Source organism: Hyphomonas sp., from assembly GCF_041689225.1.
GTDB lineage: Bacteria > Pseudomonadota > Alphaproteobacteria > Caulobacterales > Hyphomonadaceae > Hyphomonas.
Map to the genome: position 1 here is coordinate 1 of NZ_JBDNGN010000014.1, position 57,671 is coordinate 57,671.

The window sequence follows — 57,671 nt, forward strand, 5'->3', positions numbered from 1 at the left end:
ATGCGCACGGCCCAGAAACACACAATCGAAGACGTCATCCATGAAACCGGAAAAATCGTGAAGACCATCAGCTCATCCGAATGCCAAAACTATATCACAGGAGCGGGTTATGCTTCCGCCGAAAACTGAAACGCTCTAGGCTCGCGCGGACGCGGCTGTCAGGCCAGATAGAACAGGTAGATCGCGAAGCTTGTGACGAGCCCGACAATCAGGTTCATCGGCAAGCCGATTTTTAGGAAATCCGAAAAGCGATAATTACCCGCCGCATGCACGATCGTATTGGTCTGGTAGCCGATGGGCGAGGCAAAGCTTGCGCTGGCGCCAAACATCACGGCAACCACCAGCGCGCGCGGCTCAATGCCCAGTTCCGTTCCCAGCACGATCACCAGCGGCGTCATGATGACGGCGACAGCGGCATTGGTCACCAACTCGGTCAAAACCGATGTCAGCAGGTAGATCATGAGCACCAGCCAGAAGGGCGATGCCGACACCAGCAGAGGCGTCATGCTGCTGACCAGCAGGTCCACGCCGCCAGACGCGACCAGGCCCTGTCCAACCATCAGCATGGCAAAGATCAGCGCGAGCACCCCGGCGTCCATTTCCTCGAACGCATCACTCAGTGACAGGCAGCCAGAGGCCAGTACGGCGCCCACTCCGATGAGCGCAGCCAGCACCAACGGAACGCCCAAGATGGCCGACGAAAGAATCACTGCCGCGAGAATGGCAATGGCCAGCGGCCCGCGTTTGCGCCGGAACGGTTCTGCCTTGAAAGTCTGGTCCACGACCAGCGCTCCAGATGACGCCAACTCGTGCAGTTCGCTCCGGTTGCCGTCAACGATCAGCCTGTCGCCTGCCTTGAGCCGGGCGGTGGCCAGGTCCGGCCCGGGCGGGTTGCCGAACCGCGTCAATCCGCGAACGGTCACGGCGTGGTGCGACAGGTAGGAAATCTCCGCAATCCGCCGGCCGATATTGGGATCATTCGCCGCGACAGTCGCCAGCGCCCGCTCTTCCGGGCCGACATCCGTCTTGCGCCGGCTGATGCCAACGCGGAACAGTCCCGACTCCACCAGGGTCACCAGCTCCGTTAAATCGGCCCGCAGGGTCACGCGGTCGCCTGCCTTCAGCAATGCGTCCGCATCACTCCCGGAAAACCGCCGGCTCCCCCGGCTATGGGATACGACGCCAATCCCTTTCTTGGAAAGCTCGGGCACTTCTGTGACCATACGCCCGATCACCGAAGACTCCTCCGGGACAATTGCATCGGTCAGGTAGCGGATCGGTGCCTGTTGTGCCGTCGACCCCGCCGCGGTGCGGGGCAGTAAAGCCCATCCCAGCCCCAGCAGAACGACGAGACCCGTTCCGAACGTGACCAGGCCAACCGGCGTGATCTCGAAAATGCTGAACGCTTCCATGCCGGCATCCTGCGCCACACCGGCGACCAGCAGGTTGCTTGATGTCCCGATCAGCGTACAGGTTCCGGCCATGATCGACACATATGACAAGGGAATGAGCAGCTTCTTTTCGGAGACGTTCAGGCGCCCGGCCAGCTCCATGACAATAGGCAGCAGGATGACAACCACCGCCGTGTTGTTGACGAAGGCTGACCCGATAGACACCGTCGCGCCCAGTAAAAGCAGCGCGCCAAATGTCGACCTGTCTGCCACCTGCAGGACCGAACCGGCCAGCGCGTCCAGCACGCCCGTCCGTTTCAGCGCCGCTGCAAGAATGAACATGGCGCCAATCGTGATCGGCGCGCTGTTGGAAAAAGCCGACAGTGCAGCGGGTTCATCCAGAAAACCGAGCAGGATGAACGCAGCCGCCCCAATCATGGCAATCGCCGCAGGCGGAAGCCGCTCCATGAAAAAGCCGACAAACATGGCCGCGAGGATGCAAAGCGAGATGACCGCAGCATGGTCGGATAAATAGGCTTGCATCAATTCTGACCCCGAACTCGAATGCGCTGGACTTAACACACAAGGCAGGTGCGGGTTGCGTTCCCCGCCTCATTTCTTTTCAGTTGGCCGGTCCGGTGGTGCCGCCGCCCTCAAGAATTGCAATCACCGCGTCCCAATGCGCCAGTGCCTCAAGGTCACCCTGCGCAGCCACTTCCGCTGCCCGCAACGTGGCGATTACGCAGGCATCATCACCATACTGGCGAAGCAATTGCCCCGCCGCACTGGCGGCCGCTGCACTCATTTGGCCCGCACATTCGCACGTTCGATTGCCGCCGTTGTCGACTGGCCGTCGACCAGCGGCACGATATGTACCGTCCCGCCGCGCGCCAGAACAACATCGGCGCCGACAATCGTCTCGATCGAATAGTCGCCGCCCTTGACCAGCAGGTCCGGCTGCAACGCCTTGATCAGCGCCTCGGGCGTGTCGTCATCGAACACGACCACCGCATCTACGGCTGACAGGCCCGACAGGACCCGCGCGCGCGAGTCTTCATCATTGACGGGGCGATTGGGGCCCTTGAGCCGTTTCACCGACGCATCTGAGTTCAGTCCCACGATCAGCCGCCCGCAGCGCGCCTTGGCCTCTTCGAGCACCCGCAAGTGTCCCGGATGGAGTATGTCGAAACAGCCATTCGTGAAACCGACGGTCAGGTTGGTATCGCGCCACACCTCGACCTGGTCGACCAGCGTCTCCAGCGGCACATGCGATACGCCGCCATTGCGCAGGCCCATTTGCAGCGCGGTGTTCAACTCGTTCGCCGACACCGTCGCCGTGCCGGACTTGCCGACGGCAATCCCGGATGCGGCGATGGCCAGTTCAACCGCCTCGGCCAGGCTTCCGCCTGCGGCCAGCCCCAGCGCCAGCGCCGCGATGCTCGTATCGCCCGCGCCGGACACATCATAGACTTCCCGCGCCTCGCCCGAGCGGTGCATCACGGCCCCGTCCCGGTGCACGAAGGACATGCCCTTGGCGGCCCGTGTAACGACAATCCCCCGGGCCGGCAGAATCTCCATCGCCTTGGCGAGCGCGTCGGCCGCATCACGGTCGGTTTCCACCATCAGGCCCATCGCCTGGCCCAACTCCATCGCGTTCGGCTTCAACAGGTCGACGTCGCCATACCGGGCAAAGTCGAGTCCCTTCGGATCGGCGATCACCGGGATGCCATGCACCCGTCCTGCAGCAATCGCCGCGGCAATGACGTTTTCGGTAATGGCCCCCTTGGCATAATCCGACAGGATAATCAGGCACGCATCCTTAGCGGCATCTTCCAGAGACATGACGATATCGGCCTCTGTCGTCAGGTCGATCGCGCGCAGGTCCTCTGCATCGACACGCAACAGCTGCTGGCCACCGGCCACGAAGCGCGTCTTCAGCGTCGTCGGCCGGCCACGCATCACGATAAGATCGGCCTCCACGCCGTCGATATGCCCCAGTAACTCGGCGAGCTGGCGCCCTTCCGGATCGTCTCCCACAACCCCGATCAGCGCCGTACGCAGGCCCAGTGTCGACAGGTTGCGGCCGACATTCCCCGCCCCGCCGGGCATCGCGGCCTCGCGGGTGCGTCGCATGATCGGCACCGGGGCTTCCGGCGAAATCCGGGTCACTTGGCCATAGACGAACCGGTCGAGCATGACATCGCCGATACAGACAATGCGTTTGCCTGCGGCCGCAGCTATCAGGCCCAGGAGCGAAGACGTGTCCATCAGCAGCTACCGCCAGCGTGCAGGGCGCGAACGCCAACCCGGTCGAATGAGACGGGTTCGAATCGGAAACTCACGGCCATGTCGGCGACTCCCTTTGATCGACCGATATAGCCCTGCACAGCCCGGCATGAAACCCATGGCAGCACCAACTGATCCAGATACATCCCGCAACCGTAAGCCGGGCAATGACACACTTGATCCGATCCGGAGTCGCCCCTGTCCCTGCTTGCCCCCGCCCTCGTCTGGTTTCGCGAAGACCTCCGGCTCGCTGACAATCCCGCGCTGCATGCGGCTGCCGCCACGGGCAAGCCGCTGGTGCTTCTCTTCATTCATGATGAAGCCTCGCAGGGCCTGCGCCCATTGGGTGGCGCGAGCCGGTGGTGGCTCGACAAGGCACTCACCGCATTTACGGCCCAAATCGCGGCTGCAGGCGGCCAGCTGACTTTGAGAGCTGGCGCCGCCGCCGACGTCCTGCCAGCCCTGATCGCCGAAACCGGCGCCGACAGCGCGTTCTGGAGCCGCCGCTATCAGAAGGTAGAACGGGATCTCGATGGCGCACTCATGGAGACGCTCAAGGCAAGCGGTGTCCGTGTCTCCAGCTTCAATGGCCGCCTTCTCAACGAACCGTGGCAAATCAAAACCGGCGCAGGCGACCACTACAAGGTGTTCACGCCTTATTGGAGAGCTGTGAAGGCCCAGTATCACGCCCCCGATGCGCTCCCCGCGCCCGCATCGCTCGCCGGGCCGCACATTGCTTCCGACACCTTGTCCGACTGGGCCCTGCACCCGACGCGTCCCGACTGGGCCGACGGCCTCGGCGCCACCTGGACCCCGGGCGAAGCCGGTGCGCTGGACCGCCTGTCGGACTTCCTCGACGGCCCGGTCAATACCTATGCCGACGCCCGCAACCGGCCAGACATCGACACGGGCACGTCCCGCCTCTCGCCCCATCTCCGCTTCGGCGAAATTGGCCCGGCGCAGGTCTGGCGTTCGGTCCGGCACGGCGTGGAATCCGGCCGCATCGACGAAGCCGGGGCGATGACATTCCTGTCGGAAATCGGCTGGCGCGAATTCTCCTATACCCTCCTCTTCCACAATCCGGATCTCGCCAGCGAAAACTACAATCCGGACTTCCGCCACATGCCTTGGCGCAGCGACCGGGTCGCTTATCGTGCCTGGTGCCGGGGCGAGACCGGATATCCGATCGTCGATGCCGGCATGCGCCAGCTCTGGCAGACCGGCTTCATGCACAATCGTGTACGCATGATCGTGGCCTCGTTCCTCACCAAGCACCTGCTCCTGCCGTGGCAGATGGGCGAGGACTGGTTCTGGGACACGCTGGTCGATGCCGACCCGGCGGCCAATCCCGCCAGCTGGCAATGGACCGCCGGCAGCGGGGCTGACGCAGCCCCCTATTTCCGGGTCTTCAATCCGATCATTCAGGGGCGAAAATTCGATGGAACGGGCGTCTATGTCAGGCGTTGGTGCCCCGAACTCGCAAGCCTTCCGGACAAATACCTCCATGCCCCTTGGGAAGCCGACGCCATGACACTTCATGCTGCAAACGTCGCCCTCGGAACGACCTATCCCGAGCCCCTCGTTGATCACCCGGCAGCGCGCCAGCGCGCCCTCGACGCCTACGCAACACTCAAGCACAGACGGAACGCCGCATGAAACGTATAGCCATTATCGGATCGGGCATTTCCGGTATCGGCGCGGCCTACGCGCTGAAGGACACAGCCGACGTGACGCTGTTCGAGGCGCAGGACCGCCTCGGCGGCCACGCCTGCACGCATGTCTTTGACTATGACGGCCACGAAACCGCCGTCGATCTCGGCTTCATCGTCTATAACGGTCTCAACTATCCCAACCTGATCGGCCTGTTCGATGCGCTCGGCGTAAAAACGCAGGAGTCCGACATGAGCTTTGCCGTGTCCGACCGCGACGGCTGGGAATGGGCCTCGACAGCCCGGGGCATCTTCGCCCAGAAACGCAACCTGTTCAGCCTCGACTTTCACCGCTTCTGGCGCACCATCCTGAAATTCAACGACCTTGCCCGCGCAGAACTCGCGGCGGGCCGGATCGAGGATACGACGCTGGGCGACTGGCTCGATTTCCACGGCTTCGACCAGGCCTTCCGCTGCAACTATATCCTGCCCATGGGCGCGGCCATCTGGTCCACGCCAGAGATCGGTATGCTCGACTATCCGGCCCGCAGCTTCTTCCAGTTCTTCGAGAACCATCGCCTGATGCACAAGGAGCGCCCGCAATGGCGCACAGTCACCGGCGGCAGCCAGTCCTATGTGAACGCCGCCGCCGCCGTACTCGGCGATCGCGTCCGCACCGGAACGCCGGCCATCCGCGTCTTCCCCTTCGGTGACAAGGTCACCGTCGTTACGGCAGACAACCGGTCGCACATTTTCGATGACGTCATCCTCGCGAGCCATTCCGACCAGGCGCTTCGCCTGGTCGAGAAAGGGTTCGAGGACCAGTCCTTCCTCCTGCGCTCGGTTCACTTTCGTCCGAACACGATCTACCTGCACCGTGATCCCGCCCTGATGCCTTCGCGCCGCAACGCCTGGGCCAGCTGGAATGTCATCAAGCAAGACAATGGCGACATCTGCCTGTCCTACTGGATGAACCGCCTGCAGGGGCTGGATGACAGCCGACCGCTCTTCATCACGCTGAACCCGGAAACACCGCCGCGAGAAGACCTGACCTTCCACCAGTACGCCTTCGACCACCCCCAGTTCGACACCGCCGCCGAGGCAGCCGTGCGCGGGCTGAAGCGTATCCAGGGCCAGGACGGGCTCTGGCTGGCCGGCGCATGGATGGGCCGGGGCTTCCATGAGGATGGCCTCAAATCCGGCCTCTCGGCGGCCCTCTCCCTGGGCGGCAGGGTGCCGTGGGACGCAAAAGACGTGGACATCCACAGCCCGTCGCGCAAAACACCTGTCATGGAAATTGCAGCAGAGGTGTCGGTTTGACGGCTCAGGCGCTCAGGTTGTGGAAGGGTCAGACGGTACACGCACGCTATGTGCCGTTCGAACGGCGCTTTGCCTATAACGTCACCCTGATCGATATCGACATTGACCGCCTCGGCGCAGCAGCGCGCCAGAGCCCTCTCTTCTCGGTCGATGGACCCGGCGTCTTCTCGTTCCACCGCAAGGACCATGGCGCCCGCACGGATGCCCCCTTGCGTCCGTGGGCCGAGCAGGTGCTGGCAAAAGCGGGCATCGCGCTGGACGGCGGCGCCATTCGCCTCGTCACCTTCCCGCGCCAACTCTTCTACAAGTTCGCCCCCATCTCGCTCTGGTATGGTTACGGCCCGTCCGGCGACCTGCGCGGCATCATCTACGAAGTGAACAACACGTTCGGCGAAACCCATGCCTATGCCGCCGCTGTTTCGGGCGACCGGTCACAGCAAGAAGCGGACAAGGCCTTCCACGTCTCGCCCTTCTTTGACGTCACAGGCGCCTATCGCTTCACCCTGCGCACCCCCACTGATCGGCTCGGAATTGTGGTCGAGAGCCTCGAGGACGGCGCGCGCCTCCACATGGCCAACATCACCGCCCGCCGCCATGCCGCCACCACCGGCGCACTCCTCGCCATCGCCCTTGCTACACCCTTCGCCACCCTCGGCGTCACCCTCGCCATCCACTGGCAGGCCCTCAAAATCTGGCTGCGCGGAGCACAATACAGATCAAGGCCAGACCTGCCCACCGCGTCTATGACCGTTGCAAAGCCACTGGTGGCAATCCCGCCGACGCTCACGAAAGATGCCGCATGACCCCACCGATCCTAGCCACCGCACAGTCCATCGGGACGCTGAAACATGTGCCGACCATTTTCCGGATTGGCGCGCTCGCCCTGCTGCGCACCCAGCGCGGGCAGCTCCTATTCAGGCTACCGGACGGGCGCGAATTCCTTTTCCGCAATGCCGAGCCCGGACCCAAAGCGGAAATCAACATTCATGATTACAGCTTCATCAAGCGGGCCTTGTCCGGCGGCGATGTCGGATTTTCCGAAGCCTATATGGACAGCCAGTGGTCAACACCGGACCTGACAGCCGTGCTGCAATTCTTCTCCGCCAATTTTGAAGCAGCCGGTCAGCTCGCCAGCGGCGGCGTGATCGTGCGCTGGGCCAATATGGTCCGCCACCTGTTCAACCGGAACTCCAAGGCCGGTGCCCGCCGCAACATCATGGCCCACTATGATCTTGGCAATGATTTCTACAGCCAGTGGCTCGACCCCAGCATGACCTATTCGTCGGCCATGTTTGAAAGCCCGAACCAGTCGCTCCAGCAGGCTCAGCAGGTCAAATACAAAGGCATCTGCGACCGCATCAATGCCGGCCCGTCCAGCAGTATCCTCGAGATCGGCTGCGGCTGGGGCGGCTTTGCCGAATATGCCGCCAGGCACCGGGGCAGCAAGGTCACTTGCTTGACCATCTCACCCTCCCAGCGCGATTATGCGCTGGCCCGAATGCAGCGCGAAGGCCTCTCCGAGCGCGTCGACATCCGCCTCGAAGACTATCGCGATCATGTCGGTCTCTATGATGGCGTCGCCTCCATCGAAATGTTCGAAGCGGTCGGCGAGTCCTACTGGCCGAGCTATTTCGCCAAGATTTTCGACAGCCTGAAACAGGGCGGCAAGGCGGCGCTCCAGATCATCACCATCGATGACCGACTGTTCGAGAGTTACCGCAAACGCGTCGATTTCATCCAGCGCTACATTTTCCCCGGTGGCATGCTGCCCGGAGAGACCGCCCTCAAGGAACAGTTCGCCAAAGCGGGCCTGCGCCATGACGGGGTCCATTATTTCGGCCAGGACTATGCCCGCACCTGCCATGAATGGTCCCGCACCTTCAATGATAAGTGGGACGAGATCGCCGAACTCGGGTTCGACGAGCCGTTCAAGCGCATGTGGAACTTCTACCTCTCCTATTGCGAAGCGGGCTTCTCCGACGGCCGCATCAATGTCGGCCAGTTCGAGGTGTCGAAAGCCTGACCCGTCGGACAGGTGCGGCTCTTTCCCCCGATATCCCCGGCGAAAGCCGGGGTCTCATGCGGATTGGCGTGTAATCTCTCCGGCCGCACGCACTCTGGCCCTATCATGGGCCCATGACCTATCAGCCCTCGCCCCTCATCCGCAGCATGGTCCTGTTCTCGTGGAACCAGACCGCCTATCTCGTGAGCGAATGGGTCAAATCCCTCGGCCTTGGCCTGACGGGCTGCAAGCCCTTCCTGCCGCGCCGCGCTACCTACGTCCACCCCGCTTTCGTATTGCCGAACCGCCTACCCGCCCCGGCCATGGCAAGCCGCCAAGCCGCGCCGCCGCAAACGGCCCGCGCATGCGTTTCCTCGACATGCCCCTGCCGCCGCCCGGCCTATTCGAATATCCGCTACGCGACAGTGACCTGCTGCCCGCGCGACCGCTGATCCAGCGCCTGCACGCCTTGCGCGATGTATGGGAAAATCCGGCTTACTACATCACGGCCATGCGCCGGCGCCTGTCTTGCAAAGTGTCACCAATCCGCAATGGCTTGCGGCAGGGGTTCAAATTGCGATCGCTCACGAAGCGCGGTCGCGACACCGCGCGCCAGTTCCGCAAGGAAGCGGTCCGTCTCGTGCCACAACTCGATACATCCTGACAGCGCCGCCACAAGATGCCTTTCGCCGCGCGACATGCCTCCCGCATGTGGCGGCGCATGTGCTGGAGGCTTTTCTTTCGGGCCTCACGCCTTAGCTTCTGTCGGGAAGGAGGCCATCATGCAGGCAATTGTATTCGGTGCGTCCGGTGGTATCGGCCAGGCCCTTACCGCCCTACTGGCGGCCCGGAATGACATCAACCGCGTGCACGCGGTGTCGCGGTCTCCTGCACCGTCAGGCCCAAACATCGTGTCGCACACGGCTGACATCACGCACGAGGCGGATCTCGCGGCGCTCGCGGGATTACTGAAGGCCGAAGGCGACATTGATCTGGTCATCGTCGCGACCGGCCTTCTCTCGAATGAACGCGGCCTCTCGCCCGAAAAATCCTACCGCCACCAATCGATGGACGCCTTCGAACAGATCTTCCGCGTCAATACGTTCGGGCCAGCCCTCGTCGCCAAATACATGCTGCCCCTGATGCCGCGCAATCGCCGCGCCGTGTTCGCCGCGCTCTCGGCCCGTGTTGGCTCGATAAGCGACAACCGCCTCGGCGGCTGGCACGCCTACCGCGCCTCCAAGGCCGCCCTCAACATGCTGATCCGCAACTACGCCATAGAACAGGCACGTATCAGTGACCAGTTCATCGCGGTGTCGCTGCATCCCGGCACGGTCGATACGGGCCTCTCACAGCCCTTCCAGTCAAACGTCCCGGACGCACAGCTCTTCACAGCCGACCAATCCGCCGCCTATCTCTTGGAGGTGATCGAAAACCTCACCCCCGCCGACACCGGCAGGTGCTTCGACTGGAGCGGCCAGGAAATCCCCGCCTAGAGCATGAGTCCCTACTCTATTTTGACAAGGTAGGATGAAGTCTCGCTCTCCATCTGAATTCCCGAACCAATGCTCAGCACGAAATCGTAGGAACCATCATCCGCCATTTTCCCGATCGACACGTTCATGATGAAATCGCCTGCCTTCAAGTTTGAATTGCGCTTGGATTTGCCAATGTCGGGACCCTTTCCGCGGGCCTCGTGATAGAACTGATGCTGGAAGAGCTTGCCATCAATTTCCAGACCCTCAACGCGGTCACGCAGGATGTAAGGATCATCCACCCGTCCATCCACACGGCAATCCTTGACGCCTGCCGCGTTGGAAGGCTCCGTCATGAACGGATTGCTTATCATGATCCCGGGTTTGACGGGGTCGCTCTCGGTGATCAGTCCGCTCATGAAACGCCGCCGCTGATCGGAAGTGATCTGTCCTTTGCGCAGACAATATCAGTCACAGGCCCGCGCCATCCGGCGATCTCACGCCTGCGCGATGATACGGTTTGGTACCCCAGATATGCGGATCAATGACAGACGTCGGAACCTTCACCCAGCCTGCATCGGTCGCTGCCGTCCACGCCTTGGTCGCATTCAGGCCGGTATCGAGACAGAAGGTCTGCACCACCTCGATAATCTCGTCTGCGGAGGATACATTCCGGACATCGGCAGCATTCTGTGCGTCTGCCGTTTCCAACGCAGACAGCAACAGCAGGGAGGCGACAAGAAGAAACCGCATAGCGCCTACCCTGAGGCGAACTCGGTCTACTGCAAAGCGCCTAGACCAGCCGGCTCTGCTTCACGGCGGCGCCGATAAAGCTCGCAAACAGCGGGTGCGGCTGGAACGGCCGCGACTTCAGTTCCGGATGGAACTGTACGCCGATGTACCAGGGATGGTCCGGCAGCTCGAAGATTTCGGGCAGCTTGCCGTCCGGCGATATGCCCGAGAATGACAGGCCCGCCTTTTCCAGCTTGGCGATATAGCTCGCATTCACTTCATAGCGGTGACGGTGGCGCTCGGAAATATCGAGGCTGCCATAGATCTCGGCGACCTTGCTGCCCGCTTTCAGGCGCGCCGGATAGGCGCCGAGCCGCATCGTGCCGCCCTTGTCAGTCGTCTCGTCGCGGACAACTTTCTCGTTGCCCTTGGTCCATTCTTCCATCAGGCCGACAAGCGGCGACTTGGTCGGTCCGAACTCGCTGGTCGAGGCATCCTTGATACCTGCTAGGTTGCGTGCCGCCTCGATCACGGCCAGTTGCATGCCATAACAGATCCCGAAGCACGGCACCGCGCGTTCGCGCGCGAACCGGGCTGCACGAATCTTGCCGTGCGCGCCGCGCTCGCCGAAGCCGCCCGGCAGAATCACGCCATGCACGCCTTCGAGAATATCCAGCGGCGCGTGCTCGTCATCGAACTGTTCAGAATCGATCAGGCGCACTTCGACCTTCACCTGGTTGGCGAGGCCGCCATGCACCAGCGCTTCCATCACCGATTTGTAGGCGTCCGGCACGTCCGTATATTTGCCGACCAGGCCGATACAGACGTCACCGTCAGGGTTGCGAATTGTCTGCGCGATCTTGTTCCAGGCCGTCAGGTCCGGCGCAGGCGCGTCATCGATCCGGAAATGCGCCAGAACTTCGGAATCCAGTCCCTCGCCATGATAGGCGGCTGGCACGTCGTAGATATGGCCCACGTCCCGCGCTTCGATGACGGATGACGGGCGCACGTTACAGAAGCTGGCAATCTTGCCTTTTTCGGTCTCCGGGATTGGCCGGTCGCAGCGGCAAAGCAGGATTTGCGGCTGGATGCCGATCGAGCGAAGCTCCTTCACCGAGTGCTGCGTCGGCTTGGTTTTCATCTCGCCGGCTGCCGGGATGTAAGGCAGCAGCGTCAGGTGGATGAAGCAGGCGCGGTCCGGCCCCAGTTCCTGGCCCAGCTGGCGGATCGCTTCGAAGAAAGGCAGGCCTTCAATGTCGCCGACCGTGCCGCCGATCTCGCAGAGCACGAATTCCACGTCTTCGCCCGGATCGGACAGGACGAAATCCTTGATCTCGTTGGTCACGTGCGGGATCACTTGGATCGTCGCGCCAAGATAGTCCCCGCGCCGTTCCTTCTCGATGATGCGCTGATAGATGCGCCCGGTTGTGATGTTGTCCGACTGGCGCGCCGACACGCCGGTAAAGCGCTCATAGTGGCCAAGGTCGAGATCGGTCTCGGCGCCATCATCGGTGACATAGACCTCGCCATGCTGGCGCGGACTCATCGTACCGGGATCGACGTTGAGATAGGGATCGAGCTTTCGCAGGCGGACCTTGTAGCCCCGTGCCTGCAGCAGCGCGCCGAGTGCAGCGGACGCAATGCCCTTGCCAAGGGAAGACACCACGCCGCCCGTAATGAAAATATAGCGGATCATGGGACTATCCCGATGCCGTGATTCGTTGACTGAAAGCGCGGACAAAGTGTCCGCACTGCAAATTTACTGGGGATTGCCCGTATCCGGCTCAGCCGGAACAGGTGTTTCCTCCGTTGCCGATTCGCCTTCCGGCGCAGCGGGAACGGTCTCGGACGGCGCAATTGGCCCATCCGTAACGGTCGATGGGCTGCGGGCACCGCCATCCTGCCCTTCGAGCAATGGGGCGGACGGATCGAACAGGTCCACAGGCGCCTTGATGTCGTTGATCTCATCAGCGCCGAGGGCCTTCTCGACAGCAGACCGGCTGTCGTCGCCGCGGTTGGCAATCGATGTCAGGGTCAAGCTGGTTATAAAGAACACGCCGCCAAGGATTATGGTCGTGCGCACCAGGGCGCCCGCAGCGCCGCGGCCCGACATCAGCGAGTTGCCGCCACCGCCACCACCCATGCCGAGGCCACCGCCTTCGGACTTCTGGATCAGCACCAGGCCGGTCATGACAACACAGGCGAGGATATGGACGACGAGGATTACATTCTGCATGGGGCGACCGAATTTCCTGAAATCAAGGGGCCCGCATATCGCCTATGACGGCGAACGCCAAGCCTCTCGCTTCAGTCTGGGTTAAATTGCTGCCCTGTAAATGGAGAGGAAATCGTCGGCCTTCAAGCTCGCGCCGCCAATCAATCCGCCATTAACGTTAGGAACTGCAAGGATTTCAGCGGCATTTGCGGGGTTCATGCTGCCACCATAAAGGATAGGTGTCTCAGCGCCCGACGCGTCAAACCGCCCCGCCAGCCAGGCCCGGATGGCGCCGTGCACTTCCGCAATCTGGTCCGTGTTTGCCACTTTTCCCGTGCCGATGGCCCAGATCGGCTCATAAGCGATGGCGAAATCACCCGCGCCGACGCCGTCCGGGATCGATCCGGCCAGCTGACTCTCGACCCGCGCCAGCGTTTGTCCGGCCTCGCGCTCGGCAAGGCTCTCGCCGACACAAATGATCGGCACCAGGCCCGCCCGCAGCGCGGCCGAGGCCTGCGCCGCAACCACGGAATCCGTTTCACCATGATCGGCCCGCCGCTCGGAATGGCCGACAATCACGTGGCTGGCGCCGGCGTCGGCCAGCATTTCAGCCGAAATATCGCCGGTATGAGCGCCCTTGGCGTTCGGATGGCAGGTTTCGCCCCCGATTCGCAGGGCCGAATCCGCCGCTGCCGCGCGCCCCAGCGCGACCAGAGTGGCCGGAAGGCAAAGCAGCGCAGTCACGCTGGCCTCTCCGCCGCCAACTGCAGCAGCCACAGCCTCTACCTGCGAAAGACTTTCCCGCAGACCGTTCATTTTCCAGTTTCCGGCGATCAGTGTCCGTGACATGCAGCCATCCCTATCTTGCAAGACATTGCTGTGTCGCCTAGCAAGCACTGAGCCATCCCGCAAATCGCCTGAGAGTACTCGTTCCGATGCTAGCCCTGATGAAAAGCCTGATGAACTCGATCTTCGGCAAGTTCGTCGTCATGATCATCATCGCAGGCATGGCCTTCTGGGGCGCCGACCAGGCCTGGACATCGATGAATACAGGTCTCGGCAATGACCTGGCCGCCGCCGGCCCGCGCGGCATCGACATGACGACGCTCGACCGCCGAGTCGAAAACCTGCTACGCAATATCAACGCCAGTGCCGAGAAGCCGATAACCAAGTCCGAAGCCGCCGATCAGGGCATCATCGACCAGGTGTTCTCCGTCGAAACGTCCAAGATCGTGAACCTCGGTTATGCCGCAACGATCGGCGTCAAGCCGTCTACCAATGCCGTGGTCGAACAGCTCAAGACGGTCGATGCATTCAAGAACCCGCTGACCGGCGAGCTTGACCTCAACACCTATCGCGAAGTCCTTTACCAGAACCGTTTTACCAAGGCCGAATACGAGCAGCAGGTCTCCGACGACCTCGCGCTGAAAACCCTCAGCGACGGCGCCGTGGCCGCGATCTATCCGCCGCAGGTCCTCGCCAGCATCCAGGCGCTCTATATTGGCGAGACACGGGATGTATCCTGGTTCATCCTCGACGCCACCAAGGCCCCGACGCCGGATGCCCCGACCGACGATGATATCCGCGCCTTCTACGACGAGAATCTTGCGGCCCTCGAACAGCCGGAACGCCGCTCCATCGATCTGCTCAAAATGTCCGCTGACGACTTCCTCTCTGGCGTCACCGTCACCGAGCAGGAAATCGCGACAATTTATGAAGCGACGAAATCCGAGCGCTTCTCCGAGCCTGACCAGCGCACCTATATCGAGCTCTACTTCGCAGACCGCGACACCGCGCGCGCCGCGTTCGGCCAGCTTGCAGGCGGCGCTGACCCGGCCACACTCTCGGGCGTCCTGTCCAGCGAGACCCGGACCAGTAGCAAGGAAAGCGTCGCCGACACCGCGCTTCAGGACGCCATGTTCGGCCCCGGCAAGCAGAGCGGCGCGCTGTTCGGCCCGCGCGAATCCGATGGCAAATGGCTCGTCGCGCGACTGGTATCGGTCCAGCCCGGCGCAGTCTTTCCAATCGAGACCGTGTCTGACGTCATCCGCGACGAACTGACCCGCGAACGGGCGCAGGTCCTGTTCTTCGAGAATCTGGATGAGCTCGATCGTTCCATCGGCGCAGGCTATCCGCTGTCCCAGATCGCGTCGGAACTGGGCGTTCCGGTCATCAGCTTTGCGCCGGTCGACGAGACTGGAACCACCAGCGAAGGCGTCAACATGGCCGGCATCACCGCTGCGCGCGATGCCTTCAGCGACGCGTTCCGCGTCAATGCAGGTGATGTGTCCAGCCGCTACGATGGCGACGATGCCGTCTACCTCACGTCGCCGCGCACCATCATCGCGCCTAGCACGCCTGAGTTCGACAACGTCAAGGACGACATCCGCCAAAATCTGGTGGCCCAGCGCGCTGCCAACGCGATGCAGGCCTATTCGGACAGCGTCATCGCGAAACTGAAATCCGGTGACACCACGTTGGCGGGTGCGGCAGCCGCCGCAGGTGCCAGCGTCGAATCCCCGACCGTGCCTGTCACCCGGATCACTGCCGAACAGAGTGGCCTGCCAACGCCGGCCATTTCGGCCATCTTTGCCGGGCGCGAAGACGATGTGTTCAGCTATCCGAATCGCACCGGCGACAAGTTCATGGTCGTCGAGCTCAACACGATCACACCGCCCTCCGACGCCGCGCTGGAACTGCTCGGCACCCAGGCCACGTCGTCACTGAACCAGGCGTTGCGTGACGATCTGCAATTTGCGGCCGAGGCCGAAATTCGCAATGCCATGAAGCTCAAGGTCAATGACAACGGGCTCGCAGCGTACAAGAAATCGGTTGCTACCGATCAATGACGCCAGCCCGTCTGATCGTTCGCAGGCGCATCGGGGATATTGAAACACCCGTCGGCGTAATGCTGAAACTGGGCGATGACGCGCCCGGCAGCTTCCTGTTCGAATCTATCGCAGGCGGTGAACGCCTCGGGCGCTATTCCTTTATCGGGCTGGAGCCCGAACATTGGTTCCGCATTCAGGATGGCATCGCAGCCGTGTCCGAAACGGCGGACTTTGCGAATCCGCTCAGCACATCAGACAAGCCGGTTCAGGCCCTGCGCGACTTTGTCAGTTTTGCGCAGGCCGAAACGGACACACCCCTGCCCCCTATGGCCTCCGGCGCGTTCGGCTATGTCGGCTATGACATGATCCAGCATGTCGAACCGGTGACGATCACGGGCGTAGACACGCTGAACGTGCCTGAAGCCCTGCTCGTCATCCCGCGCGTGGTCATCGTGTTTGACCATATCTATCAGGAAATCCTCCTCATCGGCCGCGTCCATGACGGCAACGAAGCAGCGATCAACACCCTGCTGGATGAGGTCGAGGCGCGGCTCGAACGTATGCCGGCTGTGCCGCCGAAGGATCAAGCGCCCGTCGAGGTCACGCTGACATCGAATACGAGCAAGGAACGCTATTTCGAGATTGTCGAGCAATGCCGCGACTATATCCGGGCCGGTGACATCTTCCAGGTCGTACCCAGCCAGCGGCTGTCGACGCCTTTCGGCCTGAAATCGATCAGCTATTACCGGGCGCTGCGCCGCCTCAATCCGTCGGCCTTCATGTTCCACATGAATCTCGGCACCGTGCGCCTCGTCGGCTCCAGCCCGGAAATCCTTGTTCGCCTGCGCGATGGCCGCGTTGCCATCCGCCCGATCGCCGGCACGCGTCCAGTCTCAGGAGACGCGGTCGAAGATGCGCGCCGCGCCGAAGGCCTGCTCGCCGATCCCAAGGAGATGGCCGAACACCTGATGCTGCTCGACCTTGGCCGCAATGATGTCGGACGCGTCGCCGCCTATGGCAGCGTCGAAGTCACCGAGCAGTTCATCGTCGAGCGCTATAGCCACGTCATGCACATTGTCTCTCATGTCGAGGGCAACCTGCGCGAAGGACTCGACGCCGTGGACGCGCTATTTGCCGGCTTTCCCGCGGGTACCGTGTCCGGTGCCCCAAAGATCCGCGCCATGCAGATCATCAACGAGATGGAATCAGCCCGCCGCGGCATCTATGGCGGCGCCGTGGGCTATTTCGGCTGGAACGGCGACCTCGACACCTGCATCGCCCTGCGCACCGCGATCATCAAGGACGGCCAGCTCCACATCCAGGCGGGTGGCGGCGTCGTGCTCGATTCCGAACCGCAATACGAGTATGACGAGACCCTGCACAAGGCGGGCGCCCTCAAGCGCGCCGCCGAGCTTGCCGCCACCTATGAGTTCGACCAATGATCCTCGTCGTCGACAATTATGACAGCTTCACGTGGAACCTCGTCCATTATCTGGAAGAGCTCGGCGCCCGCACAAAAGTCATACGCAATGACGATCTGACAGTCGACGAAGCGCTCGCGCTCAAGCCCGACGGCATCCTGCTGTCCCCCGGCCCCTGCACGCCGAACGAGGCCGGCATCTGCGTCGACCTGATCAAGGCCGCGCCGGACGACATGCCCATTCTCGGCGTCTGCCTCGGCCACCAGGCCATCGGCCAGGCCTTCGGCGGCGCCGTCATCACGGCCCGGGAAATCCGCCACGGCAAGCTGTCGGATATCCACCACACCGGCGGCGATCTGTTCGAAGGCCTGCCGGAAACCTATGCCGTGGTCCGCTACCATTCCCTGTCGGTGCGCCAGTCCGACCTGCCCGATTGCCTCGTCGCCAATGCCTTCACGGACGACAGCGAGATCATGGCCCTGCACCACAAGACGCGGCCCATTTACGGCGTCCAGTTTCACCCGGAATCGATCAAGACCGAACATGGGCACGCGCTGTTGCGAAACTGGTTGAAGCTGTAGCCTAGATCGGCAGGTCCAGGTCACCGTCTAGTTCGTCGGCGAAGTCACCGCCCTCTGCCGCGTCGTTGCCCAGGCCTTGGGCTTGTCCCTTGCGAAGCGGGAATTTCAGGAAATGCCGGAAAACAATGACCGTCAGACCTAAAACGATAACCGCTGACGCCCCAAGTTCGGCTTGATCAATCAGCTCCAGCGAAGGTCCGTTGTTCATCAATCCAAGCGCGACGTATCCGAGTCCGGCAGCGACCGCGACATGAGCCAGAACGTAAAAACTCCGATACAGGAATTCCACAATCGGCTGGAGAAACCGGGCAATGGCCCCCATGATCCGTTTGATGACCCGCTGTATCACTTTCAGGAGCTTGATCAGCAGGCGCCCGCCATACCAGAGCGCCACGAGCCCGCCGGCAATCATGAGCCCGGTGCCCTGTTCCCATCCCTGTACTAGTTCCATCCGCCGTCTCCCCCAATGATTTTTTCACTATCCATACCATTTCTTTCGTTGGCGGTCACGAGCCGTGCTTGGCTTTGATCGGGCGGTTGCTAAGATTGTGATACCTGCTCGCCAAACGCTGCGCGGAACTTTTGCCCACCCGCTTAGAGACGCCCTCTGGAACAGTCCCGGGCAGGTTTTGAATCAAGGAAATATTGCAGCATGAGCGACGTCGACCATAAAGCTGAGGCTCTCCTCGCCGAATTGAAACCAACCAGCCCCAGCGCCGCCCCCGGACAGAATTTCCTGCCGCCGCAAACACGCCGCGATATTCCCGGCGAATATGGTTCGACACCCGCCTGGCGCGCCGGCGAAGGCCCGCCCACGCTGTTCGTCCACGGCTGGGACGACACGCATCGCGTCTGGCGTCGATTTGCGCAGGACTTCCTGCAGAACACGCGTCCGGTCCTGGTGATGGACCTGCCCGGCCACGGCGCCTCGAAAGCCGAACACTGCACCCCCGTCACTGCGGGCGTCGCGGTCGCCGAAGTCTGCGCCGCCGAAGGCCCGATCGACACGATCATCGCCCACTCGTTCGGCTGCGACGCCGGCGTGCGCGCCATCGCGGCAGGCGCCAGTCCCGATTATCTCATCCTGATCGCACCGCCCTTGCTCGACTGGACCGACTACCAGCGCCTGAAGGGCCATCACGACGCGGTCATCGCGCGGGCGCTTGCCCTTCACTGTCAGCGGACCGGATCCGACATGGGGCGCACCGACTTCCGTACCGCGCTAGCAGATTACAAGGGCAAGGTCCTGCTTGTTGGATCGGATGCCGACGAGAGCAGCCCGCTCGCCCTTATCCGCGACTTGGCACACAGCTTGCCCGGCGCGCGCCTCGTCGAAGACAGCGCGCTCAGCCACCGAGATATTGCGCTCGACCCGCGCATCCTTTCGGAAATCACCGCCTTTCTCGGCTACTGACGCGCCATTCCCGCATTGAACCGCGTGCCTAAGGCCGCTAACGATGGCGCTCGCTTTCTGGAATTCACTGATGACTGACACTGCCCTTACCACCGCCATCAAGGCGATCGCCCGCCGCGAGACGCTTGCGCCCGAAACGCTGGAAGCAGCGTTCAACCTGCTCCTGAGTGGTGTGGCGGCGCCGGAAGAAATCGGCGCGTTCCTGATGGGCCTGGCGGTGCGCGGAGAGACCGCTGCCGAGCTGGCCGCCGGGGCCCACATCATGCGCCAGCATGCCCGCACGATCACGCTCGACGGTCCGGTCCTCGACACGTGCGGCACAGGCGGCCTGCCATGGAAAAGCCTGAACACTTCCACGGCCAGCGCGCTTGTCATCGCAGCTGCCGGCGGCCGCGTCGCCAAGCATGGCAACCGCTCTGTCCCGCCGAAAACCGGCTCGGCGGACGTGCTCGAAGCGCTCGGCGTAAACCTCGAAACCGATGAGCATGAATTCCGCGCCTGCCTCAACGGGCCCGGCGTCGCCTTCATGTTCGCACGCAGCCATCACAGCGCCATGCGCCACGTCGCGCCGGTCCGCGCCAAGCTCGGCATCCGCACGATCTTCAATCTGCTGGGCCCGCTGTCCAATCCGGCGGGGGCGCAGTTCCAGGTCCTCGGCGTCTTCGCACCCGAATGGACGCGGCCTATGGCCGAAGCCCTCGTCGAGCTCGGTACGACCCGGGCCTGGGTCGTCCATGGCCTGGACGGCATAGATGAGCTCTCCATCGCCGGCTCCACCCAGGTGTGCGAAGTCAGCGGCGGCACGATCCGCGAATTCGAAATCCATCCCTCCGACGCTGGCCTCGACACCAGCCCGCTATCGCGTCTCGCAGGCGGAAATGTCGCCGACAATGCCCTCGCGATCACAGAATTGCTCGACAGTCAGGAAGGCCCCTTCCGTGATGCCGTCCTGCTCAACGCCGCAGCCGGACTCCACGTCTTCGGCAAGGCCGCAGACCTCAAGCAAGGCGTTGCCATGGCTGCCGAGGCCATCGACACTGGCAAGGCGCGCGACACGCTGCGCAAGCTCGTGTCGCTCTCGAACGGGCAGGAACCGCTATGAGCACGGCCCTCGACCAGATCATCGAATACAAGCGGCATGAAGTTGCCGCGCTCAAGCGAGCCGAATCCTTCGCCAGCCTTTCGCGGGCCGCGACCGGAGCAAGCCCGGTTCGCGGCTTCGCCGCCGCCATGGACAGTATCGCCGCGACTGGCGAGAATGCCCTCATCTGCGAACTGAAGCGCAAGAGCCCCTCGGCCGGCGACATCCTGCCCGGCGCCGATCCTATTGCCATCGCCGCCGAATACGAATCGGGCGGCGCGGCCTGCTTGTCCGTCCTTACCGACGGGCCCAGCTTTGGCGGCTCGCTTGCCGATTTCGCGGCCATTCGGGACGCGGTAAGCCTTCCAATGCTGCGCAAGGAGTTCCTGATTGACCCGATCCAGATCGCCGAATCCCGCGCCCATGGTGCCGATTGCATCCTGATCATCCTGTCGGCCGTCGACGACGCCCTGGCAGTCGACCTCCACGACGCCGCAACCAGTTTCGGCATGGATGTTCTCATCGAGACCCATGACGAAGCCGAACTGGAACGCGCTCTCCGGCTCGCTTCGCCGCTGATCGGGATCAATAATCGCGACCTCAAACATATGGTGACCGACTTGTCGACAACCGAGCGCCTCGCGCCGCTGGTCCCGGCAGGCCGCCACATCGTCGCCGAAAGCGGCATTTCGACCCCCGAACACATTCTCCGGCTGCGCGCCACCGGCGCGCGGCGCTTCCTGATTGGCGAAAGCCTCATGAAAATGAACGATCAGCGCGAAACTGCCGTAACAGCGTTAAGACGGGCCTGTTCCGTTTGACCCGAACCGGGAACACATGTAGAACATAAGCGAACATAGATTCGGACGGAAGGAACCATCCCGTGCTGACCAGTAAACAAAAAGAGCTGCTGCTCTTCATCAATGAGCGGATCAAGGAGACCGGTGTCTCTCCCTCATTCGATGAGATGAAGGAAGCGCTCAACCTTGCCTCCAAGTCCGGTATCCACCGCCTGATTTCGGCGCTTGAGGAACGCGGATTCATCCGCCGCCTCGCGCATCGGGCCCGCGCCCTTGAAGTGCTGAAACTGCCTGAGTCCGCCATTCCGATGCAGCAATCGCGCGGTCGGAAAGATTTCAAACCTGCCCTCGTCTCCTCAGGCCTGCCGACAGAGGCCCGTGCGCCCCGTGCCATCCCGATCCTCGGTCGCATTGCGGCTGGTGTGCCGATTTCGGCGATCCAGCAGGACAATGGCCACATCACGGCCCCTGATGACCTTGCAGAGGGCGAAGAGCATTTCGCGCTCGAGGTCAAAGGCGACTCGATGATCGAAGCTGGCATCCTCGAAGGCGATCTCGTCATCCTGCGCCGTACCGAATCTGCCAATACAGGTGATATCGTCGTCGCGCTGATTGATGGCGAAGAGGCCACACTCAAGCGCCTGCGCCGCAAGGGCGCCTCGGTCGCCCTCGAGGCCGCCAACCCGGCCTATGAGACCCGTATCTTTGGCCCTGACCGCGTACAGGTCCAGGGGCGCCTCGTGGCCCTCGTCCGCCGCTACGACTAACACTGGCGTCAGGGTCGGTTGCGGCATGCCGCGCCGACCTGCACGTCCAGTCCGGAATCGCCTCGCCGCGCGGTGAGCCCGCCTGCCTTTGAAACCTCGGTCCAGTGATATGTATTCGGGAAATCGCCCAGTCGGTCTGACAGTGTCAGCACCAGAACCGTATCAGGGGCCGTGCGGCAGTCGCCACTCTCCGACCGCACAATTACGCCAGCCGATGTCTCCAGGCTGCACGGCAACTCGCCGCACGCCGTTGCCTCCAGCGCGCTGTAGCGCAGGGGCGCCAGGCCATCCGCGAACCCGAGCCGTTGCATGCCGCTATCTGCCGCGCGCACGAACACCTCGCCTGAGGCCGACCAGTGCACCATCAATTGCGGACTGGCCATCCACAGTCCCACGGTTGGCGCGGCGGCCATGAAGCATAGCAGGATCCGACCCGCCCCACGCGCGTTCGTCACCAGCGCCAATCCAGGCCAGACCGCACAGGGCCAGCCTCGGTTCATCCGGTACCAGAAAGTAGGCCGCAGCCCCAGCGCACAAGGAAAACGCGAACAGTAATGGCCGCGCGTCAATCGATGCAATCGACCACATCCGGACCCACAGGCTGCCGAGGTCCCGGCCCGCCCCCTTGCCTTCAGGCGCAACCTTGTGTTTGTGCACCGCAGATGAGAATTCCGCACGCATTGATCAGGAGCCTGCCACCCTTATGACCGTTGTCACGCGATTTGCCCCCTCTCCCACCGGCATGTTGCACATTGGAGGGGCAAGGACCGCACTTTTCAACTACTTGTTTGCCCGCCACCATGGCGGTCGCTTCCTCCTGCGCATCGAGGACACCGACAAGGCCCGCTCCACCGACGAAGCCACCGCCGCAATTCTCGAGGGTATGGCCTGGCTCGGCCTCGACGCCGATGAGCCGCCTTTGATGCAATCCACCCGCGAAGCGCGGCACGCCGAAGTGGCAGCTGAGATGCTGTCGCGCGGCACTGCCTTCAAATGCTACGCAACCCAGGAAGAACTCCAGGCCCGCCGCGAGCTTGGCGAAGAAAAACGCCAAGCCGCCAAGGCCGACGACCTGTCCGACACAGACCGCGCTGCGCTGCTCTCAGAGGCCCATGACCTGCTGGCCCCCTTCCGGTCGCCCTGGCGGGACGGCGCGCCTGCACCGGCTCCCGACACGCCCTATACCGTTCGCCTGCGTGCGCCCGACGATGGCGAGCGCGTTGTCGAGGACATGGTACAGGGAACGGTACGTATCCAGGCGAGCGAGATCGACGACCTGATCATGCTGCGCGGCGACGGCTCGCCGACCTACATGCTGGCCGTGGTCGTCGACGATCATGACATGAGCGTGACCCATGTGATCCGGGGCGACGACCATTTGCGCAATACGTTCCGGCAGGTCCCGATCTATGAGGCCATGGACTGGGACATTCCGGTCTATGCCCACGTCTCGATGATCCACGGCAATGACGGCGCCAAGCTGTCCAAGCGCCACGGCGCGCTGTCGACACTTGCCTATCGCGAAATGGGATACCTGCCCGAAGCCCTGAATGCCTACCTCCTGCGCCTCGGCTGGAGCCAGGGCGACCAGGAGATATTTACCCGGGAAGAAGCCATTGCAGCGTTCGATCTCGAAGGGATCGGCCGGGCGCCCGCCCGTCTCGACCTCGAAAAACTGGGCCAGATCAACTCCCATTTCATGCGCCAGGCCGACGATTCGCGCTTGCTGGGCCTTCTCGGCCCCCTCCTCGAAGCGGGCGGCCCGCTCTCAGAAGATGAATGGCAGAGGATCAAGCGCGCCCTGCCACATCTGAAGGACCGGGGCACGACTCTGGCCGAGCTGGCAACGGCTTTTGCATTCCTAAAGGTCAAGCGGCCGCTCGATCTCAACAAGAACGCCAGAAAGGCGCTTTCCGGGGGGGGACTTGACCGGCTCGCCGGACTGCGCGACGAACTGCGGCTCATATCGCAATGGACCGCTGATCGGATTTCCGGAACGATAACGTCGTACTGCGCTGCACAAGACCTATCTATGGGGCAGGTAGGTCAACCGCTCCGCGCTGCTCTGACTGGCGGCCTTCCAGCTCCCGATATTGCGCCGGTGCTCGAATGGCTGGGCCAGGATGAAGCGCTCGGACGGATAGAGGATCAACTCGTCCAGGCTGGCCAGTAAGGCGCGCCGGACGGAATACGAACAAGAAGGGCTATATCTGATGGAAAACAAGACGAAGAATGCCGGGACGGCCAAACTCGAAGTCGCGGGCAAGACCTATGAATTGCCCGTTCTCTCGGGAACGCATGGACCGAATGTCGTAGACGTCCGCAAGGTATACGCTGAATCGGGACATTTTACCTTCGACCCGGGTTTCACATCGACCGCCAGTTGCGAAAGCCAGATCACGTTCATTGACGGTGACGAAGGCGTCCTGCTTCACCGCGGCTATCCGATTGGCCAACTGGCTGAAAAGTCGACGTTTCCAGAAGTCTGTCACCTCATTCTGAAAGGTGAGCTGCCCACCAAACCTGAGCTCTCCGAGTTCAACGGCGAAATCAAGCAGCACACCCTTCTTCACACGCAGATGGATCGCTTTTTCGAAGGCTTCCGCCGTGACAGCCACCCGATGGCCATGCTGACAGGCGCCGTTGGTGCCATGGCATCCTTCTATCCTGGTGCTATGGACAGCGAAGATCCCGATGAACGCCACCTCAGCTCCGTCCGGCTCCTCGCCAAGATGCCGACACTCTGCGCCCGCATCCTGAAATACAATATGGGCCAGAAATTCGTCGATCCACGCAACGAGTTCTCCTACGCCGAAAACTTCCTGAACATGTGCTTCTCGGTATCGGCCGAGGACTACAAGGTCGACCCGGCGATTGCCAAGGCGATGGACCGCTTCTTTATCCTGCATGCTGACCACGAGCAGAACGCCTCGACGTCGACCGTGCGGCTCGCCGGCTCGTCAGGCGCGCATCCGTTTGCGGCTGTTGCAGCCGGTGTCGCGTGTCTCTGGGGCCCCAGCCATGGCGGCGCCAACGAAGCCTGCCTCAACATGTTGCACGAGATCGGGTCGGTCGACCGGATTCCGGAATTCGTCGAAAAGGCCAAGGACAAGACCAGCGGCTTCCGCCTCATGGGCTTTGGCCACCGCGTCTACAAGAATTACGACCCGCGCGCGACCGTCATGCGCGAGTCCGCCCACGAAGTGCTCGACCTGCTCGGCCTCAAGGACCAGCCGATCCTCAAAGTCGCGATGGAACTCGAACGGATCGCTCTGGAAGACGACTATTTCGTCGAGAAGAAGCTGTACCCAAACGTCGACTTCTATTCGGGCATCATCCTCGATGCGATGGGCTTCCCGAAACAGATGTTCACGGTGCTGTTTGCACTCGCGCGTACTGTCGGCTGGGTCGCCCAGCTCAACGAGATGATCGAAGACCCGACGCAGCGTATCGGTCGTCCGCGCCAAATCTATACCGGCGCTGCCCAACGCGACTACGTGCCAATGGGCAACCGCTAGACGCGAGCTTCTTCAAGGATCACTTCGGCTGCAATCTCAGCCGCGTCCCGATCGCCCTCTTTCATCCGGGAGAGGGCGATTTGCTGTGCGGCCCTCTGTTCGGCCAGCGCGTCCGGATTGGTCAGCCAGCACAACGCGTGAGCGGCGATCCGGTCCGGCGTCTGTTTCGTCTGCACGAATTCCGGCACGATCTCCTGGTCATCGCTGACAATGTTCAGCAGCGTGATGTGGCGCTTCTGGTAGAGGAACCCCCGCGCCAGCGACCAGGTCACCCAGCCTGTCTTGTAGGCCACGATCATCGGCGTGCCCTGCATCGCCAGTTCGCTGGTGACCGTGCCTGAACAAGCCAGCGCCAGGTCGGCGGCTGCCATCGCATCGTACCGTTCTGACGGGTCCGTGGACACGGTCGCCCATTCAGCCACGTCCGGAAACGATTCCGCGAACTGCGCCGCGACGCTCGCGGCGGGGGCGATGATGATTTTCCGGTCTGGATCGGATTCCCTGATGATCCGGGCCGCTTCCACCAGTGCCGGCGCAACGCGCTTGATCTCGCTGGACCGGCTGCCGGGAAGTACGAGCACGACCTGAGCTTCCTCGCTGATACCATACGTCTTGCGGAAAACGTCGCGCTTGCCCCATTGGTGACGTGACAAAGCCGGATTGCCAACGACCGTCGTCTTCAGGTCGAACGGCTCATAGAACGGCGCCTCGATCTCATGCATGCAGAGCAGGTGATCCACCGTCGCCGCCAGCGTCTTGGCCCGTCCCGGCCGCGTCGCCCAGACTTGCGGCCCGATCAGTTTGACCAGCCTTATATGCGGTGCACGTGCGCGCACGCGCTGGGCCACCCGCAGCATGAAGCCCCAGGAATCCACCAGCACGACCACGTCCGGCGTATCGGCGATGATGGCATCCGCTGCGATGTCGGCCAGTTTGACGACCGTGCCATAGGCTCTCAATCCTTCAAAAAGGCCAAGAACCGATAGCGGTGAAATATCGATCGGCGAGACAATCCCGACGGATGCCATTTCTGCCCCGCCAATGCCCGAAACGTGCACGTCGGGCTGCTTCGCCCGGATCGTGCTGATCACTTCACGCGCCAACAGGTCGCCTGAGGATTCCGCCGCCACGAAATAGAGGCGCGGGGCGGTCATGTGCCGAGGCCGGGGTCAAAGCCGTAAATGAACACGCCGAGCCGTTCGGCAGCTGCCTGCATCTCGGCGCGGCCGAGCATAAGTGCACCGCCCGCCTCGACGGCAAGCCCCGCCAGGCCGGCCGCAGCCACTTTCTCGATCGTCGAGACGCCAACGGTCGGCATATCGATCCGCCGCTCCTGGGACGGCTTGGGCCGTTTGACCAGAACGCCCCGCCGCGCCGCAAGGGTGCCGCGTATCGCCTCGGGAAGCGCGGCACAGCGGTCGAGCATGGCATCCGTGCCCTCCTGGGCCTCGACAGCCAACACAAGGCCGTCGCATACGACACAGCCCTGCCCGATATCCAGATCGCCCAGAGCGGCCACCACATGCGCACCACGAGCAATATCCGACATCGCCGCCTCAGACGGCGCGGGACCACCCATAAGGCCCGACGGGGCCAGCAAGGCGGCATGCGCCGCATCGGAGCCAATCACATTGAACCCCTGCTTCTCGACTTCCTTCACCATCAGCCGCAGCAAGGCATCATCGCCCTTGCCCGCCTCGGCCAGCACTTTTGGCAACAGCGCCGCGCCTCGCAGGTCCAGCTTCAGGTCCTTGAAATTGGGACGCTTCACGATCCCCGCAAACAACACGTCCTCGCACCCGGCCTGTTTGAGCAGGGAGAACAATTTGCCGATTTCGCCCAGCCCGACCACAGCGCCCGGATAGGCCGCGAGGCGCGGCTCTTCAAAGCCCTTGAGACGCAGGACATAGACGCCCTTCCCCGTCGCGACGGCATTCTCCGCGACGGCGACCGGAAGATCGCCAAGGCCAGCTATCAGTCCGAGAGGCGCCGTCATGATGCCCTCACCCGGGTTTGCAGATCGGTCGGCCACCGGCTGCGAGCACAAAATTGATGATTTCCATGGCCAGGGGCTTGTCCTTGAACGCAATGGCAGCGTCAGCCAGCCGGTCCTTGAACAGGCCGCCGCCGGCAAACACGGCCTTGTACGCACTGCGGATCTCGTACAGCTGCGCCTTGTCATAGCCGCGCCGCTTCAGGCCCACCATGTTCAGTCCGGCCAGCTTGGCCCGGTTCCCGATCACGGACCCGAATGGAATAACGTCCTCCACGAGGATGGCCCCGCCACCAATAAAGGCGTTCCGGCCGATCCGCGTGAACTGGTGCACAGCCACGAGCCCGCCGAACCAGACATTGTCGCCGATCTCGACATGTCCGCCGATCTGGACCCCGTTGGCGATCACGATGTCATTGCCAAGCTGGCAATCATGCGCGACGTGGCTGCCGACCATCATGAAGCATTCGTTTCCCAAACGCGTTACGCCTGCGAGCTTCGGCACGCCGGCATGCACGGTCGTATGTTCGCGCATCGTGCAATCATTGCCGATCTCGAGGCGCGACTCCGGTACGTCCTGGAACCCGAGCACCTGAGGTGTACCGCCAAGAACGGCATGGGAGTGGACCGCGCAATCATGGCCGAGAGTCGTATGACCGGTGACAACGGCATGTGCGTGCAACTGCGTCCGGTCACCAATCACCGCATGCGCGCCAATGTGACAAAACGGGCCGATCCGGACTCCGTCGCCAAGTTCAGCGCCTGGCTCCACGATCGCAGAGGGATGAATTTCAACTGGCATCAATCGTATCCGGTGTTTCTCTTGAAAGGCGGTCTTGCCAAAACGTGCGCGAAGACAACTGTCTTCAATAGGCTTTTCGGCAGATTTGCCTGTTTCTGCAACCGGGGCAAACGATCACGCGCGCTGGAGGCTCAGGAACTCTTCTTGGGATTGGCCTGTTTCTGCACCCATGCGATTTCCCGCATCCACTGGCGGATCGGCTTGGCGGGCGTGCCGCCCCAGGTTTCGCCCGGTTTTATATCCCGGAAGACACCCGACGAGGCCGCAAGGTTGACGCCGTCCCCTATCTTGACATGATCGGCAATCCCGACCCGTCCGCCAATACGCGCAGCATCGCCGACGGAGACTGACCCCGATATGCCGCCAAATGCCGCCATGACCACGCTCCGGCCGAAAACGACATTGTGGGCGATCTGGCAGAGATTATCGATCTTGGTGCGCTCGCCGATGATCGTGTCGTCAAAGACGCCGCGATCAATACAGCTATTGGCCCCGATCGTGACATGGTCCTGCAGGATGACCCGCCCAAAGTGCGGCGCATCTTCCATGCCGCCCGGGCCGCCCGTCACGCCAAATCCGGATTCCCCGATGCGGGCGCCAGACAGTAGCGTCACATGGTCTCCGACAAGTGAGCAGAATATGGAAACGTTCGCACCGATCCGGCAATTGCGCCCGACCTGAACGCCCGGACCAATCACGGAGTTGGCGCCAACCACCGTACCGTCGCCAACCGTCGCGCCCGGCCCGACGACGGCGCCCGGCGACAGGATCGCTTCCGGATGCACTTTGGCGTCTGCAGAAATACGCTCGTCCGCGCGCCACACAAGGTGCCGGGGCTGGAACATCGCGTAGGCGACAACGCCATGGAAATGGCGCGGCAACGGCGTCAGGAGGTAAGGCATGCCGGCTGGAACATGTGGCAGGTTCGCGTCATTGACGATCAGCGCCGAAACATCAGGCGAAACGGATGGCGTGCCTTTTCCGTCTCCGTCAAGAAACGCGAGGTCTCCGGCCCGGCCCGTAGCCGAGGCGGAGACCCCTTTGATCTCGACCGCCGCGTCGCCATGAAGGGCCGCGCCGGTCAGGTCCGCGATCTTGCCAAGCGTCTGGGCCCCGAGGGGCGCGTAGAAACGAGGATCGATCGTCACAATTAACTGTCCCTATTGGGCAGGCTGGGCAGGCAGGCGCTGACGCGACACTGCGATCGTAGGCGTTTTGGCGTCCAGCTTGGTGATCACCAATGGCGTCACGTCAACCGCGTCGGCGCTGTAAATGACTTGCGCTTTGGACATCACGATCTGTGCATTTTTCTCGTTCACCACTTCCATCAGAGCGGGCTCGATCGCCTTGTTGAAATCGATCAAAGCCTTGCGCTCGGTCAGTTGGAACTCCTTGCTGACAACCTGTTGCTTCTGCGCAAATTCCTGGGCGCGCTTCTGATAGGCCGTCAACTGCCCCAGGAGCGCCGTGTCAGCAGCCACCACTTCGCGGGTCTTGCCTTCGACTTTCGTCTGCAGGGCCTTGCCGTCCGTTTCGAGCGTGGCGCGGATCGGCTCCAGCTCGTTTTTCATCTGGGTCTCGAGGTTCTGCAGTTTGGTCTGAATATCCTTGCCGGCCTTGCTCTCGCCAAGAAGGCGGCCCTCGTCGATCATTACGACGGTCGTGCCCTGGGCCGATGCGGCCGGAGCGGCAACAGCGACTCCGCTCACAACGAGCGAAAGGACGAAGAGCATATGTTTGATTGGGGACATTATCGGTCTCCTGGTTGGCGGTTCTGAATTAGAAGCGTGTTGAGGTTGAGAACCGGAAAGTTTCGGTTCGGTCATAGTCTTCCTTGCGCAGGATCTGCGAGAAGTCGAAGCGAATGGGCCCGAAAGGTGAGTCCCAGAATACGCTGAGACCAGCAGACGCCCGCAGGGATGTGGCGTCCTTGGTGATGCGCACGGCCGGAAAACCAGTTTCCGGATCCGTGAAATACACTGTCGGGCTGATGTCCGGTCCCCGAAGGGTGCCGAGGCCGCCGACGTCAGCGAACAGGGCGCTCTTGATGCCATACTCTTCGGGGAAGACGCTTGGCAGGCTGAGTTCGAATGTGCCCTGGTAGTAGGTGTTGCCCCCTTGCGAGTTCAGGCGGCGCGTTGTCACGACTTCGCCTGTCGCCGGATCGATGACACGCACGACTTCGCGCGGGCCGAGACCGGCCACGTCGAACCCGCGGAACGTGCTGCCACCCCGGAAGAACCGGTTGTTGATCCGAATGCCCTGGCCATTTTCAAGCGGGAAAACATACCCCGCTGAAAAACGGGCGCTCGCAATGACATTTTTCCAGATGCCACGATACATGGATGCGCTCGTTTCCGTGCGCAGGTATTTTACGTCGCCGCCAAAGCCAGCGGCTTCCTGGCTGAAACGGAAATCAAACCCACGTGTCGGCTGGGTCGGATCATTCGTACGGTCCCAGAAGAAGCTATAACCGATGATACTGGAAATCTCATTGCGTTCGGACCGGCAATTGGAGTCACGCAACAGGTAGAGCGGATCACACTGATCGACAAAAATCAGTTCGTTCGGGAAATCGTCGACCGTCGCCGCGCGGTATACATCGTCGCTCGTATCGCCGGGCGTATCGGCGCCAGCGGTCTGTACGGTTCGTGTCGACGTGAATCGCGTGGCCGTGTCCAGCAGGATAGTGAAGTCTGGAATTTCCACATTGTCCGACTGAAGCTTGTAACTGAGCCCGAGCTGCATCCGTTCGGTCAGTGGAAAGCCGACACGCAACCCAGCGCCGATGGTCTCGGCCGTATAGCTGCCAAAATCCTTGAAATCCTGCTTCGTCGCATAGACGTCGACACCTGCCGAAAGGTTTCGGTCGAGAAAACGCGGCTCCGTGAAGCGCAAGTCCACGACCTGTTGACGGCTCGATGTCGAAACACGCGCAACAACTGACTGGCCGCGACCACGCAGGTTGCGCTGTGATGCACTGAGATCGAACAGATATGAATCGACCGACGAGAAACCGGCCGCAAACGACAGTTCGCCGGTGGGCTGTTCGGTAACCTTGACGTCGACGATGCTCTTGTCCGGACCATCACCGGGCGTCTCAACGATTTCAACGTCCTTGAAGTAGCCGAGCGAGCGCACACGGTTCTTCGACCGGTCGAGCAGGATCCGGTTGAACGCATCGCCTTCGGAAATGCGCAATTCACGGCGGATAACCCGGTCCAGCGTCTGCGTGTTGCCGACGATATTGATCCGCTCAATGTAGACGCGCGGGCCTTCGTCGACGGCAAATGTCACGTCGATGCGCCCGGTCTCCGGATTCACATCCAGCTGCGGACGAATATCCACGAACGCGTAGCCGGCGATGCCGGCGGCATAGGTCAGCGTGTCGATCGTGGTTTCGATCAGGTTGCCCTTGAAAAGGTCGCCTTCCTTGATCGGCACAGCGGCACGAAGCGCATTGGCGTTCAGCTTTTCAAGCGCCGTCTCGACTTTCACGACGCCGAAATCATACTGACGCCCCTCATCGATCGTCATCGTAATGTAGAAATCTTTTTGGTCAGGCGTCAGTTCGGCGACCGCCGACGTGACCCGGAAGTCATAATAGCCACTGTTCTGGTAGAACTCGCGCAGCTTCTCGCGGTCATACTCCAGACGGCCCGGATCGTAGTTGTCGTTGGAACTGAAGAAACGCCACAGGCGCGACTGGCGCGTGACAATCTCGCTGCGCAGGCGCGAGTCGGAATAGTCTTTGTTGCCGATGAAATTGATCGAGCGGACACCGGTCACCGGACCTTCGGTGATCTCGAACACGAGATCGACACGGTTCTGCTCGAGCGGCTTGTATTGCGGCTCGACCTTGGCAGCGAAACGGCCAGACTGGCGATAGAGTTCAAGGATGCGCTGGACATCAGCCTGAACGCGGGCAGCGGTGAAGATGCCGCGTGGTGCGGCCTGGATTTCTTCCTTGAACTTGTCGTCCTTGAGCGCCTTGTTGCCTTCGAAAATCACGCGGTTGATGATCGGGTTCTCAACCACCCGAACCAGCAGGTCGTCACCGTTCCGGTCGATCGACACGTCTGCGAACAGATTGGTCGCGAACAGGGTCTTGAGCGACAGGTCGATGCGCTCAGCGTCAAACGGATCGCCTGGCTCGACCAGAAGGTAAGATTGCACGGTACGCGCTTCGATACGCTGGTTGCCCTCCACGAGGATCGACCGGATCGTACCGCCGTAGCGATTATCTTCCTGCGCCTCGGCGGTATTGGTCAACCCTGGCAGGACAACAAACGTAAAAACGCTGGTCGCCATGAAGGTTGCTGCAAGGAACTTACGCATGGTGGAAATACTCTCTGATTAGCTTCGGGACGGTGGGGTCAGCCGCCCGCTCCCCCGAACAAGCCGGTCTCGATGATGTCACCCCACGTGATCACCACCACCATTCCCAATAACAGGATCAAACCGAATGTCAGGCTGATCTCCTGCACTTTCTCGGGCAGTTCTTTGCCCATTACGGCTTCATAAGCATGAAAGACCAAGTGTCCGCCATCCAGTACTGGCAGTGGCAACAGGTTGAAGAACCCGACACCCACTGAAATCGCGGCACATATGCTGAGCAGCATCCAGAACAATTGTTCCAGGCGCTGTGACCGGGTGAGTTCGGTCTGGCTCCAGACCTTGTTGACGACCCGGCGGGAAATGTCGCCGATGCCGACAGGGCCCGTCATCGCGTTGAAGGACATCTTGCCGGTCACGATACGTGTCAGCATCGTGACGGTGCGGTCGATCGTTGCGCCCGTCTCGACCACGCCGGCGCCCAGCGCCTCGACGGGGTTGTAGCGGGTGCGCTCACCAAGCTCCAGGCCTGCCAGGCCGACACCAATCGTGCTTTGCGGCACCATCTGGCCGAACTCGTTCTCGCGCACGACTTCGTCGGGCGTCACCTTCAGGCTCACCGGCGCGCCATCCCGCAGGACGTCGAAAGTCATCTCTTTATTCGGGTTGAGCATGATCGGAATGGTGATGTCCTGCGCGTCCGTGACGGCGCCGCCATTGATGGCGACGAAGGCATCACCCGCTTTCAGGCCGCCACGCTCGGCAGGAGACCCGGCAACAACATTCGCAACGCCGACCGTGTAGTTGGCCTTGCCGTGTGTGCCCAGGATCAACGAGAAGATCAGGCTGGCCAGCACGAAGTTAGCAAACGGCCCGGCAAGGCTGACAAGCGAGCGCTGCCAGACAGCGAGCTTGTTATACGCCTTGCCCTGAGGCCCTTGCTCCAGTGTGCCCACATCGCCCGGCAATTGGCTCTCGCCGACGAACTTGACGAAGCCGCCGAGCGGAATCCAGTTGACGCGCCAGCGTGTGCCGACCCGGTCCTTGCGCTCGTAAACAGGCTTGCCGAAACCGATCGAAAAGGATTCAACCGCTGCGCCAAATATCCGGCCCACAAGGTAGTGACCGAGCTCATGCACGATCACCACGATCCCCATCATGAAAATGAGGCAGGCAATAAAAAGCGGACCTTGGCTAAGAAGCTGTCCCAAACGACTTATCCTCCTGCCCGGCTCGGGGCCTTTTTAAGTAACTCGGCCGCCATTTCGCGTCCGAACCGGTCCAGATAAGCTATTTCGTCCAGCGTGTCACAGCCCAAAGAGGACTTGTTACCAGAAGAAAAGCGACTCAACACTTCCTCTACAACCCAGCTTATGTCCAGAAAACCGCATTGGCCCGCAATAAATGCAGAAACCGCCAGTTCATTAGCGCAATTTAATACGGTCGTGCCCCCGGATCCGAGGGCAATCGCGCGCCGCGCGAGTTCAATCGCCGGAAACCGCGCTGCGTCCACTTCTGCAAAGTCGAGACGCCCCAAGGCCGCCAGGTCCAGGCGCGCGACATTCGTCGACACCCGGTCGGGCCAGCCCAGCGCATAGGCGATCGGTGCGCGCATGTCGGGCGTGCTGAGCTGCGCGATGACAGAGCCATCCGTGAAGTGCGCCATGCCATGAACAATCGACTGGGGATGGATCAGGACATCGATCTGGTCGGCCGCTACGTCGAACAGGTAGGCTGCCTCGATGAATTCCAGCGCCTTGTTCATCAGGGTGGCGCTGTCGATGGAATTCTTGATCCCCATGTCCCAGTTCGGATGTGCCGCCGCCTGGGCAGGTGTGACGTCAGCCATCTCGCTCAGGGATGCGGTCCGGAATGGGCCGCCTGACGCCGTTATCGTCAGTTTTTCAAGGGATTTTCCATCGCCCAGCGCCTGGAAGATGCCGCTATGTTCGGAATCGACCGGCAGCACACGCGCGCCGGTCCGGGCGGCTTCGGAAAGTATCAGTTTTCCGCCGCAGACGATGCTTTCCTTGTTGGCGATCGCGACATCCGTGCCCTGCCGAACGGCCGCCAGCGTCGATGCGAGCCCCGCCGACCCGACGATCGCTGCCAGCAGACGGTCGCAAGGCCGGGTCGCCGCTTCGATGATCGCGTCCAGTCCGCCAGCCGTTTCGATGCCCGTACCCGCCAGGCGTTCTCTGAGGTCCGCCAGCTTGCTCTCATCCGCGATGACAGCGATATCCGGACGGAACGCTATCGCTTGGCGCGCCAGCGTCTCGGAATCGCGTCCAGCTGCCAGTGCGACGATTTCAAAAGGTGTCTCGCCCGCTGCATTGGCCTGCGCCACGACATCCAGTGCGGACGTGCCGATCGAGCCCGTAGAGCCCATGATGGAAATGCGTCGGTGAGCGGCCATGCCTCAGAATCCAAGCGCGACTGAAAGTCCCGGAAAGGCATGCAGGGCGAGCGACCCCAAAATGCATACCGCGCCGAGGCCGTCGACCCGGTCCAGGACGCCGCCATGGCCCGGCAGCAAAGTACCGGCATCCTTGACCTTGAACCGCCGCTTCAGCCCGCTCTCGAACAGGTCACCCATCTGCGCGACCATCGAAATCGCGACGCCTGCCGCAATCCAGACCGGAAAGGACGCCATTTCGATATCTGCCGCAGCGAGTCCGCACAGTCCGCAGGCCGTGACAGCGCCCAGTGCGCCGCTCCATGTCTTGTTCGGGCTTTCGCTTGGCAGCAGGCGGGGCCCGCCAAGGCCGCGCCCGGTGAAATAGGCGGCGGCATCGGACGCCCACACGAATGACATGAAAAACAGGGCCGCTGCCCTGCCGTCCCAAGGGCCGTCACGCAGCAAATACAGGCCCGCAGCCATCGCAGCAACGTAGAACAGGCCGAACGCAGCCGTCCATCGGACGCGAATCCCCCCGATGGCGGTTGCGGCACAGAACACCATGCCGCCGACAATCACGAGGACGCTCAGCCACAGCAATCCCATCGGCAGGCTCAGGCAGAAAAGGGTTGCGGCAAGCGCCATCGCCCGCCCGTGCGGGAACGCACTGATCTGGCTCCATTCCAGCGCCATGGCGGCGGCAAACACGGCGCAGCCAATCGCCAACCACCAGCCGCCTGCCCAAACCATTGCAACGGCCACCGGAATCAGGACCGCCGCCGAAATCAGCCGGAGCCCAAGTTCCGAGAAACGCCGGTCGCGCGGCGTCCAATCGCCCATCAGGCTGCCCCTGGCGAAACGGCGCCGAACCGGCGTTCGCGCTCATGGAACTTGGCCAGGGCCTCTTCCAGGCACGCCCGATCGAAGTCGGGCCAAAGCACATCCATGAATACGAGCTCCGAATAGGCGCATTGCCACAACAGGAAATTGCTGAGTCGGTATTCGCCGCTGGTCCGGATCAGTAGGTCGGGGTCCGGCATGGATCCGGTGTCGAGAAATCCGGCGAACGATTTTTCGTTCACATCGTCCGGTTTCAGGCCGCCCGATGCGACCGCCTCCGCAACGCCGCGCGCCGCACGGGCGATGTCTTCGCGTCCGCCATAGTTGAAGGCGATCGTCAGGAAGAACTTGCTGTTGGCGGCGGTCTCGCGCTCGGCCTTTTCGACCAGAACCGCCACGTCGTCCGGCAATCCGTCCCGAAGACCGATAATGCGAATACGCACGCCTTCTTGAGTCAACCGCGCCAGATCGCGTTGCACATAGGCCTTCAACAAGCCGAACAATGCGTTCACTTCAGCCGCCGGTCGCCGCCAGTTCTCGGTGGAAAAGGAAAATACCGTCAGGTACCGGATACCGAGTTCGCCAGCGGCTTCAACGGTGCGCCTGAGGGCCTCTACGCCCCGTTCATGCCCGGCGGCACGGGGCAAGCCCCTGGACTTCGCCCAACGGCCATTGCCGTCCATGATGATCGCCACATGCGAAAGGCCCGGTTGCTGCCCCGACACGACACTGGTGACATCTGAGGCAGACGCAGCGGACATCAGACTTGCATGATCTCCGTTTCTTTGGCTTTCAGCGCTTCATCGACACGGCCGACGAACGTGTCTGTCAACTTCTGGACTTCGTCCGACAGGCCATGAAGCTTGTCTTCGCTGATCTCGCCGTCTTTTTCCATCTTCTTCAACGTATCCATACCGTCGCGTCGGATGTTCCGGACCGCAACCTTGGCCGCTTCGGCATATTTGCCGGCAATCTTCGTCAGCTCGACGCGGCGCTCCTCGTTGAGCGGCGGGATCGGGATACGCAGGGTCTGGCCGTCCATGACCGGGTTCAGGCCGAGACCCGATTCGCGGATCGCCCGGTCGGTGGCGCCCACCACGGTCTTGTCCCAGACATTGACCGACAGCATGCGCATATCAGTAACCGATACGGAGGCAACCTGCGACAAGGGCACGGTCGATCCATAGGCAGGCACTTGAATGGCATCGAGCAGGTTCACCGAGGCCCGGCCTGTCCGCAAGCCGCTGAACTCGGTTGAGAGCGACGCAAGCGCACCCTCCATCCGGCGTTCCAAGTCTTTCTTGCTATAGGTCATTTTGCGACCCCTCCCTTATTCGAAATCGTTGTGGACTTGCCCCGACCGTGCAGCACGTTCAGCAGCGAGCCCTCTTCCTTGAGTGAGAAGACCACAATCGGGATGTTATTGTCACGCATCAGACTGACAGCAGATGAATCCATGACGCGCAGGTCCTTCACGAGAAGCTCCTGATAAGCGATCTCGTCATATCGCATCGCCATGCTGTCCAGCTTCGGATCGGCCGTATAGACCCCGTCGACCTGCGTGCCCTTGAGCAAGGCGTCGCAATTCATCTCGATCGCCCGCAGGGCGGCGCCTGTATCGGTTGTGAAGAACGGGTTGCCGATGCCAGCCGCAAATATGACGACCCGGCCCTTTTCCATGTGCCGCTGCGCGCGCCGCCGGATATAGGGCTCGCAGATCTGGTCCATCGTGATCGCCGACTGGACGCGTGTCGGCACGCCCTGGGTTTCCAGCACGCTTTGCATGGCCAGCGCATTCATCACCGTTGCCAGCATGCCCATACTGTCGGCCTGCGCCCGCTCCATGCCCTTGGCGGCCCCTGCCATGCCCCGGAAGATGTTGCCTCCGCCGATGACGAGGCAGATTTCCGCGCCAGCCGCCCGCGCATTGGCGATGGCGCGGGCAAATTGCTCGACTGTCGGGATATCGATACCGAACTGGCCCGGACCCATCAGGGCCTCGCCGGACAGTTTCAGGAGCACGCGCTTGTATTTGAGCGGGATCGTTTCCGGATTCTCGCTTGCCATAGCTTTCTCCGTAAAATGAAGCCCTGAATAGAGCTCCTAAAAGATTCCCGGCTGCCTGTCATGGGCAGCCGGGATGTTTAACGCCTCAGGACGGGCCAAAGGCAAGCCTGTTCAGCTACCTTTTGTGAGCGACGCCACCTCGTCTGCGAAGTTATTCGCAGCTTTTTCGATGCCTTCACCCAGCTTGAAGTGGACAAAGCCCACCAGCGTCGCACCCTGATCTTTCAGATATGCCGAAACCGTCTGGTCCGGATTCATCACGAAAGGCTGCTCCAGAAGCACCACCTCCTTGTAGAACTTCTGCATCCGGCCCTTGATCATGCCCTCGATGATATTGTCGGGCTTGCCGCTTTCGCGGGCCTGTTCTGTCAGGACGCGCTTTTCGGTCTCGACCAATTCAGGGTCGAGTTCAGCTGTCGTCGCCGCTGCCGGCGACGTCGCCGCGATGTGCATCGCGATCTTGCGGCCGATGTCTTCCAGATCGCCTGATCCGGAGAGCGCAACCAGCACGCCGACCTTGCCCATGCCCGCCGCTTCGGCGTTGTGGATGTAGGAGGCTACCTTGTCGGCAGAGAGCTTGGCCGAGCGGCGCAACGATATGTTTTCGCCGATCTTGGCGATCATGCGCTTGATCATGTCGTCGACCGTACCGTCACCCTCTGGTGCAGGCGCAGCAGCAACCGCCGCGAGCGTCCCGTCAGTGCCGAGCGCTGCGTCCGTGATGCCCTCAAGAGCTTTCTGGAAGCCTTCATTACGCGCCACGAAGTCCGTTTCAGCGTTCAATTCGACGATCGCGCCCGACTTGCCGTCAGCCGAAACTTTCACGGCCACGAGGCCATCCGCTGCAGTGCGGCCAGACTTTTTGGCCGCCTTGGACAGGCCTTTGGCACGCAGCCATTCGATGGCGGCGTCTTCATCGCCATCATTCTCGACGAGCGCTTTTTTCGCATCCATCATGCCTGCGCCGGTCTTGTCGCGCAGTTCCTTGACGAGCGCAGCTGTAATCTGGGCCATTGCGGTTATCCTTCAGTGTAAACGTTCAATACCGGCGCGATCAGGCGCCCGTTGCATCTTCCTTGGGCTCGCCAGTCGCCGGAGCGGCATCAGCTGCCTTGGGTTCGTCATCCGCGGCAGCGACGTCCGCCTCAACCATGCCCTCGAGATCTTCGAGCGCACCGAGGTCGACGCCAAGGCCGGCCGTCGATTCTGCGAGGCCGTCGAGCACCGCGTCAGCGAACAGGTTGCAGTAGAGGGATATGGCGCGAGCCGCGTCGTCATTGCCGGCAAAGCCGTAGTCGGCATCAGACGGATCGCAGTTCGTGTCGAGCACGGCGACGACGGGGATACCCAGCTTACGGGCTTCCATGACGGCGATCGCTTCCTTGTTCGTATCGATCACGATCATCGCAGCCGGCAGGCCGCCCATTTCGGCGATACCACCAAGCGCGCGCTCAAGCTTGTCGCGGCGGCGCTGCAGGTCGAGCAGTTCTTTCTTGGTGAGGCCGTCGCCGCCACCGGCGTCGAACATCGCATTGAGTTCTTTGAGCTGCTTGATCGACTTGGACACGGTGGCCCAGTTGGTCAGCGTGCCGCCGAGCCAGCGATGGTTCATGTAATATTGTGCGCAGCGCTGGGCGGCTTCGGCAACAGGGTCAGACGCCTGGCGCTTGGTGCCGACGAACAGGACGCGGCCACCCTTGGCAACCGAGTCGCGCACGAAAACGAGCGCCTGGTGCAGGGCCGGGACGGTCTGGGACAGGTCCATGATGTGGATGCCGGAGCGCTCGCCGTAGATATACGGCTTCATGCGGGGATTCCAGCGGTGGGTCTGGTGACCGAAGTGTACGCCAGCTTCGAGCAGCTCACGCATTGTGAAGTCAGGTATTGCCATTCATTTTCTCCATCCGGTTAGCCTTCGTGGGTGGAACGTTGGGCCAATATGGCTTTCCGCACCGGATGCACCCGCGAAATGGTTTCAGGAAAGGCGGCTTATACAGAATTCCCCACGCCCGGCAAGATGCCCGGTTGCCCTTTTGTCAGGCCGCTTTCATGGGTTCGACCCGTTCCACACCCGGGACATCCTTGAGGGCCCGCTGGGCCTTGAGCCCGATCGTATAGGTGTCGGCCAGGCGCAGGACAACGGTCCGGCCATCGTCAAGCGGCATTTCGATCAGGATCGCACCGCGTTCATGGTCCTGCAATCGCCCGAGATGGCTCACAATCCCGGCAATATCATCGGTATTGGCCCCCACCGCCAGACGCACCTTGAGCGCACCCATCGACTTCGACAGCCGCGCCGATTCCAGCTGGATGATACGTTCCGCATTCAGTTTGATCTCGTCGCCCGTGCGTTTCACGCCGACAGTAATCGCCACCGTATTGCCCACCTGCAGCAGGTCATAGCTCTGCTGCAGTGTCTCGGGGAACACCATCAGCTCAACCTCACCCGTCGGATCGGACAGGGTCAGGAACGCAAACTTGCCGCCTTTGCGGGCCGGCTTCTCGTTGCGCAGGCGCACCACGCCGATCAGCTCGAGCGGCTTGCCGTCGCTCGCACGGTCCGCGATCTCGCAGGCGAGGGTAACCCGCTCCCGGTCGATCCCTTCCAGCACATCGTCCAGCGGGTGGCCGGAAAAGTAGAAGCCGATCGCCCTGAATTCCTCGTCCAGCTTCTGCTGCCCGTTCCACGGCTTGCAGGTCGGAAGCGCCGGACGCAGCGCCGGCTCGGCCTCACCGAACAGGCCGCCCTGCCCGCCCTGCCGGTCCTCGGCTGACTTGTTGGCCATCTGGGCGAGGATCGGCGCAGCCCCGAGCACCTTGGCCCGGTTGGCATCCAGCGTGTCGAACGCGCCGGATTTCGCCAGCGACTCGAAGGCCTTCTTGTTGATGTGCCGCGGATCGACCCGCTCGGCAAAATCGTAGAGACCCGAAAACGTACCATCGGCGGCGCGCAGCGCTTCGACGTGCCGCATCGCTTCGAGGCCGACCCCCTTCAGCGCGCCCAGCGCATAGACGACCGCGCCGTCGCGGACGTCAAAGTCCGCTGTCGACGTATTCACGTCGGGCGCCAGGACGGGAATCTTGAGCCGGCGCGCTTCCATGAAGAAAGCCGCCAGCTTGTCGGTATTGCCGAGGTCGAGGCTCATCGACGCGGCGAGGAATTCCACCGGGAAGTGGCGCTTCAGGTAACCCGTATGATACCCGATCAGCGCATAGGCGGCGGCGTGCGACTTGTTGAAGCCGTAGCCCGCAAACTTCTCCATCGTGTCGAAGATTTCGTTGGCGAGCGGCTCGTCCATCTGCTTCGTGGCCGCCGCCCCTTCGACGAAACGCTTGCGCTGCGCGACCATCTCTTCGAGCTTCTTCTTGCCCATAGCGCGGCGCAGCAGGTCAGCCTCGCCGAGCGAGTAGCCGGCAATCTCCTGCGCCATCCGCATCACCTGTTCCTGATAGACCGGCACGCCATAGGTGGCTTCCAGCACGGGCTTCAGGTCCGGGTGGGCATATTGCACGCCGTCGGGGTTTTCCTTGCCCTGGACGTAGAGCGGGATGTTCTCCATCGGCCCGGGACGGTAGAGCGAGATGATCGCAATCACGTCCTCGATATTGTTCGGACGCACCTTGCGTAGCGTGTCGCGCATGCCGGCGCCTTCCAGCTGGAACACGCCCAGCGTGTCCCCGCTGGCCATCAGGTCATAGGTCGCCTGATCGTCGAGGCCTTCCCATTCCGGGCCGATATCCTGTCCGCCGCGCCGGATCAGTTTCAGCGCGCGGTCGATCACTGTCAGCGTCTTGAGGCCGAGGAAGTCGAACTTCACCAGGCCCGCCATCTCGGCGTATTTCATGTTGAACTGCGAGGCCGGCAGGTCGGCGCGCGGATCGTTGTAAAGGGGTGCGATCTCGACCAGCGGCCGGTCGGCGATGACCACGCCGGCGGCGTGCGTCCCGGCATTCCGGTAAAGCCCTTCCAGCGCAAGCGCGATCTTGATCAGTTCACCGACGCGAGGGTCTTCCGAGATTTCGTCATCGAACTTCGGCTCGTCGTCGATGGCTTCTTGCAGCGTGGGCGGCTTGGCTGGATTGAACGGGATCAGCTTGGCCAGACGGTCAACCTGGAAATATGGCATCTGCATCACGCGGCCGACATCGCGCACCACGGCCTTGGCCTGCAATGTCCCGAACGTGATGATCATGGCGACGCTCTCGGCGCCATACTTGTCGCGGACATAGCGAATGACTTCGCTGCGCCGTTCCTGACAGAAGTCGATGTCGAAATCCGGCATCGACACACGTTCCGGGTTCAGGAAGCGTTCGAACAGCAAATCGAAGCGCAGCGGATCAAGATCAGTAATCAGGAGTGACCAGGCCACCAGAGAGCCGGCACCCGACCCCCGTCCCGGCCCGACCGGGATGTCCTGTTCCTTGGCCCATTTGATGAAGTCGGACACGATCAGGAAGTAGCCGGGGAATCCCATCCGCTCGATCACGCCAAGTTCAAAATCCAGCCGCTCGAAATAGGTTTCCCGCTCGGCGTAAAGCTTGCCAGCAGCCTTGAGCCGGCCTTCCAGCCCCTCCTTCGCCTGAATCCTCAACTCCTCGATCTCGGACCGGCCTTCATTGCTGAATGACGGCAGGATTGGGTCGCGGGTAACCGAGCGCACTGAACAGCGCCGGGCGATCTCGGACGTGTTTTTCAGGGCTTCCGGCAGGTCGGCGAACAGCGTTGCCATTTCTGCCTGGGTCTTGAGGTATTGCGACGGGCAGACCCGCTTGCGGTCTTCCTGGCCGAGATACTGGCCATTGGCAATACACATCAGCGCATCGTGTGCCGTCGCATCTGACGGCTTCATGAACCGGGCATCATGGGTCGCAACTAGTGGCAGGCCCAGTTCATAGGCGAGATCAATCAGACCAGCTTCCGTGGCAGCCTCGTCTGGCGTCCCGTGCCGCGTGATCTCGACATAACACCGGCCCGGATAGGCGCTGGCCAACGTCGACAATTCCGTGCGGGCATCGGCCGCGCGGCCCTTGAGCAGATGGCGAGCGACCTCGCCTTCGGCCCCGCCTGTCAACAGGATCAGGCCGTCAGTCTTGTCCAGCAAGAGATCGCGGTGCAACTTCGGTACGCCGTCGTCGGCATCGAGATAGGCCCGCGACGACAGCAGCATCAGGCGCTGGTAGCCGGTTTGGTCCTGCGCATAGACCGACACGCGCGTCGGTTCGCTGCGATGGACACCGTCAGCAATATCGAAACAGCAGGCCATGATCGGCTGGATGCCGGCCTCGGACATGGTCAGCGAGACTTCCAGCGCGCCGAACAGGTTGTTGCGGTCGGTCACGGCCACGGCAGGCATCGCCTGCCCTAGCAGCCAGCCCTTCAGGACCTTGGGCGTGATCATGCTCTCGAGCAGCGAATAGCTCGACCGCACGGCCAGATGGATGAAGGGCGACTCAGGCAAAACGGGTTCTCCAGCGGGGAGAATACAATGCCGTTCGCGCCGGGACCAGACCACCCGTCAGCAGCGGCCTTCCACAGCTTATTCCGGCTTGTAGTCGACCAGTTTGCCGTCCTGCAGCGTCAGGACGCGGTCCATGTGCTGTGTCAGCGCAAAATTGTGGGTGGCGACCAGCACGGCCGCGCCTTCATTCTTGACCATCTTGATCAGGGTCGCGAACACCCGCTCGGTCGTGACCGGGTCGAGATTGCCTGTCGGTTCGTCAGCGATGACGAGTCGGGGATCGTTGGCCAGCGCCCGGGCAATCGCCACACGCTGCTGCTCGCCGCCGGACATCTGCCCCGGCTGGTGGTGCCCCCTGTCGGCAAGCCCCATGACCTCCAGCAGGGACTCGGCTTTCTCGCGCGCCGCGGTCTTCTTCACACCGGCAATCATCAGCGGCATCGCGATATTGTCCGCCGCGTTGAATTCGGGAAGCAGGTGGTGGAACTGATAGACGAAACCGATCTTGGACCGGCGGATCGCTGTGCGGCCCTTGTCGTCCAGCGACAGGCAATCGATCCCGTCCAACATGACCTTGCCGGCTTCCGGCCGTTCCAGCAGGCCGGCCGTATGCAGCAGCGTCGATTTACCCGAACCCGAAGGCCCGACAAGCCCCACCAGCTCTCCGGCATTCAAGCGCAGGTCGGTCCCTTTCAGCACAAGCAGTTCGCCCGCCGCCGTACGATAGACCCGGTCGATGCCGATCAATTCCAGAACAGGCTGGGACATTATTCAAACCTCAGCGCGCTAACCGGATCCTGGCGGGACGCCCACCAGGCCGGAATGAGAGACACGCCCATCGACATAAACAGCGCATAGAGCCCGGTTCGGATCACCTCACGCCAGTCAAGGATCGCCGGCAGGCCTTCGAGACCATAGGTTTCCGCGTCGAACACTTGGCCCTGAACGAACAGGTTGATAAAGGCTTCGACGGTGCCGATATTCAGCACCACAAGGACGCCCACCAGGACGCCCAGAAGGGCGCCCAGCGTGCCGAGAACGGTGCCGACCAGCAGGAACACCCGCAGCACCCCGTTCCGGCCAAGGCCGATGGTCCGCAGGATCGCGATATCCCGCGACTTGTTCTTCACCAGCATCACGACGCCAACGATGATGTTCAGCGTCGCAATCGCCATGATCACCATGACGAGCAGCCGCACCATTGTGCGTTCCACCTCGAGCGCGTTGAGATAGGCTTCACGCTGGCTCTTCCAGTCAAATGTATAAAGCGCGTTGCCCGTCGCATTCGCTATGGCCGCCATCGCTTCATGTGTTTTTTCCGGGTCCTTCAGCCTTATGTCCAGCATGCTGTAATGGCCCTTGGACTGGAACAGGATCTGCGCCTGTTCCATCGGCATGAAGATATAGAGGCTGTCGAGTTCGACACTACCGGTCTGGAAGATGTCGCCGACAACATAGGACTTGCTGCGCGGTGTACCGCCCATCGGTCCGGCCGTCTGCTGGGACGTCACGATCTCGACCTTGTCGCCCGGACGTATCCCAAGGCCTTCCCGGCCCGCTGCCAGGAACTTGCCCAGCATGATGACATTGCCGCCATTGCGGCCTTCGCCAAAGCCCGCCGCAATGGCCGACTTCCCGCCATCCTTCAGGAACGGCATGGTCGCCAGGTCTTCTGTGCGGATCGCGCGAACGGCCGCGCCGGTCTTGCGACCATTGGCCGTGATCAGCACGTATTCCTCGATATAGGGCGTCACGCTGGTGATCCCGTCGATCTCGCGGATCGTGCCCGCCAGTGCATTCGCTTCGTCTTCGGTATAGCTGCTGACCACGCCGTAAACATGCGGCTGGCCGCCGAGCAGCGCATCCAGCAGCGTCGCGCGAAATCCGCTCATGACCGACATGGTGATGATCAGCGCAGAGACGGCGAAGAATATGCCGACAAAGGATATGATCGAAATCAGCGACGCACCGCCATGCTCGCGTTTGGCCCGCAGGTAGCGCCAGGCCAGCGTGCGCTCCAGCTTGCCGAAGGGCGGTGCAACATGGCCGAGTTCGCTCATTTGGGCGTCACCTTCTTCAGCGCTTCGGCGAACGGCATTTCCACCTTCTCGCCGGTTTTGCGATGCTTGACTTCGACGACACCATTCTCGATGCCGCGCGGCCCGATCACGATCTGCCATGGCAGGCCGATCAGCTCCATGCGGGCAAACTTGCCGCCAGCGCGCTCATCCGTATCGTCGTAGAGCACGTCCATACCAGCATCCGTCAGCGCCTTGTAAGCGTCGGCACAGGCCGCATCGCAGGCTGCATCGCCAACACGCATATTGATCAGGCCGACATGCCAGGGCGCTACGGACTCAGGCCAGACGATGCCGTTCTCGTCATGGCAGGCCTCAATGATGCCGCCGACAAGGCGCGACACGCCAATGCCATAGCTGCCCATCTGCACCGGCACCATTTGACCGTCCGACGATTGCACGACCGCGTTCATGGGCACCGAATACTTTGTGCCGAAGTTGAAAATATGGCCAACCTCGATGCCGCGCGCCGACACTTGCTGGTCAGCAGGGATCTCGGCAAAGGCATCCGCGTCATGCATCTCTTCAGTGGCAGCATAATACTGTGTGCGCTTCTCGACTTCCGCGTTGAGGTCCGCGTCGAAATCCAGATCGAGCCCGGGCGCCGGCAGGTCCAGCAACGCCTTGTCACAGAACACGGCGCTCTCGCCAGTATCCGCGAGGATGATGAACTCGTGGCTCATGTCGCCGCCAATCGGGCCGGTGTCGGCCCGCATCGGAATGGCCGTCAGCCCCATCCGGTCGAAGGCATTGAGATAGGCACAGAACATCTTGCGATAGGAGACACGCGCATCCTCTTCCGTCAGGTCGAAGGAATAGGCATCCTTCATCAGGAATTCCCGGCCGCGCATGACGCCGAAACGCGGGCGCACCTCGTCGCGGAATTTCCATTGCTGGTGATACAGGTTCAGCGGCAGCTGCTTGTAGCTTTTGACGTAGGAACGGAACACGTCGGTGATCAGCTCTTCATTCGTCGGCCCGTATAGCATGTCCCGGTCATGCCGGTCTTTGATGCGCAGCATCTCCTTGCCATAGTCGTCATACCGGCCGGATTCGCGCCAGAGCTCGGCCTGCTGCAAGGTCGGCATCAGCATCTCGATGGCGCCGGCGCGGTTCATCTCCTCGCGTACGATCTGTTCGATCTTCTTGAGAACGATGTAGCCCATGGGCAGCCAGGAATAGATGCCCGCGCCATTCTGCCGGATCATGCCGGTGCGCAGCATCAGCTTGTGCGAGGCGATCGCCGCATCCGCCGGCGCGTCCTTGGTAACCGGCAGAAAGAATTTCGAAAGACGCATGGATTCCCCGCTAAAGCTGATATTGGCGCCCAACTAGCCGCAGCAGCCCCTAGTCCGCAAGGAGGAGCGGCACAACCAGCGCTGCAATACCGGTAATGATGGCCCCGCCGATTGTTGCCCACACGGCCTTCTTCAGCAGCATCGGTTTGGCCGGTGCGCCTTCTTCGGTGCCGGGGGTTATCTCACCGTCCTCGAACTGGCCGCGCACGCCAATCGGCAGGACAGCAAAAAAGCTGATCCACCAGCTCAGGACAAAGACGACAACGCCGCTCACAATGGTCATCAGTGGGGGCCTTTGGGCGTTTCCATGAGTTCGATGAGGACACCGTTGGAATTCTTCGGGTGAACGAAAATGATCATCGTGCCATGCGCCCCGATACGAGGTGTGCCGAGCACGGTCGCGCCGCGCTTGCCCATTTCGTCAACGGCCTGGTTGATGTCATCCACTTCGAAGCAGACATGGTGCTGCCCGCCCTTCGGGTTCTTGGTGATGAAGTTCGCAATGGGCGATTCAGCATTCAGCGGCTCGATCAGCTCGATCTGGGCGTTCGGCAGGTTCACGAAACAGACCTTCACGCCCTGCTCCGGCATATCGAACGGCGTGGTGATATCGGTTGCGCCATAAAGCGTGCGGTACGTTTCGCAGGCTTCTTCCAGGTCCGGCACGGCAATACCGACATGGTTCAGCGGGCCAATTTTAAATTCACTCATCGTGCTTCAGCTCCTCAATACAGTCACATCAATCATCGGGCGCCGTCCAAACGTCGCCTCGCAGGCCTTGCGCAGTGCCCGGCCTATTTCGCGTTCAACCATGTCATCATCAAGACGTGTCTTGCGCTTCATCTTCCGCACGGCGGCATCAGCGGCCTCGTCCAGATCGTCCAGGCTTTCGTCAGCGAGACGGCCATCCGATTCCGAGAAGCCCCGCACGACAACAACCGGACCGTCGATAACGTCCCCGGCCTCGTCGATGACGACACTGGCCAGCACGAGGCCGTTTTCCGACAGTTTACGGCGCTCATTCAGGCCTTGCGCGCCTTCCGGCACAAGGATCTTGCCGTCCAGCAGCAACCGCCCGGCAGGCACAAGATCGATGATCTCGGCTGGCCCCGGCGCGAGCCTTACAAGGCTGCCATTTCGCGGCGCGACGGCCTGGGGAATCTGGAGCGACTTGGCATAGGCCGCGTGCTCCATGATGTGACGGCGCTCGCCGTGCACCGGCACGGCAATCTCGGGCCTCACCCACTGATACATCTTCTGCAGCTCACCCCGGCAAGGGTGTCCCGATACGTGAATTGGCTGCGTGACCATGCGCGGGGTAATGATGCGCACGCCCTGGTCTGCCAGCGCGTTCTGCATGGCAAAAATTTCGCGCTCGTTGCCGGGAATGATCCGCGAAGAAAAGATCACGCAATCGCCCTCGCCCAACGACACGTTGCGGTGATCGTTGCGGGAAATCCGCCCCAGTGCGGCGCGCGCTTCACCCTGGCTGCCCGTGCAGAGATAGAGAATGTTTTCGGCCGGAAGCGACTTGGCTTCCGATTCATCGATGAATTCGAGCGTGCGCGGCAGGATGCCCACGGCCTTCGCCGCATCGGTGATCCGATGCATGCTCCGCCCGACAAGGCACACGCTGCGCCCGGCCTGCTCGGCCGCTTCAATGATCGACTTCACCCGCGCGACGTTCGACGCGAAAGTCGTGACCGCCACGGCCTGTGTCTGTTCGGCGATCAGGTCTATCAGGCCCTGCTTGACGCTTTCCTCAGAACCGGATTCGCCCTCTTCGAAGACGTTCGTGGAGTCGCAAACCATTGCCAGCACGCCGCGGTCGCCAAGCGCCGTCAGGCCCTTGATATCCGTCGGGCCTCCGATCTGCGGATCCGGGTCGATCTTCCAGTCACCGGTGTGGAGAACCATGCCTGCCGGCGTATCGATAGCGAGCGCGTTCGGCTCAGGGATCGAGTGGGTGAGCGTGATATAAGTGACGGTGAACGGGCCGGCCACGACCGTACCTCCCAGCGCCACCGGCTTCAGCCAACGGGCATCCACCCCACGTTCCTGCATCTTGGACCGCACGAGTTCCGTCGTGAACGGCGTCGCATAGATCGGCGCCTTCGTCTTGAGGCGAGGATATAGCAGGCCGACCGCGCCGATATGGTCTTCATGGGCATGCGTCAGGAAGATCGCGTCGATCTGCTCGCCGATCAGGTAGTCCGGATCAGCACAGATCAGGTCGATCCCCGGCGTGTCCAGTCCCCCGAAGGTCACGCCGACATCCACAAGGATCCAGCGCCGTGCATGCGGTGGCCCATACCCGTAGGCATTCAGGTTCATGCCGATCTCCTCGCATCCCCCGAGCGGGAGGAAAACGAGTTCGTCGGATAGCTGTGCTGAATCGGCCATAAGATCCTATTTGTTACGTTTGTAGATTTCGAGAAGACCACTGATCAGAATATCAGGGTCGTAGTGGTCGATCGTTTCGCTGGCGCCTTCGAACAGGGACGCGACGCCGCCGGTTGCAACCACCTGCATGGGCTTTCCATACTCGGCCTTGATCCGTCGTACCAGCCCGTCAATCAGGTCGATATAGCCCCAGAACACACCAGACTGCATCGCGCTGATCGTATCCTGGCCAATCACCTGGCTCGGGCGCTGGATCGCGATTCGCGGCAATTGCGCCGCAGCATCGTGCAGGGCGCTGACCGACAGGTTGATACCGGGCGAAATAATGCCGCCTTCGAACCCGCCGTCTTCTCCGACAATATCAAAGGTTGTCGCCGTGCCGCTGTCGATAACGATCAGGTTTCCCGGATAGGACACATGCGCGCCCAATGCGCTGACGATCCTGTCCGCACCGACCTGTTCAGGGCGGTGAATACGGATTTCTACGCCTGTTTTGAGCGAAGGATCCCCGATAAACATGGGTTCGACGTTGAGATAGCGGCGCGCGAGGTTGCGGAAGTTGAACACCGCCTGCGGCACAACTGTCGAGATGACGCAGCCATTGATCTTGGTCAGGTCCATGCCGTGCATGTCGGCAAGCCGCCACAACCAGGCCGCATGGTCGTCAGCGGTCTTGCGGGCCTCGGTCGCGCTGCGCCACTGGACGAGCCAATGGTCGCCATCATGAACACCGAACACGGTGTTCGTATTCCCCACGTCAATTGCGAGCAGCATGGCGGCTACGCTCTCCCTACCAGGTTCACATCTCCAGCCCTTATGGTCTGCCGGGTGCCATCGGGCAATCTGAGGATGAGGGCACCGAACGCATCGAGATCCTCAAATATCCCCTCAACCGGTTCGCCCGACGCCGTGACACGCACAATTGTGCCTAGCCCCTCGGCGTGCTCAAGCCAGGCCTTGCGGAGCCCCGAAAACCCGGCCCGCGCTTCGATCAGCCGTTGCGAAAAGGCGGTCCGCAGGGCTTCCAGTACCATGTCAGATGTCACCACCGCGTCGCCGCGAAGGGTCGCAATTGAAGTTGCGCTCAGCTCCGCTCCATCCGGCGCATGCGTGACATTGATCCCGATGCCGGCGGCAACCCACGTGTCCGCGCCCGATCCGCCGGTTTCGATCAGGATTCCGGACAGTTTCGCCTTGTTTATGCGCACATCATTAGGCCATTTCAGGCGAATCTCGGCGCTCGGTGCAAACGATCGCGCCACGTCGCCGACCGCCAGGGCCGCCGCGAACGGCAACCGTGACGCCACGACCATCCCGCCGGACTCGTGAAACAGCGCCGTTGCGAACAGGTTGCCGACCGGGGACAGCCAGTGTCGCTGGAGCCGCCCACGACCTGCCGACTGTGTCTCCGCGACAAGCCAGCCATCAGAAAAGGCAGCGGCAGACGCACGCCGCTTTGCCTCGCTGTTGGTGCTGTCGATTGCGCCGAGATGATGAACGGGCCAGTCCAGACTCAAGAGGCCAGTCCCCGTGCAGCGTCATACGCCCATTGCGAAAGTTGGTTGATGAATACAAGGAACAGGATGCCTGCGACGAACGCCGAGGCGAGCACGGTCAACGTCACCGATCCATCAATCGATTCAAAACGCTCTTTCGGTTCGTCAAACCACATGATCTTCACGATCCGCAGGTAATATCCAAGCGATACGACAGATGAAATAACGAGGATGATCGCCAGCGGCAGCAAGCCTGCCTCGATGCCGGCGTTGAACACTTCCCATTTCCCGAAGAAGCCACCGAACGGCGGCAGGCCCGCAATCGAGAAAATCAGGATGGTCAGGGCGATGGCGAGCCATGGACGCGAACTCATCAGGCCGCCAAGCTCATCAATGCTCTCGACCATTCCGCCCCGGCGGCGCATTGCGAGCACACCTGCAAACAGGCCAAGCGCCGACACCACATAGAGCGTCATGAAGATCAACAGAGCCCCTGCCCCGCTGGCCTGTCCAGCGGCGACAGCCACCAGCGCATAGCCGACATTCGCAATCGAGGAATATCCGAGAAGGCGTTTGACATTGGTCTGTGTCAGCGCGCCAAATGAGCCGATGATCATCGACAGGCCGGCAATGATAGCGACGATCAGCTGCCACTGGTCCATCACGTCGCCAAAGGCCGTGAACATCACGTTCGCGAAGACCACCATCGAGGCCATTTTCGGAGCCGAAGCAAAGAAGGCACCCACCGGAGTCGGTGCGCCTTCATAAACGTCCGGCGTCCAGGCGTGCATCGGTGCGGCTGAAATCTTGAACGCCAGTCCGACAATCATCAGGACCATGCCGAACATCAGGCCAATTGACGGGGCCGAGCTGGAAATCCCGGCAAAGTTGGTCGTGCCGGAAAATCCGTACACAAGCGAGGCGCCGTAGAGCAGCATGCCGGACGCCAGTGCGCCGAGCACAAAATACTTCAGGCCCGCTTCCGACGAACGGGCTGAATCCCGGTGGAACGCCGCCAGCACATAGGATGACAGGCTGAGCGTCTCGATGCCCATATAAAGGGTCATCAGGTCAGCCGCCGACAGGATCATCCCCATGCCAAGGCTCGCGAAGAGGGTCAGCAGGACATATTCATAACGGATCGTATCATGGCGCTTCAGGAAGCCCTCGGACATGATCAGTGCAAAGCCGCCCACAGCAAAGCTCACGAATTTCGCGAAGTTCACGAACGTGTTCGTTTTCACCAGGCCACCAAACGCTTCGCCGCCCTGATAGAACATCAGCGAGAGCGCGGCGGCGCCGAACAGGGCCAGCGCGCCGTATTTGAACGACAGCGCATTGAATCGGTCCTTGAGGATGGCGCCCAGCAGCACGCCGAGCAGGCCGGCTGCCGCGAGCCACAGCTCCGGACCGATTGCGACGATCATGGCAGTATAGTCGAGCATGGGCCGTCAGCCTCCGACCATCAGGGACAGGATGCGGTTCGCTGCCCCTTCAGTAATGTTGAAAATCAGGTTTGGCGCGACGCCGAACAATATGGTTAGCAAGGCCAGCGGCACGATGCAGACCAGTTCGATCACGTTCATATCGCTTATGTCGTTGAGTTTCGGGTTGGTGATTTCCCCGAACACGGTGCGCCGATAAAGCGTCAGCATGTAGACGGCCGAGAAGATGACACCCAGTGCGGCGCCGGCCGCAGCCCATGTCGCCGCCTGGAAGCCGCCAACCATGGTCAGGAATTCGCCGACGAACCCGCTGGTGCCGGGCAGGCCGACATTCGCCATCGTGAACAGCATGAACAATGTCGCATAGACCGGCATCCGTTTGACCAGGCCGCCATAGGCCGCGATCTCGCGGGTATGCATGCGGTCGTAAACCACGCCGACAATCAGGAACAGCGCGCTGGCAATCAGGCCGTGGCTCAGCATCTGGAAAATCGCGCCCTGAACACCAACCTCGTTGAACGAGAAGATGCCGAGCGTGACAAAACCCATATGTGCGACCGAGGAATAGGCGATCAGCTTCTTCATGTCCGTCTGGCGCCACGCCACCAGCGACGTGTAGACGATCGCGATCACCGCCAGCGCGAACATCGCCGGCTGGAACAGGTGGCTCGCATCCGGGAACATCGGCAGCGAGAACCGCAGGAATCCGTAACCGCCCATCTTCAACAGTACGCCGGCCAGTATGACTGAACCGGCCGTGGGGGCCTGCACGTGTGCATCCGGCAACCATGTATGAACTGGCCACATTGGCAGCTTCACCGCAAAGGACGCAGCAAAGGCCAACCATAGCCATGTCTGGACGTGCGGCGGGAACGCAAATTTCTCGAGAACTTCAATGTCCGACGATCCGGCGGCTTGGAACATGTAGACCACGGCCACCAGCATCAGCAGCGAGCCCAGCAATGTGTAGAGGAAGAACTTGAACGCCGCGTAGATCTTTTCCTTGCCGCCCCATATGCCGATGATCAGGAACATCGGGATCAGCCCGGCCTCGAAGAAAATATAGAACAGGACGATATCGAGCGCGGCAAACACGCCGAGCATGAAGGTCTCGAGCACCAGGAAGGCGACCACGTATTCGGTCACGCGCGTATGGATCGAGTTCCAGCTCGCCAGAAGGCAGATCGGCGTCAGGAAAGTTGTCAGCAGGATCAGCGGCATCGACAGGCCATCGACCCCGACCTTGTACGTGATCTCGCCATACCAGGCATATTGCTCGACAAGCTGGTAGCCTGCTGCATTGGAATCGAATGTCAGGAAGGCGGCGACCGACGCGACGAATGTCGCGCTGGAAATGATCAGGCCCGCCAGCAGCGCGGCGCGGCTGTCCTTGCCGGCTTCCTCGCTGCTGAAGCTGCCTGCAGTAGCAGATCGCACACCCATGATGATGAGCGCGCCGATCAGGGGCAGGAAGACAACCGCCGAAATAATGGGAAACCCGCCCATCAGTTAACTCCTCCAGCGCGCAACCACATGACAGCGCCGAAGACGAGCGCAGCCCCAATGATCACGAACGCATAATGATACAGGTAGCCTGTGTGCATCGCCGAGATCCGCCGGGCGCCCCAGCGTGTAAGCGAAGACACACCGTCAGGTCCGACCCCATCGATAATCTTCTTGTCGGCTTTCCAGAACAGGTTGCCCAGCACGGCCGAGCCCTTGATGAGCGTCGCGTTGTAGAGTTCGTCGAAATACCATTTGTTCGAGAACAGGGCATGGAGCGGACCGCCACTGTCGGCGATACGCTTGCCGAACCCGCGATTGAAGAAATAGGTCATGGTCGCAATCACAAAGCCTGCCAGCGTGACGGCCAGCGGCGCCCACAGCACCCATTCAGGCACATTGTGACGGTCGTGAAGCACGTGGTTCTCGGCGGCCGAATAGATCGCACCGCCCCAGAATGCGCTTTCCTTGCCGCCGACAAACCAGTCGTGGAAATAAAATCCCGCGAAGACAGCCCCCAGGCTGAGCAACGCCAGTGGCACCAGCATGATCGCCGGGCTTTCGTGCGGCACGTGCGCATGGTCGTCATGCTTGTGGCCATGGTCGTCCGCTGCAGCGAGCCCATGATCGTCATGATGCTCCGCGGACGCCTGCGGCCCATGGAATGTCATGTAGATGAGGCGCCAGGAATAGAAGCTCGTCAGCAGTGCGGCGACGATGCCGAACCAGAAGGCGACCTGACCGAACATCACGTGATGCTCGCCCGCGGCGAACGCGCTCTCCAGGATCGCATCCTTCGAGAAGAAGCCGGAGAAACCGATAAGCGTGTGCGGAATGCCGAGACCAATGATGGCAATCGTGCCGATCAGCATCGCCGCATAGGTCAGCGGCATGAATTTCGCGAGCCCCCCCATTTTTCGCATGTCCTGCTCATGGTGCATGCCGTGAATGACGGAGCCTGCGCCGAGGAACAGCAGTGCCTTGAAGAAAGCGTGCGTGAAGAGGTGGAACATGGCGGCTTCATAGGCGCCGATACCGGCTGCAAAGAACATGTAACCCAGCTGCGAACAGGTCGAATAGGCAATCACGCGCTTGATGTCATTCTGCGCCAGGCCGACCGTCGCGGCATAGAGCGCGGTGACCGCGCCCACGATCGTGACCATGCCGGCGGCATAGAGCGTGTGCTCGTACAGGGGCGACATAAGGCAAACCAGGTAGACACCTGCTGTAACCATGGTCGCCGCGTGGATCAGGGCCGAAACAGGTGTCGGGCCTTCCATCGCGTCCGGCAGCCAGACATGCAGGAAGAACTGGGCCGACTTGCCCATCGCGCCGATGAACAGAAGGACGCCGATCAGTTCGAGCGCGTAGACGCGCTGCCCGAGGAATTCGATGACGGCTTCCTGCGCCGGGGCTGCCTCAGCGAAGGCCATTGGCGTTACCACGGCGTTTTCGCGAATGGCGCTGAGAACGGGTTCGAACTCGACCGATCCGAAGACGAAGAACACAGCCATGATACCAAGCGCGAGGCCGAAATCGCCGACGCGGTTAGTCACGAAGGCCTTGATTGAGGCGTCGTTGGGCGCCTTCTTCGTGTACCAGAAACCGATCAACAGGTAGGACGCCAGTCCGACGCCTTCCCAGCCGAAAAAGAGCTGGATGAAATTGTCGGCCACGACCAGCGACAGCATCGCGAACGTAAACAGCGAAAGGTAGGCGAAGAAGCGCGACCGGTGCGGGTCTTCGCTCATATAGCCCCATGAATAGAGGTGTACGAGCCCGGAAACGCCGGTGATCACCGCCATCATGACAATGGACAGCGCATCTATCCGGATCGCCCAGTTCGCGTGGAAATTGCCGACGTCGATCCAGGGCAGCAATGTGATCACATGCGCGCCATTGGCGGCAACAGCTTCAACCGCGTGGCCGGCCGCTTCGCCATGCCCCTCAGCGCCGACAATCCCGGCGGCATAGGCAAACAGCTGGAACAGCGACAAGGCACCGGCCGTCAGCACGACGCCCGTCGTCAGGAACATCACCGGCAAATCGCCGATCTGTTTGTGGACGAGGCCCGTGAGCGCTACGATTCCGGGCGCGAGCACGATGAAGATAATGAAGATATCCGGCAGCATCAGCCTCTAACCTTTCATAAGGTCGACATTCTCGACCGCAATATCGCCGCGATTGCGGAAATAGACGACGAGGATGGCGAGGCCGACAGCCGCTTCAGCCGCCGCCACGGTCAGGACCAGCATGGCGAAGATCTGCCCGGCGATATCGCCGTTGAAGACCGAGAAGGCAATCAGGTTCAGGTTCACCGACAGGAGGATCAGTTCGATCGCCATGAGGATGACGATGATGTTCTTCCGGTTCACGAAGATGCCGACGACACCGATCGTGAACAGCGCTGCCGATACGGTAAGATAATGGGAGAGCCCAAGGTCCATGATATCAGATCCCCTGCCCGGAGCTCGGGTCTTTCAATTCGAAGGCGTCCGACCGGCGACGCGATGTCTGCTTTGCGACACTCTGGCGTTTGACACCCGGGCGATGGCGCAGCGTCAGCACGATCGCGCCAATCATGGCGACCAGTAGGATGATCCCCGCCATCTGGAACAGCAGCATGTACTGGGTGTACATCACCTGCCCGATGGCCTCGGCATTGGTTGCCGCGCCCGGCGACGCATCAAACGTGCTGACATGACTCTCAAGGCCCGCGAACGACGCGAGCACGATCTCGGCGAGGAAGACCGCGCCGACCAAAAGCCCGAACGGCAGGTAACTTAAAAAGCCCTGTTTCAGTTCGACAAAATCAACGTCGAGCATCATCACGACGAACAGGAACAGCACCGCGACCGCGCCGACATAGACGACGACAAGCAGCATGGCGAGGAACTCGGCCCCGATCAGTACCAGCAGGCCCGCCGACGTGAAGAAGGCCAGGATCAGGAACAAAACCGAGTGCACGGGATTGCGTGCCGCGATCACCATGACCGCCGACAGGACCACGATCGTGGCCAGTATCCAGAATACGTAAACTGCCAAAGCCCTCAAAGCCCCTAATTGGTGAAGCATGAGAGGCCCCTGCCTCCATGCTCCGGTTCAGTCATACTGCAAGGCGGCCCTAACGGTAGGGCGCGTCGAGCTCCAGGTTCTTCGCGATCAGGCGTTCCCACCGGTCGCCATTCGCTAACAGGCGGTCCTTGTCGTAGAAAAGTTCTTCACGCGTCTCGGTCGCAAATTCAAAGTTCGGCCCTTCGACAATCGCGTCCACCGGGCAGGCCTCCTCGCAGAAGCCGCAATAGATGCACTTCACCATGTCGATATCATAACGCGTCGTCCGGCGAGCGCCGTCCTCGCGCGGTTCGGCCTCGATCGTGATCGCCTGCGCCGGGCAGACCGCCTCGCACAGCTTGCAGGCGATGCAGCGCTCTTCGCCGCTCGGATAGCGGCGCAGTGCGTGCTCGCCGCGGAACCTCGGGCTCAGCGGGTTCTTCTCGAACGGATAATTTATGGTCGCCTTGCGGCGGAACATTTCCCGCAGTGCCGACCAGAAGGCCCCGATAAAATCGGTCAGCAGCGCGCCGCGAATGGTCTGTGCAATGCTCATAATTGTACTCCGGTATAAACGACATAGCCCGCCACGATCAGAACGGCTGCAAGCGACGTCGGCAGGAAGATTTTCCAGCCCAAGCGCATCAGCTGGTCATAGCGGTAACGGGGCACGATGGCCTTCACCATGGCGAACATGAAGAAGAAAAAGAGGATCTTGACCATGAACCAGAACAGGCCCGACAGGCTGAGCAGCAGCGGCGGCCAGTCCTGCACGGCGTCTCCGAGGGCGAATGGCCCGTGCCAGCCGCCAAGAAAGAGGACAGTCATCATCGCGCACATCAGCACGATGTTGAGATACTCGCCCAGCATGAAGAGGAGATAGGGCGTCGAGCCATATTCGACCTGGTAACCGGCGACGAGTTCGGATTCCGCTTCGGGCAGGTCGAACGGTGGACGGTTTGTCTCTGCCAGCGCCGAGATGAAGAACATCACGAACATCGGGAACATCACGAAGAT

The 57,671-nt window shown here is 61.6% G+C and carries 55 protein-coding genes (1 of these 55 running past the window's edge); 15 read left to right on the forward strand and 40 right to left on the reverse strand.

The window, feature by feature from the left end; genetic code table 11:
• Positions 1–158: 158 nt before the first annotated feature.
• The 3 genes from ACESNB_RS01250 to rfaE2 form a co-directional block, all read right to left on the reverse strand.
• Positions 159–1,934 carry an SLC13 family permease gene (locus tag ACESNB_RS01250; protein WP_373002747.1) on the reverse strand — a complete coding sequence of 592 codons (1,776 nt, stop codon included), beginning with the start codon at positions 1,932–1,934 and terminating at the stop codon, positions 159–161.
• A gap of 79 nt (positions 1,935–2,013) precedes the next feature.
• Complete coding sequence (locus ACESNB_RS01255) at positions 2,014–2,196, reverse strand: hypothetical protein (RefSeq protein ID WP_373002749.1); 183 nt, start codon at positions 2,194–2,196, stop codon at positions 2,014–2,016.
• A complete protein-coding gene (gene rfaE2 / locus ACESNB_RS01260; protein ID WP_373002751.1) occupies positions 2,193–3,659 on the reverse strand; it encodes a D-glycero-beta-D-manno-heptose 1-phosphate adenylyltransferase in 1,467 nt (488 codons plus the stop codon). The genes ACESNB_RS01255 and rfaE2 overlap by 4 nt, the downstream gene beginning before the upstream one ends.
• A gap of 222 nt (positions 3,660–3,881) precedes the next feature.
• Here rfaE2 and ACESNB_RS01265 point away from each other — a divergent pair, with 222 nt between their 5' ends.
• The 6 genes from ACESNB_RS01265 to ACESNB_RS01290 all read left to right on the forward strand — a co-directional run bounded on the left by ACESNB_RS01265 (position 3,882) and on the right by ACESNB_RS01290 (position 10,144).
• Positions 3,882–5,333 carry a deoxyribodipyrimidine photo-lyase gene (locus ACESNB_RS01265; protein ID WP_373002897.1) on the forward strand — a complete coding sequence of 484 codons (1,452 nt, stop codon included), beginning with the start codon at positions 3,882–3,884 and terminating at the stop codon, positions 5,331–5,333.
• On the forward strand, positions 5,330–6,646 hold the full coding sequence (locus tag ACESNB_RS01270; protein ID WP_373002753.1) for an NAD(P)/FAD-dependent oxidoreductase: 1,317 nt from the start codon (positions 5,330–5,332) through the stop codon (positions 6,644–6,646). Before ACESNB_RS01265 ends, ACESNB_RS01270 begins: the two co-directional genes overlap by 4 nt.
• A 17-nt stretch (positions 6,647–6,663) precedes the next feature.
• A complete protein-coding gene (locus ACESNB_RS01275) occupies positions 6,664–7,449 on the forward strand; it encodes a DUF1365 domain-containing protein (protein WP_373002755.1) in 786 nt (261 codons plus the stop codon).
• A complete protein-coding gene (locus ACESNB_RS01280; protein ID WP_373002757.1) occupies positions 7,446–8,669 on the forward strand; it encodes a class I SAM-dependent methyltransferase in 1,224 nt (407 codons plus the stop codon). Before ACESNB_RS01275 ends, ACESNB_RS01280 begins: the two co-directional genes overlap by 4 nt.
• 113 nt (positions 8,670–8,782) lie before the next feature.
• On the forward strand, positions 8,783–9,100 hold the full coding sequence (locus tag ACESNB_RS01285; protein ID WP_373002759.1) for a hypothetical protein: 318 nt from the start codon (positions 8,783–8,785) through the stop codon (positions 9,098–9,100).
• A 330-nt stretch (positions 9,101–9,430) separates the two neighbouring features.
• The gene (locus ACESNB_RS01290) at positions 9,431–10,144 is read left to right on the forward strand and encodes an SDR family NAD(P)-dependent oxidoreductase (protein ID WP_373002761.1); all 714 of its coding nucleotides are present in this window, start codon (positions 9,431–9,433) and stop codon (positions 10,142–10,144) included.
• Positions 10,145–10,155: 11 nt separating this feature from the next.
• Here the strand turns inward: ACESNB_RS01290 and ACESNB_RS01295 are convergent, their stop codons facing one another.
• From ACESNB_RS01295 to tpiA, 5 genes are all read right to left on the reverse strand, one after another.
• On the reverse strand, positions 10,156–10,542 hold the full coding sequence (locus ACESNB_RS01295) for a hypothetical protein (protein WP_373002763.1): 387 nt from the start codon (positions 10,540–10,542) through the stop codon (positions 10,156–10,158).
• A 52-nt stretch (positions 10,543–10,594) separates the two neighbouring features.
• A complete protein-coding gene (locus ACESNB_RS01300) occupies positions 10,595–10,876 on the reverse strand; it encodes a hypothetical protein (RefSeq protein WP_373002765.1) in 282 nt (93 codons plus the stop codon).
• A 40-nt stretch (positions 10,877–10,916) separates the two neighbouring features.
• Positions 10,917–12,551, reverse strand: coding sequence for a CTP synthase (locus ACESNB_RS01305; RefSeq protein ID WP_373002767.1), 1,635 nt, complete (start codon positions 12,549–12,551; stop codon positions 10,917–10,919).
• Positions 12,552–12,614: 63 nt separating this feature from the next.
• A complete protein-coding gene (gene secG / locus ACESNB_RS01310) occupies positions 12,615–13,091 on the reverse strand; it encodes a preprotein translocase subunit SecG (RefSeq protein ID WP_373002769.1) in 477 nt (158 codons plus the stop codon).
• Between the two features lie 81 nt (positions 13,092–13,172).
• Positions 13,173–13,919, reverse strand: coding sequence for a triose-phosphate isomerase (gene tpiA, locus ACESNB_RS01315; protein ID WP_373002771.1), 747 nt, complete (start codon positions 13,917–13,919; stop codon positions 13,173–13,175).
• Positions 13,920–14,017: 98 nt separating this feature from the next.
• Between tpiA and ACESNB_RS01320 the strand changes: the two genes are divergently transcribed.
• From ACESNB_RS01320 to ACESNB_RS01330, 3 genes are read left to right on the forward strand one after another with little or no spacing between them, the layout of a single operon-like run.
• Complete coding sequence (locus ACESNB_RS01320; RefSeq protein ID WP_373002773.1) at positions 14,018–15,919, forward strand: SurA N-terminal domain-containing protein; 1,902 nt, start codon at positions 14,018–14,020, stop codon at positions 15,917–15,919.
• Positions 15,916–17,343, forward strand: a complete 1,428-nt coding sequence (gene trpE / locus ACESNB_RS01325) for an anthranilate synthase component I (RefSeq protein WP_373002775.1) — start codon at positions 15,916–15,918, stop codon at positions 17,341–17,343. Before ACESNB_RS01320 ends, trpE begins: the two co-directional genes overlap by 4 nt.
• The gene (locus ACESNB_RS01330; RefSeq protein ID WP_373002777.1) at positions 17,340–17,903 is read left to right on the forward strand and encodes an aminodeoxychorismate/anthranilate synthase component II; all 564 of its coding nucleotides are present in this window, start codon (positions 17,340–17,342) and stop codon (positions 17,901–17,903) included. Before trpE ends, ACESNB_RS01330 begins: the two co-directional genes overlap by 4 nt.
• A 1-nt stretch (position 17,904) precedes the next feature.
• Here ACESNB_RS01330 and ACESNB_RS01335 read toward each other — a convergent pair whose 3' ends face one another.
• The gene (locus ACESNB_RS01335; RefSeq protein WP_373002779.1) at positions 17,905–18,354 is read right to left on the reverse strand and encodes a hypothetical protein; all 450 of its coding nucleotides are present in this window, start codon (positions 18,352–18,354) and stop codon (positions 17,905–17,907) included.
• Positions 18,355–18,555: 201 nt separating this feature from the next.
• Here ACESNB_RS01335 and ACESNB_RS01340 point away from each other — a divergent pair, with 201 nt between their 5' ends.
• The 4 genes from ACESNB_RS01340 to lexA all read left to right on the forward strand — a co-directional run bounded on the left by ACESNB_RS01340 (position 18,556) and on the right by lexA (position 21,965).
• Positions 18,556–19,317, forward strand: coding sequence for an alpha/beta fold hydrolase (locus tag ACESNB_RS01340; RefSeq protein ID WP_373002781.1), 762 nt, complete (start codon positions 18,556–18,558; stop codon positions 19,315–19,317).
• Between the two features lie 70 nt (positions 19,318–19,387).
• Complete coding sequence (trpD, locus tag ACESNB_RS01345; RefSeq protein ID WP_373002783.1) at positions 19,388–20,419, forward strand: anthranilate phosphoribosyltransferase; 1,032 nt, start codon at positions 19,388–19,390, stop codon at positions 20,417–20,419.
• Entirely contained in the window at positions 20,416–21,219 is an 804-nt protein-coding gene (gene trpC / locus ACESNB_RS01350; protein ID WP_373002785.1) for an indole-3-glycerol phosphate synthase TrpC, read from the forward strand. The genes trpD and trpC overlap by 4 nt, the downstream gene beginning before the upstream one ends.
• Positions 21,220–21,281: 62 nt before the next feature.
• On the forward strand, positions 21,282–21,965 hold the full coding sequence (gene lexA, locus ACESNB_RS01355) for a transcriptional repressor LexA (protein WP_373002787.1): 684 nt from the start codon (positions 21,282–21,284) through the stop codon (positions 21,963–21,965).
• Positions 21,966–21,973: 8 nt separating this feature from the next.
• Here lexA and ACESNB_RS01360 read toward each other — a convergent pair whose 3' ends face one another.
• On the reverse strand, positions 21,974–22,420 hold the full coding sequence (locus ACESNB_RS01360; RefSeq protein WP_373002789.1) for a hypothetical protein: 447 nt from the start codon (positions 22,418–22,420) through the stop codon (positions 21,974–21,976).
• A gap of 248 nt (positions 22,421–22,668) precedes the next feature.
• Here ACESNB_RS01360 and gltX point away from each other — a divergent pair, with 248 nt between their 5' ends.
• Both gltX and gltA read left to right on the forward strand, forming a co-directional pair.
• Complete coding sequence (gene gltX / locus ACESNB_RS01365; protein ID WP_373002791.1) at positions 22,669–24,138, forward strand: glutamate--tRNA ligase; 1,470 nt, start codon at positions 22,669–22,671, stop codon at positions 24,136–24,138.
• Between the two features lie 40 nt (positions 24,139–24,178).
• Positions 24,179–25,483 (forward strand): citrate synthase, encoded by a 1,305-nt coding sequence (gltA, locus tag ACESNB_RS01370; protein ID WP_373002793.1) that lies wholly within the window; start codon positions 24,179–24,181, stop codon positions 25,481–25,483.
• Here gltA and ACESNB_RS01375 read toward each other — a convergent pair.
• The 30 genes from ACESNB_RS01375 to nuoH form a co-directional block, all read right to left on the reverse strand.
• Positions 25,480–26,637: a lipid-A-disaccharide synthase gene (locus ACESNB_RS01375; RefSeq protein WP_373002795.1), complete on the reverse strand. Its 1,158-nt coding sequence runs from the start codon at positions 26,635–26,637 to the stop codon at positions 25,480–25,482. The genes gltA and ACESNB_RS01375 overlap by 4 nt on opposite strands.
• Positions 26,634–27,479, reverse strand: coding sequence for an LpxI family protein (locus tag ACESNB_RS01380; protein ID WP_373002797.1), 846 nt, complete (start codon positions 27,477–27,479; stop codon positions 26,634–26,636). Before ACESNB_RS01380 ends, ACESNB_RS01375 begins: the two co-directional genes overlap by 4 nt.
• 7 nt (positions 27,480–27,486) lie before the next feature.
• Positions 27,487–28,278 carry an acyl-ACP--UDP-N-acetylglucosamine O-acyltransferase gene (gene lpxA, locus ACESNB_RS01385; protein ID WP_373002799.1) on the reverse strand — a complete coding sequence of 264 codons (792 nt, stop codon included), beginning with the start codon at positions 28,276–28,278 and terminating at the stop codon, positions 27,487–27,489.
• A 131-nt stretch (positions 28,279–28,409) separates the two neighbouring features.
• Positions 28,410–29,426 carry a UDP-3-O-(3-hydroxymyristoyl)glucosamine N-acyltransferase gene (gene lpxD, locus ACESNB_RS01390; RefSeq protein WP_373002801.1) on the reverse strand — a complete coding sequence of 339 codons (1,017 nt, stop codon included), beginning with the start codon at positions 29,424–29,426 and terminating at the stop codon, positions 28,410–28,412.
• A 12-nt stretch (positions 29,427–29,438) separates the two neighbouring features.
• Positions 29,439–30,029, reverse strand: a complete 591-nt coding sequence (locus ACESNB_RS01395) for an OmpH family outer membrane protein (RefSeq protein ID WP_373002803.1) — start codon at positions 30,027–30,029, stop codon at positions 29,439–29,441.
• Between the two features lie 28 nt (positions 30,030–30,057).
• The gene (gene bamA, locus ACESNB_RS01400) at positions 30,058–32,616 is read right to left on the reverse strand and encodes an outer membrane protein assembly factor BamA (RefSeq protein ID WP_373002805.1); all 2,559 of its coding nucleotides are present in this window, start codon (positions 32,614–32,616) and stop codon (positions 30,058–30,060) included.
• A gap of 38 nt (positions 32,617–32,654) precedes the next feature.
• The gene (locus ACESNB_RS01405; protein ID WP_373002807.1) at positions 32,655–33,824 is read right to left on the reverse strand and encodes an RIP metalloprotease; all 1,170 of its coding nucleotides are present in this window, start codon (positions 33,822–33,824) and stop codon (positions 32,655–32,657) included.
• 5 nt (positions 33,825–33,829) lie between these two features.
• The gene (gene dxr / locus ACESNB_RS01410) at positions 33,830–35,029 is read right to left on the reverse strand and encodes a 1-deoxy-D-xylulose-5-phosphate reductoisomerase (protein ID WP_373002809.1); all 1,200 of its coding nucleotides are present in this window, start codon (positions 35,027–35,029) and stop codon (positions 33,830–33,832) included.
• Between the two features lie 3 nt (positions 35,030–35,032).
• Positions 35,033–35,851, reverse strand: coding sequence for a phosphatidate cytidylyltransferase (locus ACESNB_RS01415; RefSeq protein ID WP_373002811.1), 819 nt, complete (start codon positions 35,849–35,851; stop codon positions 35,033–35,035).
• Complete coding sequence (locus ACESNB_RS01420) at positions 35,851–36,612, reverse strand: isoprenyl transferase (protein WP_373002813.1); 762 nt, start codon at positions 36,610–36,612, stop codon at positions 35,851–35,853. The genes ACESNB_RS01415 and ACESNB_RS01420 overlap by 1 nt, the downstream gene beginning before the upstream one ends.
• The gene (gene frr / locus ACESNB_RS01425; protein ID WP_373002815.1) at positions 36,612–37,166 is read right to left on the reverse strand and encodes a ribosome recycling factor; all 555 of its coding nucleotides are present in this window, start codon (positions 37,164–37,166) and stop codon (positions 36,612–36,614) included. Before frr ends, ACESNB_RS01420 begins: the two co-directional genes overlap by 1 nt.
• Positions 37,163–37,918, reverse strand: a complete 756-nt coding sequence (pyrH, locus tag ACESNB_RS01430; RefSeq protein WP_373002817.1) for a UMP kinase — start codon at positions 37,916–37,918, stop codon at positions 37,163–37,165. The genes frr and pyrH overlap by 4 nt, the downstream gene beginning before the upstream one ends.
• Before the next feature lie 111 nt (positions 37,919–38,029).
• Positions 38,030–38,932, reverse strand: a complete 903-nt coding sequence (gene tsf, locus ACESNB_RS01435; RefSeq protein ID WP_373002819.1) for a translation elongation factor Ts — start codon at positions 38,930–38,932, stop codon at positions 38,030–38,032.
• Between the two features lie 40 nt (positions 38,933–38,972).
• Positions 38,973–39,809: a 30S ribosomal protein S2 gene (gene rpsB / locus ACESNB_RS01440; protein ID WP_373002821.1), complete on the reverse strand. Its 837-nt coding sequence runs from the start codon at positions 39,807–39,809 to the stop codon at positions 38,973–38,975.
• Between the two features lie 145 nt (positions 39,810–39,954).
• Positions 39,955–43,377: a DNA polymerase III subunit alpha gene (dnaE, locus tag ACESNB_RS01445; RefSeq protein ID WP_373002823.1), complete on the reverse strand. Its 3,423-nt coding sequence runs from the start codon at positions 43,375–43,377 to the stop codon at positions 39,955–39,957.
• A 78-nt stretch (positions 43,378–43,455) separates the two neighbouring features.
• A complete protein-coding gene (locus ACESNB_RS01450) occupies positions 43,456–44,145 on the reverse strand; it encodes an ABC transporter ATP-binding protein (protein ID WP_373002825.1) in 690 nt (229 codons plus the stop codon).
• Entirely contained in the window at positions 44,145–45,437 is a 1,293-nt protein-coding gene (locus tag ACESNB_RS01455) for an ABC transporter permease (RefSeq protein ID WP_373002827.1), read from the reverse strand. The genes ACESNB_RS01450 and ACESNB_RS01455 overlap by 1 nt, the downstream gene beginning before the upstream one ends.
• The gene (proS, locus tag ACESNB_RS01460; protein WP_373002829.1) at positions 45,434–46,753 is read right to left on the reverse strand and encodes a proline--tRNA ligase; all 1,320 of its coding nucleotides are present in this window, start codon (positions 46,751–46,753) and stop codon (positions 45,434–45,436) included. Before proS ends, ACESNB_RS01455 begins: the two co-directional genes overlap by 4 nt.
• Positions 46,754–46,802: 49 nt before the next feature.
• Complete coding sequence (locus ACESNB_RS01465; protein WP_373002831.1) at positions 46,803–47,036, reverse strand: DUF1467 family protein; 234 nt, start codon at positions 47,034–47,036, stop codon at positions 46,803–46,805.
• A complete protein-coding gene (gene mce, locus ACESNB_RS01470; RefSeq protein WP_373002833.1) occupies positions 47,036–47,464 on the reverse strand; it encodes a methylmalonyl-CoA epimerase in 429 nt (142 codons plus the stop codon). The genes ACESNB_RS01465 and mce overlap by 1 nt, the downstream gene beginning before the upstream one ends.
• Positions 47,465–47,470: 6 nt before the next feature.
• Positions 47,471–49,087: a ribonuclease J gene (locus ACESNB_RS01475; RefSeq protein WP_373002835.1), complete on the reverse strand. Its 1,617-nt coding sequence runs from the start codon at positions 49,085–49,087 to the stop codon at positions 47,471–47,473.
• Positions 49,088–49,162: 75 nt separating this feature from the next.
• Complete coding sequence (locus tag ACESNB_RS01480) at positions 49,163–49,930, reverse strand: type III pantothenate kinase (protein ID WP_373002837.1); 768 nt, start codon at positions 49,928–49,930, stop codon at positions 49,163–49,165.
• 5 nt (positions 49,931–49,935) lie between these two features.
• Positions 49,936–50,673, reverse strand: a complete 738-nt coding sequence (locus tag ACESNB_RS01485; protein ID WP_373002839.1) for a biotin--[acetyl-CoA-carboxylase] ligase — start codon at positions 50,671–50,673, stop codon at positions 49,936–49,938.
• Complete coding sequence (gene nuoN / locus ACESNB_RS01490; RefSeq protein ID WP_373002841.1) at positions 50,670–52,097, reverse strand: NADH-quinone oxidoreductase subunit NuoN; 1,428 nt, start codon at positions 52,095–52,097, stop codon at positions 50,670–50,672. Before nuoN ends, ACESNB_RS01485 begins: the two co-directional genes overlap by 4 nt.
• A 6-nt stretch (positions 52,098–52,103) precedes the next feature.
• Positions 52,104–53,603: an NADH-quinone oxidoreductase subunit M gene (locus ACESNB_RS01495; protein WP_373002843.1), complete on the reverse strand. Its 1,500-nt coding sequence runs from the start codon at positions 53,601–53,603 to the stop codon at positions 52,104–52,106.
• Positions 53,603–55,732, reverse strand: a complete 2,130-nt coding sequence (gene nuoL, locus ACESNB_RS01500) for an NADH-quinone oxidoreductase subunit L (RefSeq protein WP_373002845.1) — start codon at positions 55,730–55,732, stop codon at positions 53,603–53,605. Before nuoL ends, ACESNB_RS01495 begins: the two co-directional genes overlap by 1 nt.
• A 6-nt stretch (positions 55,733–55,738) precedes the next feature.
• Positions 55,739–56,047 (reverse strand): NADH-quinone oxidoreductase subunit NuoK, encoded by a 309-nt coding sequence (gene nuoK, locus ACESNB_RS01505; RefSeq protein WP_373002847.1) that lies wholly within the window; start codon positions 56,045–56,047, stop codon positions 55,739–55,741.
• Between the two features lie 4 nt (positions 56,048–56,051).
• Complete coding sequence (locus ACESNB_RS01510; protein ID WP_373002849.1) at positions 56,052–56,675, reverse strand: NADH-quinone oxidoreductase subunit J; 624 nt, start codon at positions 56,673–56,675, stop codon at positions 56,052–56,054.
• Between the two features lie 49 nt (positions 56,676–56,724).
• The gene (nuoI, locus tag ACESNB_RS01515) at positions 56,725–57,210 is read right to left on the reverse strand and encodes an NADH-quinone oxidoreductase subunit NuoI (protein ID WP_373002851.1); all 486 of its coding nucleotides are present in this window, start codon (positions 57,208–57,210) and stop codon (positions 56,725–56,727) included.
• Positions 57,207–57,671, reverse strand: partial view of an NADH-quinone oxidoreductase subunit NuoH gene (gene nuoH, locus ACESNB_RS01520; protein ID WP_373002853.1) — the 3' end only. It continues 627 nt past the right edge of the window; 465 of the gene's 1,092 nt are visible here — the last part of the coding sequence; its start codon lies beyond the right edge, outside the window; it ends in the stop codon at positions 57,207–57,209. The genes nuoI and nuoH overlap by 4 nt, the downstream gene beginning before the upstream one ends.

Coding starts and splice junctions, on each gene's coding strand:
- gltA (WP_373002793.1), top strand. CDS start 24,179: ATGGAAAACAAGACGAAGAATGCCGGGACGGCCAAACTCGAAGTCGCG.
- ACESNB_RS01380 (WP_373002797.1), bottom strand. CDS start 27,479: ATGACGGCGCCTCTCGGACTGATAGCTGGCCTTGGCGATCTTCCGGTC.
- ACESNB_RS01285 (WP_373002759.1), top strand. CDS start 8,783: ATGACCTATCAGCCCTCGCCCCTCATCCGCAGCATGGTCCTGTTCTCG.
- dxr (WP_373002809.1), bottom strand. CDS start 35,029: ATGGCCGCTCACCGACGCATTTCCATCATGGGCTCTACGGGCTCGATC.
- ACESNB_RS01415 (WP_373002811.1), bottom strand. CDS start 35,851: ATGGGCGATTGGACGCCGCGCGACCGGCGTTTCTCGGAACTTGGGCTC.
- nuoN (WP_373002841.1), bottom strand. CDS start 52,097: ATGCTCGACTATACTGCCATGATCGTCGCAATCGGTCCGGAGCTGTGG.
- mce (WP_373002833.1), bottom strand. CDS start 47,464: ATGAGTGAATTTAAAATTGGCCCGCTGAACCATGTCGGTATTGCCGTG.
- ACESNB_RS01335 (WP_373002779.1), bottom strand. CDS start 18,354: ATGGAACTAGTACAGGGATGGGAACAGGGCACCGGGCTCATGATTGCC.
- bamA (WP_373002805.1), bottom strand. CDS start 32,616: ATGCGTAAGTTCCTTGCAGCAACCTTCATGGCGACCAGCGTTTTTACG.
- ACESNB_RS01480 (WP_373002837.1), bottom strand. CDS start 49,930: ATGCTGCTCGCAATTGACGTGGGGAATACGAACACCGTGTTCGGTGTT.
- ACESNB_RS01450 (WP_373002825.1), bottom strand. CDS start 44,145: ATGTCCCAGCCTGTTCTGGAATTGATCGGCATCGACCGGGTCTATCGT.
- tpiA (WP_373002771.1), bottom strand. CDS start 13,919: ATGTCACGGACACTGATCGCCGGAAACTGGAAAATGAACGGTCTGCGG.
- ACESNB_RS01300 (WP_373002765.1), bottom strand. CDS start 10,876: ATGCGGTTTCTTCTTGTCGCCTCCCTGCTGTTGCTGTCTGCGTTGGAA.
- lpxA (WP_373002799.1), bottom strand. CDS start 28,278: ATGCCAGTTGAAATTCATCCCTCTGCGATCGTGGAGCCAGGCGCTGAA.
- tsf (WP_373002819.1), bottom strand. CDS start 38,932: ATGGCCCAGATTACAGCTGCGCTCGTCAAGGAACTGCGCGACAAGACC.
- nuoL (WP_373002845.1), bottom strand. CDS start 55,732: ATGCTGCCGGATATCTTCATTATCTTCATCGTGCTCGCGCCCGGAATC.
- ACESNB_RS01395 (WP_373002803.1), bottom strand. CDS start 30,029: ATGTCCCCAATCAAACATATGCTCTTCGTCCTTTCGCTCGTTGTGAGC.
- secG (WP_373002769.1), bottom strand. CDS start 13,091: ATGCAGAATGTAATCCTCGTCGTCCATATCCTCGCCTGTGTTGTCATG.
- ACESNB_RS01280 (WP_373002757.1), top strand. CDS start 7,446: ATGACCCCACCGATCCTAGCCACCGCACAGTCCATCGGGACGCTGAAA.
- rfaE2 (WP_373002751.1), bottom strand. CDS start 3,659: ATGGACACGTCTTCGCTCCTGGGCCTGATAGCTGCGGCCGCAGGCAAA.
- ACESNB_RS01305 (WP_373002767.1), bottom strand. CDS start 12,551: ATGATCCGCTATATTTTCATTACGGGCGGCGTGGTGTCTTCCCTTGGC.
- proS (WP_373002829.1), bottom strand. CDS start 46,753: ATGCGTCTTTCGAAATTCTTTCTGCCGGTTACCAAGGACGCGCCGGCG.
- ACESNB_RS01475 (WP_373002835.1), bottom strand. CDS start 49,087: ATGAACCTGAATGCCTACGGGTATGGGCCACCGCATGCACGGCGCTGG.
- ACESNB_RS01255 (WP_373002749.1), bottom strand. CDS start 2,196: ATGAGTGCAGCGGCCGCCAGTGCGGCGGGGCAATTGCTTCGCCAGTAT.
- nuoK (WP_373002847.1), bottom strand. CDS start 56,047: ATGGACCTTGGGCTCTCCCATTATCTTACCGTATCGGCAGCGCTGTTC.
- ACESNB_RS01495 (WP_373002843.1), bottom strand. CDS start 53,603: ATGGGCGGGTTTCCCATTATTTCGGCGGTTGTCTTCCTGCCCCTGATC.
- trpD (WP_373002783.1), top strand. CDS start 19,388: ATGACTGACACTGCCCTTACCACCGCCATCAAGGCGATCGCCCGCCGC.
- ACESNB_RS01320 (WP_373002773.1), top strand. CDS start 14,018: ATGAAAAGCCTGATGAACTCGATCTTCGGCAAGTTCGTCGTCATGATC.
- ACESNB_RS01270 (WP_373002753.1), top strand. CDS start 5,330: ATGAAACGTATAGCCATTATCGGATCGGGCATTTCCGGTATCGGCGCG.
- ACESNB_RS01420 (WP_373002813.1), bottom strand. CDS start 36,612: ATGTCCGCTGCGTCTGCCTCAGATGTCACCAGTGTCGTGTCGGGGCAG.
- gltX (WP_373002791.1), top strand. CDS start 22,669: ATGACCGTTGTCACGCGATTTGCCCCCTCTCCCACCGGCATGTTGCAC.
- trpC (WP_373002785.1), top strand. CDS start 20,416: ATGAGCACGGCCCTCGACCAGATCATCGAATACAAGCGGCATGAAGTT.
- trpE (WP_373002775.1), top strand. CDS start 15,916: ATGACGCCAGCCCGTCTGATCGTTCGCAGGCGCATCGGGGATATTGAA.
- rpsB (WP_373002821.1), bottom strand. CDS start 39,809: ATGGCAATACCTGACTTCACAATGCGTGAGCTGCTCGAAGCTGGCGTA.
- ACESNB_RS01295 (WP_373002763.1), bottom strand. CDS start 10,542: ATGAGCGGACTGATCACCGAGAGCGACCCCGTCAAACCCGGGATCATG.
- nuoI (WP_373002851.1), bottom strand. CDS start 57,210: ATGAGCATTGCACAGACCATTCGCGGCGCGCTGCTGACCGATTTTATC.
- ACESNB_RS01465 (WP_373002831.1), bottom strand. CDS start 47,036: ATGACCATTGTGAGCGGCGTTGTCGTCTTTGTCCTGAGCTGGTGGATC.
- ACESNB_RS01250 (WP_373002747.1), bottom strand. CDS start 1,934: ATGCAAGCCTATTTATCCGACCATGCTGCGGTCATCTCGCTTTGCATC.
- frr (WP_373002815.1), bottom strand. CDS start 37,166: ATGACCTATAGCAAGAAAGACTTGGAACGCCGGATGGAGGGTGCGCTT.
- ACESNB_RS01455 (WP_373002827.1), bottom strand. CDS start 45,437: ATGAGCGAACTCGGCCATGTTGCACCGCCCTTCGGCAAGCTGGAGCGC.
- ACESNB_RS01290 (WP_373002761.1), top strand. CDS start 9,431: ATGCAGGCAATTGTATTCGGTGCGTCCGGTGGTATCGGCCAGGCCCTT.
- ACESNB_RS01340 (WP_373002781.1), top strand. CDS start 18,556: ATGAGCGACGTCGACCATAAAGCTGAGGCTCTCCTCGCCGAATTGAAA.
- pyrH (WP_373002817.1), bottom strand. CDS start 37,918: ATGGCAAGCGAGAATCCGGAAACGATCCCGCTCAAATACAAGCGCGTG.
- ACESNB_RS01375 (WP_373002795.1), bottom strand. CDS start 26,637: ATGACCGCCCCGCGCCTCTATTTCGTGGCGGCGGAATCCTCAGGCGAC.
- ACESNB_RS01510 (WP_373002849.1), bottom strand. CDS start 56,675: ATGCTTCACCAATTAGGGGCTTTGAGGGCTTTGGCAGTTTACGTATTC.
- ACESNB_RS01330 (WP_373002777.1), top strand. CDS start 17,340: ATGATCCTCGTCGTCGACAATTATGACAGCTTCACGTGGAACCTCGTC.